The organism is Polaromonas jejuensis NBRC 106434, assembly GCF_001598235.1.
In the GTDB taxonomy this organism is placed as follows: Bacteria; Pseudomonadota; Gammaproteobacteria; order Burkholderiales; family Burkholderiaceae_C; genus Polaromonas; species Polaromonas jejuensis.
In genome coordinates this window covers 56,015-108,759 of record NZ_BCYO01000012.1, presented here as the reverse complement: position 1 = coordinate 108,759, position 52,745 = coordinate 56,015, and the positions used below count along the sequence as shown (strand labels likewise).

The 52,745-nt window shown below is 64.5% G+C and carries 58 protein-coding genes, 1 pseudogene and 1 riboswitch (1 of these 60 cut by a window edge); of the genes and pseudogenes, 32 read left to right on the top strand and 27 right to left on the bottom strand.

Annotation, left to right across the window (positions count from 1 at the left end; translation table 11 throughout):
* The first annotated feature begins 245 nt into the window (after positions 1-245).
* The 3 genes from PJE01S_RS14910 to PJE01S_RS14900 all read left to right on the top strand — a co-directional run bounded on the left by PJE01S_RS14910 (position 246) and on the right by PJE01S_RS14900 (position 2,384).
* Positions 246-587 (top strand): carboxymuconolactone decarboxylase family protein, encoded by a 342-nt coding sequence (locus PJE01S_RS14910; protein ID WP_068834419.1) that lies wholly within the window; start codon positions 246-248, stop codon positions 585-587.
* Positions 588-653: 66 nt separating this feature from the next.
* On the top strand, positions 654-1,499 hold the full coding sequence (locus PJE01S_RS14905; RefSeq protein WP_068834446.1) for an inositol oxygenase family protein: 846 nt from the start codon (positions 654-656) through the stop codon (positions 1,497-1,499).
* Between the two features lie 252 nt (positions 1,500-1,751).
* Positions 1,752-2,384 (top strand): hypothetical protein, encoded by a 633-nt coding sequence (locus PJE01S_RS14900; RefSeq protein ID WP_068834418.1) that lies wholly within the window; start codon positions 1,752-1,754, stop codon positions 2,382-2,384.
* A gap of 144 nt (positions 2,385-2,528) precedes the next feature.
* Here the strand turns inward: PJE01S_RS14900 and minE are convergent, their stop codons facing one another.
* The 3 genes from minE to minC all read right to left on the bottom strand — a co-directional run bounded on the left by minE (position 2,529) and on the right by minC (position 4,443).
* On the bottom strand, positions 2,529-2,792 hold the full coding sequence (gene minE, locus PJE01S_RS14895; protein ID WP_068834417.1) for a cell division topological specificity factor MinE: 264 nt from the start codon (positions 2,790-2,792) through the stop codon (positions 2,529-2,531).
* 6 nt (positions 2,793-2,798) lie between these two features.
* Positions 2,799-3,617, bottom strand: a complete 819-nt coding sequence (minD, locus tag PJE01S_RS14890; protein ID WP_068834416.1) for a septum site-determining protein MinD — start codon at positions 3,615-3,617, stop codon at positions 2,799-2,801.
* A gap of 73 nt (positions 3,618-3,690) precedes the next feature.
* Positions 3,691-4,443, bottom strand: coding sequence for a septum site-determining protein MinC (minC, locus tag PJE01S_RS14885; protein WP_068834415.1), 753 nt, complete (start codon positions 4,441-4,443; stop codon positions 3,691-3,693).
* A 210-nt stretch (positions 4,444-4,653) separates the two neighbouring features.
* Here minC and PJE01S_RS14880 point away from each other — a divergent pair, with 210 nt between their 5' ends.
* The 3 genes from PJE01S_RS14880 (at position 4,654) to PJE01S_RS14870 (ending at position 6,746) form a co-directional block, all read left to right on the top strand.
* Complete coding sequence (locus PJE01S_RS14880; RefSeq protein WP_068834414.1) at positions 4,654-5,811, top strand: metallophosphoesterase; 1,158 nt, start codon at positions 4,654-4,656, stop codon at positions 5,809-5,811.
* 85 nt (positions 5,812-5,896) lie between these two features.
* Positions 5,897-6,331, top strand: a complete 435-nt coding sequence (locus tag PJE01S_RS14875; RefSeq protein ID WP_068834413.1) for a PPC domain-containing DNA-binding protein — start codon at positions 5,897-5,899, stop codon at positions 6,329-6,331.
* A 70-nt stretch (positions 6,332-6,401) separates the two neighbouring features.
* On the top strand, positions 6,402-6,746 hold the full coding sequence (locus tag PJE01S_RS14870) for a hypothetical protein (protein WP_068834412.1): 345 nt from the start codon (positions 6,402-6,404) through the stop codon (positions 6,744-6,746).
* An 82-nt stretch (positions 6,747-6,828) separates the two neighbouring features.
* Here PJE01S_RS14870 and PJE01S_RS14865 read toward each other — a convergent pair whose 3' ends face one another.
* From PJE01S_RS14865 to PJE01S_RS14825, 9 genes are all read right to left on the bottom strand, one after another.
* On the bottom strand, positions 6,829-7,632 hold the full coding sequence (locus PJE01S_RS14865; protein ID WP_068834411.1) for an endonuclease/exonuclease/phosphatase family protein: 804 nt from the start codon (positions 7,630-7,632) through the stop codon (positions 6,829-6,831).
* A 419-nt stretch (positions 7,633-8,051) separates the two neighbouring features.
* Positions 8,052-9,158, bottom strand: a complete 1,107-nt coding sequence (locus tag PJE01S_RS14860) for an ABC transporter ATP-binding protein (protein WP_068834410.1) — start codon at positions 9,156-9,158, stop codon at positions 8,052-8,054.
* 30 nt (positions 9,159-9,188) lie between these two features.
* The gene (locus tag PJE01S_RS14855) at positions 9,189-10,214 is read right to left on the bottom strand and encodes a Gfo/Idh/MocA family protein (protein ID WP_068834409.1); all 1,026 of its coding nucleotides are present in this window, start codon (positions 10,212-10,214) and stop codon (positions 9,189-9,191) included.
* Positions 10,211-11,095, bottom strand: a complete 885-nt coding sequence (locus tag PJE01S_RS14850) for a sugar phosphate isomerase/epimerase family protein (protein WP_068834408.1) — start codon at positions 11,093-11,095, stop codon at positions 10,211-10,213. The genes PJE01S_RS14855 and PJE01S_RS14850 overlap by 4 nt, the downstream gene beginning before the upstream one ends.
* 87 nt (positions 11,096-11,182) lie before the next feature.
* Positions 11,183-12,022: a carbohydrate ABC transporter permease gene (locus PJE01S_RS14845; RefSeq protein WP_068834407.1), complete on the bottom strand. Its 840-nt coding sequence runs from the start codon at positions 12,020-12,022 to the stop codon at positions 11,183-11,185.
* Positions 12,022-12,903 (bottom strand): carbohydrate ABC transporter permease, encoded by an 882-nt coding sequence (locus tag PJE01S_RS14840; RefSeq protein ID WP_068834406.1) that lies wholly within the window; start codon positions 12,901-12,903, stop codon positions 12,022-12,024. The genes PJE01S_RS14845 and PJE01S_RS14840 overlap by 1 nt, the downstream gene beginning before the upstream one ends.
* A gap of 126 nt (positions 12,904-13,029) precedes the next feature.
* Complete coding sequence (locus tag PJE01S_RS14835; RefSeq protein WP_068834405.1) at positions 13,030-14,262, bottom strand: ABC transporter substrate-binding protein; 1,233 nt, start codon at positions 14,260-14,262, stop codon at positions 13,030-13,032.
* Between the two features lie 31 nt (positions 14,263-14,293).
* Positions 14,294-15,949 carry an alpha/beta hydrolase fold domain-containing protein gene (locus PJE01S_RS14830; RefSeq protein ID WP_068834404.1) on the bottom strand — a complete coding sequence of 552 codons (1,656 nt, stop codon included), beginning with the start codon at positions 15,947-15,949 and terminating at the stop codon, positions 14,294-14,296.
* Positions 15,950-16,428: 479 nt separating this feature from the next.
* Complete coding sequence (locus tag PJE01S_RS14825) at positions 16,429-17,001, bottom strand: Spy/CpxP family protein refolding chaperone (protein ID WP_068834403.1); 573 nt, start codon at positions 16,999-17,001, stop codon at positions 16,429-16,431.
* Positions 17,002-17,212: 211 nt separating this feature from the next.
* A riboswitch (TPP riboswitch) is annotated at positions 17,213-17,336 on the top strand.
* Between the two features lie 87 nt (positions 17,337-17,423).
* On the opposite strand from PJE01S_RS14825, the gene thiC reads away from it, so the two are divergent.
* From thiC to thiE, 5 genes are read left to right on the top strand one after another with little or no spacing between them, the layout of a single operon-like run.
* Positions 17,424-19,352, top strand: a complete 1,929-nt coding sequence (gene thiC, locus PJE01S_RS14820; protein WP_068834402.1) for a phosphomethylpyrimidine synthase ThiC — start codon at positions 17,424-17,426, stop codon at positions 19,350-19,352.
* Between the two features lies 1 nt (position 19,353).
* On the top strand, positions 19,354-20,433 hold the full coding sequence (thiO, locus tag PJE01S_RS14815; protein WP_068834401.1) for a glycine oxidase ThiO: 1,080 nt from the start codon (positions 19,354-19,356) through the stop codon (positions 20,431-20,433).
* Complete coding sequence (thiS, locus tag PJE01S_RS14810) at positions 20,430-20,639, top strand: sulfur carrier protein ThiS (protein ID WP_068834400.1); 210 nt, start codon at positions 20,430-20,432, stop codon at positions 20,637-20,639. The genes thiO and thiS overlap by 4 nt, the downstream gene beginning before the upstream one ends.
* A 1-nt stretch (position 20,640) precedes the next feature.
* A complete protein-coding gene (locus PJE01S_RS14805) occupies positions 20,641-21,462 on the top strand; it encodes a thiazole synthase (RefSeq protein ID WP_068834399.1) in 822 nt (273 codons plus the stop codon).
* Between the two features lie 9 nt (positions 21,463-21,471).
* Positions 21,472-22,119 carry a thiamine phosphate synthase gene (thiE, locus tag PJE01S_RS14800; protein WP_068834445.1) on the top strand — a complete coding sequence of 216 codons (648 nt, stop codon included), beginning with the start codon at positions 21,472-21,474 and terminating at the stop codon, positions 22,117-22,119.
* 68 nt (positions 22,120-22,187) lie between these two features.
* Here thiE and PJE01S_RS14795 read toward each other — a convergent pair whose 3' ends face one another.
* Positions 22,188-23,297, bottom strand: a complete 1,110-nt coding sequence (locus PJE01S_RS14795) for an alkene reductase (protein WP_068834398.1) — start codon at positions 23,295-23,297, stop codon at positions 22,188-22,190.
* 125 nt (positions 23,298-23,422) lie between these two features.
* Entirely contained in the window at positions 23,423-24,031 is a 609-nt protein-coding gene (gstA, locus tag PJE01S_RS14790; RefSeq protein WP_068834397.1) for a glutathione transferase GstA, read from the bottom strand.
* 136 nt (positions 24,032-24,167) lie between these two features.
* On the opposite strand from gstA, the gene PJE01S_RS14785 reads away from it, so the two are divergent.
* The 3 genes from PJE01S_RS14785 to PJE01S_RS14775 all read left to right on the top strand — a co-directional run bounded on the left by PJE01S_RS14785 (position 24,168) and on the right by PJE01S_RS14775 (position 26,322).
* Complete coding sequence (locus tag PJE01S_RS14785; RefSeq protein ID WP_068834396.1) at positions 24,168-25,550, top strand: AsmA family protein; 1,383 nt, start codon at positions 24,168-24,170, stop codon at positions 25,548-25,550.
* 265 nt (positions 25,551-25,815) lie between these two features.
* A complete protein-coding gene (locus PJE01S_RS14780) occupies positions 25,816-26,001 on the top strand; it encodes a DUF1328 family protein (RefSeq protein ID WP_068834395.1) in 186 nt (61 codons plus the stop codon).
* A gap of 3 nt (positions 26,002-26,004) precedes the next feature.
* A complete protein-coding gene (locus PJE01S_RS14775) occupies positions 26,005-26,322 on the top strand; it encodes a hypothetical protein (protein ID WP_068834394.1) in 318 nt (105 codons plus the stop codon).
* A gap of 38 nt (positions 26,323-26,360) precedes the next feature.
* On the opposite strand, the gene PJE01S_RS14770 is transcribed toward PJE01S_RS14775, so the two are convergent.
* Positions 26,361-27,143 (bottom strand): class II aldolase/adducin family protein, encoded by a 783-nt coding sequence (locus PJE01S_RS14770; RefSeq protein ID WP_068834393.1) that lies wholly within the window; start codon positions 27,141-27,143, stop codon positions 26,361-26,363.
* Between the two features lie 93 nt (positions 27,144-27,236).
* On the opposite strand from PJE01S_RS14770, the gene PJE01S_RS14765 reads away from it, so the two are divergent.
* Positions 27,237-27,944, top strand: coding sequence for a Crp/Fnr family transcriptional regulator (locus PJE01S_RS14765; protein ID WP_068834392.1), 708 nt, complete (start codon positions 27,237-27,239; stop codon positions 27,942-27,944).
* A gap of 104 nt (positions 27,945-28,048) precedes the next feature.
* On the opposite strand, the gene PJE01S_RS14760 is transcribed toward PJE01S_RS14765, so the two are convergent.
* Together PJE01S_RS14760 and PJE01S_RS14755 are read right to left on the bottom strand one after the other, a co-directional pair.
* Positions 28,049-28,627 (bottom strand): NADPH-dependent FMN reductase, encoded by a 579-nt coding sequence (locus tag PJE01S_RS14760; RefSeq protein ID WP_068834391.1) that lies wholly within the window; start codon positions 28,625-28,627, stop codon positions 28,049-28,051.
* 31 nt (positions 28,628-28,658) lie between these two features.
* Positions 28,659-29,285 carry a LysE family translocator gene (locus PJE01S_RS14755; protein WP_068834444.1) on the bottom strand — a complete coding sequence of 209 codons (627 nt, stop codon included), beginning with the start codon at positions 29,283-29,285 and terminating at the stop codon, positions 28,659-28,661.
* Between the two features lie 276 nt (positions 29,286-29,561).
* On the opposite strand from PJE01S_RS14755, the gene PJE01S_RS14750 reads away from it, so the two are divergent.
* The 9 genes from PJE01S_RS14750 (at position 29,562) to PJE01S_RS14710 (ending at position 37,508) form a co-directional block, all read left to right on the top strand.
* A complete protein-coding gene (locus PJE01S_RS14750; RefSeq protein WP_084389565.1) occupies positions 29,562-29,819 on the top strand; it encodes a type II toxin-antitoxin system Phd/YefM family antitoxin in 258 nt (85 codons plus the stop codon).
* Positions 29,819-30,241, top strand: coding sequence for a type II toxin-antitoxin system VapC family toxin (locus PJE01S_RS14745; protein ID WP_068834390.1), 423 nt, complete (start codon positions 29,819-29,821; stop codon positions 30,239-30,241). Before PJE01S_RS14750 ends, PJE01S_RS14745 begins: the two co-directional genes overlap by 1 nt.
* A gap of 92 nt (positions 30,242-30,333) precedes the next feature.
* Positions 30,334-32,352, top strand: coding sequence for a tRNA uridine-5-carboxymethylaminomethyl(34) synthesis enzyme MnmG (gene mnmG / locus PJE01S_RS14740; protein ID WP_068834389.1), 2,019 nt, complete (start codon positions 30,334-30,336; stop codon positions 32,350-32,352).
* Positions 32,352-33,005, top strand: coding sequence for a 16S rRNA (guanine(527)-N(7))-methyltransferase RsmG (rsmG, locus tag PJE01S_RS14735; protein WP_068834388.1), 654 nt, complete (start codon positions 32,352-32,354; stop codon positions 33,003-33,005). The genes mnmG and rsmG overlap by 1 nt, the downstream gene beginning before the upstream one ends.
* 136 nt (positions 33,006-33,141) lie before the next feature.
* Positions 33,142-33,768, top strand: coding sequence for a LysE family transporter (locus PJE01S_RS14730; RefSeq protein ID WP_068834387.1), 627 nt, complete (start codon positions 33,142-33,144; stop codon positions 33,766-33,768).
* A 69-nt stretch (positions 33,769-33,837) separates the two neighbouring features.
* Entirely contained in the window at positions 33,838-34,608 is a 771-nt protein-coding gene (locus PJE01S_RS14725; protein WP_068834386.1) for a ParA family protein, read from the top strand.
* 109 nt (positions 34,609-34,717) lie between these two features.
* Positions 34,718-35,284 carry an RBBP9/YdeN family alpha/beta hydrolase gene (locus PJE01S_RS14720; RefSeq protein WP_068834385.1) on the top strand — a complete coding sequence of 189 codons (567 nt, stop codon included), beginning with the start codon at positions 34,718-34,720 and terminating at the stop codon, positions 35,282-35,284.
* Positions 35,285-35,286: 2 nt separating this feature from the next.
* On the top strand, positions 35,287-36,546 hold the full coding sequence (locus tag PJE01S_RS14715; RefSeq protein WP_068834384.1) for a serine hydrolase domain-containing protein: 1,260 nt from the start codon (positions 35,287-35,289) through the stop codon (positions 36,544-36,546).
* A 32-nt stretch (positions 36,547-36,578) separates the two neighbouring features.
* Positions 36,579-37,508 carry a ParB/RepB/Spo0J family partition protein gene (locus PJE01S_RS14710; protein ID WP_068834383.1) on the top strand — a complete coding sequence of 310 codons (930 nt, stop codon included), beginning with the start codon at positions 36,579-36,581 and terminating at the stop codon, positions 37,506-37,508.
* 120 nt (positions 37,509-37,628) lie between these two features.
* Here the strand turns inward: PJE01S_RS14710 and PJE01S_RS14705 are convergent, their stop codons facing one another.
* Positions 37,629-39,050, bottom strand: coding sequence for an FAD-binding oxidoreductase (locus PJE01S_RS14705; RefSeq protein WP_068834382.1), 1,422 nt, complete (start codon positions 39,048-39,050; stop codon positions 37,629-37,631).
* Between the two features lie 99 nt (positions 39,051-39,149).
* Positions 39,150-39,521 (bottom strand): EF-hand domain-containing protein, encoded by a 372-nt coding sequence (locus PJE01S_RS14700; protein ID WP_068834442.1) that lies wholly within the window; start codon positions 39,519-39,521, stop codon positions 39,150-39,152.
* Between the two features lie 234 nt (positions 39,522-39,755).
* On the opposite strand from PJE01S_RS14700, the gene PJE01S_RS14695 reads away from it, so the two are divergent.
* The 3 genes from PJE01S_RS14695 (at position 39,756) to PJE01S_RS14685 (ending at position 42,041) form a co-directional block, all read left to right on the top strand.
* Entirely contained in the window at positions 39,756-40,322 is a 567-nt protein-coding gene (locus tag PJE01S_RS14695) for a cob(I)yrinic acid a,c-diamide adenosyltransferase (protein ID WP_068834381.1), read from the top strand.
* Between the two features lie 100 nt (positions 40,323-40,422).
* Positions 40,423-41,007 (top strand): TMEM175 family protein, encoded by a 585-nt coding sequence (locus tag PJE01S_RS14690; RefSeq protein ID WP_068834380.1) that lies wholly within the window; start codon positions 40,423-40,425, stop codon positions 41,005-41,007.
* A gap of 218 nt (positions 41,008-41,225) precedes the next feature.
* Positions 41,226-42,041 carry a mechanosensitive ion channel family protein gene (locus PJE01S_RS14685; protein WP_068834441.1) on the top strand — a complete coding sequence of 272 codons (816 nt, stop codon included), beginning with the start codon at positions 41,226-41,228 and terminating at the stop codon, positions 42,039-42,041.
* Positions 42,042-42,353: 312 nt separating this feature from the next.
* On the opposite strand, the pseudogene PJE01S_RS26395 reads toward PJE01S_RS14685, so the two are convergent.
* Positions 42,354-42,437: pseudogene (locus tag PJE01S_RS26395) on the bottom strand (VOC family protein); the annotation flags it as partial.
* Here PJE01S_RS26395 and PJE01S_RS25755 point away from each other — a divergent pair.
* Positions 42,436-42,597: a hypothetical protein gene (locus tag PJE01S_RS25755; RefSeq protein ID WP_218017524.1), complete on the top strand. Its 162-nt coding sequence runs from the start codon at positions 42,436-42,438 to the stop codon at positions 42,595-42,597. The pseudogene PJE01S_RS26395 and the gene PJE01S_RS25755 sit on opposite strands and share 2 nt — an antisense overlap.
* Positions 42,598-42,644: 47 nt before the next feature.
* Here PJE01S_RS25755 and PJE01S_RS25195 read toward each other — a convergent pair whose 3' ends face one another.
* Positions 42,645-43,199, bottom strand: a complete 555-nt coding sequence (locus PJE01S_RS25195) for a hypothetical protein (protein WP_157090341.1) — start codon at positions 43,197-43,199, stop codon at positions 42,645-42,647.
* Between the two features lie 247 nt (positions 43,200-43,446).
* Here PJE01S_RS25195 and PJE01S_RS24535 point away from each other — a divergent pair, with 247 nt between their 5' ends.
* Positions 43,447-44,178 (top strand): hypothetical protein, encoded by a 732-nt coding sequence (locus PJE01S_RS24535; protein WP_157090340.1) that lies wholly within the window; start codon positions 43,447-43,449, stop codon positions 44,176-44,178.
* Between the two features lie 159 nt (positions 44,179-44,337).
* Here the strand turns inward: PJE01S_RS24535 and PJE01S_RS14665 are convergent, their stop codons facing one another.
* From PJE01S_RS14665 to PJE01S_RS14655, 3 genes are all read right to left on the bottom strand, one after another.
* Positions 44,338-44,670: a hypothetical protein gene (locus tag PJE01S_RS14665; protein WP_068834377.1), complete on the bottom strand. Its 333-nt coding sequence runs from the start codon at positions 44,668-44,670 to the stop codon at positions 44,338-44,340.
* A complete protein-coding gene (locus PJE01S_RS14660; protein WP_068834376.1) occupies positions 44,643-45,521 on the bottom strand; it encodes a coiled-coil domain-containing protein in 879 nt (292 codons plus the stop codon). The genes PJE01S_RS14665 and PJE01S_RS14660 overlap by 28 nt, the downstream gene beginning before the upstream one ends.
* Positions 45,522-45,657: 136 nt before the next feature.
* Complete coding sequence (locus PJE01S_RS14655) at positions 45,658-46,080, bottom strand: hotdog fold thioesterase (RefSeq protein ID WP_068834375.1); 423 nt, start codon at positions 46,078-46,080, stop codon at positions 45,658-45,660.
* Between the two features lie 140 nt (positions 46,081-46,220).
* Between PJE01S_RS14655 and PJE01S_RS14650 the strand changes: the two genes are divergently transcribed.
* Positions 46,221-47,147, top strand: coding sequence for an alpha/beta hydrolase (locus PJE01S_RS14650; RefSeq protein WP_084389567.1), 927 nt, complete (start codon positions 46,221-46,223; stop codon positions 47,145-47,147).
* 29 nt (positions 47,148-47,176) lie between these two features.
* On the opposite strand, the gene PJE01S_RS14645 is transcribed toward PJE01S_RS14650, so the two are convergent.
* From PJE01S_RS14645 to PJE01S_RS14635, 3 genes are all read right to left on the bottom strand, one after another.
* Positions 47,177-48,463 carry a solute carrier family 23 protein gene (locus PJE01S_RS14645; protein WP_068834373.1) on the bottom strand — a complete coding sequence of 429 codons (1,287 nt, stop codon included), beginning with the start codon at positions 48,461-48,463 and terminating at the stop codon, positions 47,177-47,179.
* Between the two features lie 92 nt (positions 48,464-48,555).
* Complete coding sequence (locus PJE01S_RS14640) at positions 48,556-49,446, bottom strand: alpha/beta hydrolase (protein WP_068834372.1); 891 nt, start codon at positions 49,444-49,446, stop codon at positions 48,556-48,558.
* A gap of 215 nt (positions 49,447-49,661) precedes the next feature.
* On the bottom strand, positions 49,662-50,264 hold the full coding sequence (locus PJE01S_RS14635) for a TetR/AcrR family transcriptional regulator (RefSeq protein WP_068834439.1): 603 nt from the start codon (positions 50,262-50,264) through the stop codon (positions 49,662-49,664).
* Between the two features lie 100 nt (positions 50,265-50,364).
* On the opposite strand from PJE01S_RS14635, the gene PJE01S_RS14630 reads away from it, so the two are divergent.
* Both PJE01S_RS14630 and PJE01S_RS14625 read left to right on the top strand, forming a co-directional pair.
* On the top strand, positions 50,365-52,392 hold the full coding sequence (locus tag PJE01S_RS14630; RefSeq protein ID WP_068834371.1) for an acetoacetate--CoA ligase: 2,028 nt from the start codon (positions 50,365-50,367) through the stop codon (positions 52,390-52,392).
* On the top strand, positions 52,389-52,745 hold the 5' portion of the coding sequence (locus tag PJE01S_RS14625) for a YbaY family lipoprotein (protein WP_068834370.1). It continues 90 nt past the right edge of the window; the window shows 357 of its 447 coding nt (coding positions 1-357); it begins with the start codon at positions 52,389-52,391; its stop codon lies beyond the right edge, outside the window. The genes PJE01S_RS14630 and PJE01S_RS14625 overlap by 4 nt, the downstream gene beginning before the upstream one ends.

Below are 52,745 nucleotides of genomic sequence, written 5' to 3'. Positions count from 1 at the left end.
ACCGACGGCCTTGGGCGCTTTTGGGCCAGCTCAAGCATCAGAAGGGCCGCAGGCCCAACAAGAGCAGGTGCCAGCCGCTACAAAAATAGTAGCTGCCGTCCAGGAGGCCAGCTCGCTCAAGGCATCCGTGAGGCGATGGCGGCGAGGTATAAGACATTTCGGGATTCCCTATTTCACGGTGATGCGCAACACTGGCATTCCAGGCCGGACGCGGTGTCCGGCCTCAACGCCAAGGAGTTAGCACCATGCTGAACTGGGTTGAGTACCGCAGGGAACTGATGGGCCGCATCGGCGAGATCGGCACACTGAGCCCCGACACCCTCAAGGGCTACCAGACGCTGTCGGGCGCGGGCCTGAAGACCGGCCACCTGGATGCCAAAACGCACGAGCTGATCGCGCTGGCCGTGGCGGTGACCACGCGCTGCGATGGCTGCATCACCGTGCATACGGCACAGGCCCTCAAGAGCGGCGCCACGCGCGAGGAAATTGCCGAAGCGCTGGGCGTGGCCGTGGCCCTGAACGCCGGTGCCGCCATGGTGTATTCGGCGCGCGTGATGGACGCCGTTCACGCGCACCAGGGCAGTTGATCGTTGCTGCAGGGCGGGTTGCCCGCCGGGTTTGCGCGCGCGGACAGGCCTTTCTACAATGGCGCGATGAACACCACCACGCCGCCATCCGCCGCCAGCCCCCAGGAGCCAACAGTGCAGGCCCTGCTGGCCAGCGAACCCGAGCGCGCCGCCTACCGCGACTACGCGCAGCCCGGCCTGGACCGGGTGCGCGCCTTTTACCGCAACAACCACCAGCACCAGACTTACGACTTTGTGCGGGGCAAAAAGGCGCAGTGGCTGGGCTTTGCGCAGCGCGAGATGACGCCCTGGGCGGCGCTGGAGTTCCTCAACACGCTGGTCGATGAGTCGGACCCGGACATCGAGCTGCCGCAGATCAGCCATTTGCTGCAAACCGCCGAGGCCATCCGCGCCGATGGCCACCCCGACTGGTTTGTGCTGACCGGCTTTATCCACGACCTGGGCAAGGTGCTGTGCCTGTTTGGCGAGCCGCAGTGGGCGGTGGTGGGTGACACCTTTCCGGTGGGCTGCCGCTTTTCGGAGCGCATTGTCTATCCCGAATACTTTGCGCTGAACCCCGACAGCCGCGACGACCGCTACAACAGTGAATACGGCGTCTACACGCCGGGCTGCGGGCTGGATGCGGTGCACATGTCGTGGGGGCATGACGAGTACCTGTACCAGCTCATGAAGGCCCACCTGCCGCTGCCGGCGCTGTACATGATTCGCTACCACTCGTTTTACGCCTGGCACCGCGAGGGGCAGTACGGCCATCTCACGGATGCCCAGGACAGGGCGCATCTGGAATGGGTGCGCAAGTTCAACCCCTACGACCTGTATTCCAAGAACGACAGGCCGCCGGTGCTGGCCGAGCTCAAGCCTTATTACGACGGGCTGATGGCCAAATACCTGCCGGCCAGCCTCAAGCTGTAGCCCTGATTTGCCGCGAATGGCCTCCTGTGGCCCCCAGTGGCTGTGGGGGCGGTTGCGGCTGCTGACATGCGATACACAATCGCCGCCGGGCGCGTTTCGCGTCGCGAGAATACGGCCTCATGCAAGCGCACACTTGCTTAAAAAGGCCCGTGAAGCGGGGATTGTGCATCGACTTACAAAGTCAACGAAGCCGACACCTCAAGCACAAATGGGCGGGAGAAGATGAAGTCTTGTTCAACCACAGGAGCTTCAATGTCCCGAATTCAGAACACCCTCTCACAGCAACCCGGCATTCCTTCCCGCGTGGCCCGTCCACGGTTTTTGCGGGCCGTTCCTTCCGTGGTGATCCTCACCACCGCCATGGCCTGGGGTGCTGCATCGCAGGCCGGCGTACTGGGCCTTGACGGCACCTTGCGCAGCAATGCCGGTGTGACGGTGGCCGCCGGCCCCGGAATGGGCGGCAGCGTGGGGGCTGGTGTCGCTGTGGGCCTGGGTGCCGCGACCGGCGTGGGCGCCGGCAGTGGTTCGGCCGGTTCCAGCGCGGGCCTTGATGCCGGTGTGCGCGCCGGCGCCAACAGCCATGTCACCGCTGACGAGCGTGCGGCGGCCGGGGCGCAGGTCGGCGGCGGCGTTGATGCCTCGGGCGCCGTCAATGGCGCCGTCAATGGCGCCACCAGCGGCGTAATGGATGGCGCAGGCCGGGTGCTGGGCGGTGTGCGTGATACGGGTCAAGCCGTGGGCAGCGCTGCCGCGCGCACTGGCAAGCGTGTGATGAACGGCGTGAAAAGTGGTGTGCAGGGCGCTGGTAATGCCGGCGCCGGTGTGGAAGCGGGGGCCAACGCGAATGCGGGCGCCGGCATCCAGGGCGCCGTCCCCAGCCGCTAAGCGCTCTTGAGGGGCCGCTGGCCAAGGCAGCATCCGCCGAAAGGCGGGTGCTGCTTTTCTTTGTGCCGGCTTGCCAGCCAAATCAGCCTGCAGTCCATGCGAAACAAGGGTGGTTAGCTATTAAAAAAATAGCGCCCGGGCGGGCTACTTCTTGTCGGGCAGTTCGATCTTCACTTCCAGCACATCCAGGTTGTCCTGCCGCTCAAGGTGGAGCTTGATGTCGTCGGGATTGATGTGGATGTATTTGGCGATGACGGCGATCAGGTCGCGCTGCAGCGCCGGCAGGTAGTCGGGTTCATGGCTGCTGCGGCCGGAGCGTTCGTGCGCCAGGATGATCTGCAGCCGCTCTTTGGCGACGCTGGCGGTTTTTTTCTTTTCGCCGAGCAGGAAGGAGAGGAATGAAGCCATGGCGTGTTACTTCCCTCCAAACAGGCGTTTGAGAAAGCCGGCTTTCTGCGCGTCGATAAAGCGCATGGGCCGGTCCTTGTCGCCCAGGAAGCGTGCGATCACGTCCTTGTAGGCCTCCGACACATCGCTGCCTTCCATGTGCACGGCGGGCACGCCCTGGTTGGAGGCCTGCAGCACGGCCTCGGACTCGGGGATCACGCCGATGAGCTTGATGCGCAGGATGTCCTGGATGTCTTCGAGCGAGAGCATTTGCCCCTGGTCGACCCGGCTGGGGTTGTAGCGGGTGATGAGCAGGTGTTCCTTGATCGGGTCGCCGCCGTCGATGGCGCGCTGGGTCTTGCTGGAGAGCATGCCCAGGATGCGGTCGGAGTCGCGCACCGACGACACCTCGGGGTTGGTCACCACCAGCGCCTCGTCGGCGAAGTGCATGGCCATCAGGGCGCCGGTTTCAATGCCGGCGGGCGAATCGCAGACGATGTACTCAAAGTCCATCGCGGCGAGGTCTTTCAGGATTTTCTCCACGCCGTCCTTGGTCAGCGCGTCCTTGTCGCGGGTTTGCGAGGCGGCCAGCACAAACAGGTGGGGGCACTGCTTGTCCTTGATGAGCGCCTGGTTGAGCGTGGCCTCGCCATGGATGACGTTGACCAGGTCATAGACCACGCGGCGCTCGCAGCCCATGATGAGGTCGAGGTTGCGCAGGCCGACGTCGAAGTCGATGACGGCGGTTTTGTGGCCGCGCAGGGCCAGGCCGGTTGCAAAGCTGGCGCTGGTGGTGGTTTTGCCCACACCGCCCTTGCCAGAGGTGACCACAATGATTTTTGCCATGCGTAAGAGTCCTTTTGAAACGGTAGGGGTGTAGCTCAGGTCGGCGTTGCTGCGTGGTGACAAGTATCGGGGTTCATTGCAACACGCTCATGACCAGCTTGTCGCCGTCTGCGCCGGGCAGCAGCCGCACCTGCGTGGGCTTGCCCGCCACGTCGGGCGGCAGCGGGTTTTCACTGGTGCGGTAGACACCGGCGATCGATAGCAGCTCGGCCTCCAGCGCCAGCGAAAAAATGCGCGCCTCGGTGTTGCCGCGCGCGCCGGCCATGGCCTTGCCGCGCAGCGGTGCGTAGACATGGATGTGGCCGTCGGCAATGACTTCGGCGCCGGCGTTGACCATGGCCAGCACCACCAGATCGCGCCCGCGCGCGTACACCTGCTGGCCCGAGCGCAGGGGCCGGTCTATGACCAGGGCGCCCAGGGGCGAAGCCGGTGCAGCTGGGGCTGGCTGTCCGGCGGGTGCCGGAGCCGGCCGGCTGTTCACCAGGTGGGAGTCGGGTGCCGGCAGCAGGCCGGCTTGCAGCGCGGCGGCCATTTGCGCCGGGCTGCCGCCCTTGACGGTGATGGGCACCAGCTGGTAGCTGCCCAGCAGGCTGATGAGCGCGGGGAAGTCGATGTCCTCGTTGGCCGATGCCGTCGCCTGAAGCGGCGACAGGTCGATCATCATGGCGTCCTGGTCAAAGAAATCCGGAATGTCGCCGAAGCGCGATGCCAGTTCACGCGACAGGGCCGCGAGGTCTGTGGATTTGAGCAGCAACGCGACCAGCGGCAGGTTGGCGCTCTTGATTTCAAAGGTGGCGTGGGTGGTCGCCGGGATGGCAACGGTCATGGGCGAACAATGGGCTGGCAGTACATGGGGGCATGGCCGGTAACACGACATGCCGAGGGTATCGTGAGAAGCCGCAAATTGGCGTGCACGGGTTGTCTCATTTGTGAAGGGATGAAACGTGGCGCTTTCGCGGCGCGAGGCATTGAATGCATGCGGGTTGCGCCCATATGAAAAGGTAAAGGATAAAGGGCCTGTGCCCCTTGGAACTTCATGAACTTCTTGCCACTGGCCATTGTAGCTGCGCTGCTCCACGCTTATATCGGCACCCGCGTGCTGCCTGGGCTGGCGGGTTTTCCCACGGTCCAGCTGTGGATGGCCGGCGGCCTGGTGCTGTCGGCCTTGCTCATGCCGCTGGGGTTGATGGCGCACCGCGTGGCCAAATCGTCGCTGGCCGATGGGTTGAGCTGGATAGGCCTGCTGCTCATGGGTTTGTTTTCCTCGCTGCTGGTGCTCACCCTGCTGCGCGACGCGGCCTTGCTGGGGCTATGGCTGGTGGATGGGCTGGCGCCCGGCTGGCTGCCGCTGGCGTCTTTGCGCGCGGCATCGGCGCAGGCCGTGCCGGTGCTGGGCCTGCTCGCGACGCTGCTGGGCTTTCTGAATGCCAGGCGCACGGCGGCGGTGGTGCGGGTGGATGTGCCCATCCAGGGCCTGCCCGCCGCCTGGCAGGGCTTTACCGTGGCCCAGATCAGCGATATCCATGTGGGGCCCACCATCAAGCAGGGCTATCTGCGCCGCATTGTGGACAAGGTCAATGCACTGGAGGCCGACATGGTCGCCGTGACGGGCGATCTGGTGGATGGCCGGGTCAGCCAGCTGGCCGCGCATGTGGCGCCGCTGGCCGGGTTGCGGTCGCGCCACGGCACGTTTTTTGTGACCGGCAACCACGAGTACTACTCGGGCGCGCACGCGTGGATTGACGAGTTGCGGCGCCTGGGCCTGACCGTGCTGCTCAACCAGCATGTGGTGATTCGCCAGCCCGGTGCTGCGGGCGAGGGCGGCATGCCGCTGGTGCTGGCCGGCGTGACCGATTACGGCGCCGGCCATTTTGACGTCGCGCACCGCAGCGACCCGGAGGCCGCGCTGAAGGGCGCGCCGCCAGATGCCGTGCGCCTGCTGCTGGCGCACCAGCCGCGCAGCGCGGCGGCGGCGGCCAGGGCCGGCTTTGACCTGCAGCTGTCTGGCCACACCCATGGCGGGCAGTTTTTCCCCTGGAACCTGTTTGTGCGCCTTCAGCAGCCCTACACGGCGGGCTTGCACAAGCTGCAAAACCTGTGGGTGTATACCAGTCGCGGCACCGGTTACTGGGGCCCGCCCAAACGCTTTGGGGCGCCCTCGGAGATTACCCACCTGCGCCTGGTGGCGGCTTGAGGAAAAGACCGGAAAAGGCAGCCATCGCCTGAGTTGCCGCCATTATTCGTCTACCCTTGCGCCTACTTCCCAGCCGGAGAACCCCATGAACCCCACGCACAGCGATCCGGCGACCCAGGTGCTGCGCCTTCAACCCGGCGAGGACTTGCGCGGCGCACTGGCGGCGGCCTTCGATGAATGGCATGCCGAGGGCGGTGGCCGGGCCGGCTGCGTCATCTCTGCCGTGGGCAGCCTGTCGCAAGCCGTGCTGCGTTATGCGGCCGAGCCCCAGGGCACGCTGCTGGCGGAGCCGCTGGAGCTGATCAGCTTGTCGGGCACCCTGAGCCCGGATGGCCTGCACCTGCATGCGAGCGTGGCCGATGCCCGCGGGCAGCTGCGCGCCGGCCATGTGATGCCGGGCTGCACGGTGCGCACCACGGCCGAAATTGTGCTGGCCTGGCTGCCGGGCTGGGCCTTCAGCCGCGAGCATGATGCGCAAACCGGCTCCAAGGAACTGGTGGCGACCCCGCTCCGGCGCTGAGTGCTGCGGGGCCATTGGGTTTTTGCCGGGATGGGCGTAGAGTGAGTCCTAACTTGCGCAGGAGGTCTTCATGCAGAAACATTTCCTTGCGGGCCTACTCGGCTTGGCGCTGGGCCTGGCAGGCGGGTGGGCAGCCGCGCAGACGGCTGCGCCCGACAAGGCGCTGCCCACGAAGCCATCCGGCACGGACCCAAAGGCCGGCGGGCAGGGCAAGCCTTCCGGCGCGGACCAGACCGTGCCGCTGAAAAATCCGGTCAACCGCAACCCGGCCCGCCGCCAGCGGGCGCCCGACAGCGCCATGCCGCCAGCGCCCGATCCGCGGGATTCGACCACCCGCCCGGTGGCGCCACCGGGCGACGACGGGCGCGACGCGGTGCCGCCAGAGCCGGATATGGCGCAGGCGCCGTCCAGCTGACACCTGCCCTGTCAGCTGCGGATGCGCTCCGGCCCAACATCAGGCCTTGAGCTGCCGTTGCCGGCTTTGCGCCTCGCCGTTTTCACAACTCAATTTCCGCCGCCAGCGGCGCATGGTCCGACAGATGCGACCAGGGCCTGTTGGGCAGCACGACCGGGGCGTGGCCAATGGCATTGCGCACGTAGATGCGGTCCAGCCGCAGCAGCGGCAAGCGCGCGGGAAAGGTGCGCGCGGCATGGCCATGGGCCTGCACAAACACCTCGTGCAGGTCCGCGCCATGCGCCAGCAGCGCATGGGCGCGATGACGCCAGTCGTTGAAATCGCCGGCCACGACCACAGGCGCCTGGGCGGGAATCCCGCTGCGCACGAGGTCGCACAACATGGTCATCTGCTGAAGCCGGTGCGCCTCGATCAGGCCCAGGTGCACGCAGATGGCGTGCACATTCATGCGGCGGCCCGGCATCTGCAGTTCGCAATGCAACAGGCCGCGCCGCTCGGGGCCGCTGATGGAGACATCGTGGTTTTCGAAACGCACGATGGGAAACTTGGACAGCACCGCGTTGCCGTGGTGGCCGTTGGTGTAGACCGCGTTGCGGCCATAGGCAAACTGCGGCCAGATTTCGTCGGCCAGGAATTCGTAGTGCGGCGCCTCGGGGTAGTTGTCGTACTTGTCCTGGTGCTTGGCGTTGTCGCCAGTCACTTCCTGCAAGAACACCACGTCGGCGCCCACGCTGCGCACCGCCTCGCGCAGTTCGGGCAGGATGAACTTGCGGTTGAAAAAGGTGAAGCCCTTGTGGATGTTGACCGTGAGGACCTTGAAGGAAAACGAAGAGTCGCGGCTGGCCGCGGCCAGCGCCGCCTGCGTATCGGCTTCCACCGCGGCCATGTCGATGGCCGTATCGGCTTGAGGTGTGGACGCCGATGCCGAAGCAGGCGAGGTCCCGGATGTGCGGCGCGTGGAAGAAAGGGGCATGGAAGGCAGCATATAAATGAAAAACAGGCATAAGCGGCCTGTTGTCCTATTGTTGATCTGCGGGTGCGGGGCTGCTGTAGGACAGCAACTTATTTGCAGCGGGTCGCCACGCCCGGCATGAAAATCCAGCCCGCCCACCCGCGCCGCAGAGGCATCAAAACCAAGCTGAAAGACTGACTGTTGGGTGACGATACACCAGAGCCAATCCTGGTCAAGAGTTAGTTGTGTCTTGCAGGGGGCGGGCCGCTCCGCGCTCCGATAAGCCAGGCGGAGGGGCGCGTTAAATTGAATACAGCCTCAGCCCTTGTGAAATGGCGGGCGCCTGGCTTTTCTCAAGTTTGCGTTAGTGCCTGGCCGGTTGAAGAGTCAAAGAAATGCAGTGTGTCCGGGTTTAACGCCACCTCCAGCCGGCCGCCTTGCGCGGGGCGAACTGCGTTGGGAAACCGGCCAATCAGGTCAAAGGTGCCCAGGGCCATATGCACCACGTTCTCTGCGCCTAGCGGCTCCACCAGCGTGACTTCGAGCGACAGCGTTTTCCACAAAGGATGGCCGGCGTTGTCGCTGACCACGAGGTTTTCGGGGCGGACCCCGAGCACCACGGCCTGCGAGCTGGCATTTAAGCTCAGGGCTTCCTGAGCGGCCGTCAGTGTCAGCTCTGTGCCGTCAGGCAGCGCCAGGGCGCAGATCCCATTTTTCCGAAGCAGTGTGACCTCCATGAGGTTCATCGGCGGTGATCCGGTGAACTCAGCCACAAAGCGGTGTTTGGGCCGGTGGTAAATCTCGTCGGGCGTACCCGACTGCACGATGCGGCCTGCCTGCAACACGACGATGCGATCGGCCAGTGTCATGGCTTCGACCTGATCGTGCGTGACATAGACGACCGTACCGCCTTCGCGTTGGTGCAGTTTCTTGATTTCGGCGCGGACCTGGTTGCGCAGCAGTGCATCGAGGTTGGACAGCGGCTCGTCGAATAGAAATACCTTCGGCTTTCGCACCATGGCCCGACCCATGGCGACACGCTGGCGCTGCCCGCCCGAGAGGGCCTTGGGCAGGCGCTCCAGCAAATGCGTGATCTGCAGGGTCTCTGCAGCCTTTCCGACGCGCTGATTGATTTCATCCTGCGGCGTCTTGCGGATGCGCAGGCCGAAGGCCATGTTTTCGAACACGGTTTTGTTCGGATAGAGGGCGTAGTCCTGGAAAACCATGGCGATGTCGCGGTCGCGCGGCGGCAGGTCATTGACCACCCGGTCGCCGATGGAAATCTCGCCGCCACTGATATCTTCCAGCCCCGCAATCATGCGCATCAGCGTGCTCTTGCCGCAACCCGACGGGCCGACGAAGACCACAAATTCGCCGCTGTTGATTTCCAGGTCGACGCCGTGGATGATGGGGATCGTCCCGTAGTTTTTCTTGACCTGGCGCAGGCTTAGTTCAGACATGATGGCTTTCCTTGGTAAGACGGGTCACGCTCAGCGATGGGACAGTGCGATGGTTTTTCCGGGGTTCGCGATGCCTTCCAGCATGGCTTCCAGCACCTGCATCGCTAGCACGCCGTCGTCAATCGTGGGAAGGTCGGTGGCCTTGCCGTCGAGTGCATCAAAGTAGGCGGCAAACAGGGCGTTGTAGCCCTTGAAGTCTTCATTCGCCGCGGCGGTGAAATTGGGTTTCCACGACAGCGTGTCGACCCCGTCGGTGAGGCTGGCGGCCGGGTCGTCGGCCTTGAACGGCGGGTTGCGGAAGTAGTTGACTTCAATCACGCCATCGACTTCAACGCGGCGCTGGTCGCCCATGACCTGAATGCGTTCGACCGGCGTGCCGCGCGACTGTATCGTGCCCATGACCACGGTGCCTATGGCACCGTTTTCAAACCCGAAATGCACATGCAGCACCTGTTTGCCGGGCGAGATTTCGTTGCGGAACACGGTGACGCTGGTCACCGGCGCCACGTAGTAGCGCACCAGGTCCATGTAGTGCACGCAGTGGTGCAGGTAGAAGCCGGTGTAGTCGACGTTGCCGGTGAAGTAGGTGGGCGCGGTCATGTACTCGCCGAAGAAGGCGGACACCTTGCCGAATTCGGGCGACTTGACGACGTTGTAGGCCATGCGGTTGCCGGTGGAGTAGCGTTTCATGAAGCCGACGCCTACCGTTTTGCCTGCCGCGCGGGCCGCCGCCTGAATCGCCTTCGCGTCTGCCGCCGTGGCGCCGCACGGCTTTTCCATGAAGACGTTGATTCCGCGGTTCAGGGCGGCGATCGAGATATCACGGTGCTGCACCGGGCCCGCGGCCATTCCGACCACATCGATGCTGGGCAAGGCCAGCAGTTCCTTGTAGTCCGTGGCCACATGCTGGACGCCGTAGCGCCGTGCGACCATCTCGGCCGCGGCCAGGTTGATGTCGCAGACGCCCACCAGTTCGATGTCATGGCGGGACAGCTGCGGCAGCAGCATTTGTTCGGCGTGGCGGCCGCAGCCTACCCATACAACACGGCGCGTCATACCCGGCCTCCATTCAACGTGATCAGGTTTTTAATGAATGAGCAGGCGGCGCCCAGCTGGACTTGCTCGTCATGTGAAGGGGCTTTCCATTGCGCAAATGGAATGCCGATGCGTTCGTCGGTGCGGCGGAAAGGCTCCAGCGAAATCGTGCCGGTGTAGCCTATGTCAGCCAGGGCGCGGATGACGGGAGTCCACTCGATATGGCCGGTGCCGAGGTAACCGCGGTGGTTCTCGTTGGCCTGGAAATGAATCATGTGCTTGCCGGCCTCACGGATGGCACCAGGGATGTCATCGTCTTCCATATTCATATGGAAGGTGTCGAGTACCAGGCCGACGGCGGGATGGTCCACCATCTTTGCCAGCGCGATGCCCTGGCGGGTGGTGTTGAGAATGTCGGTTTCAAAACGGTTGAGCGGCTCGACGCCGAAACGTACCCCGGCCTGGGCGGCGACAACGGCGCCTTTCTTCAGGCCGTCAACGGCCCGGTCGACGCGCTGCAGGCGCAGGCTCTCGTCCACCGGGTGCGGGGCGCGACCGGCAAAAACCAGCGGGTTGCCATACAGCGGACCGCCGACGATGGACGCGCCAAGTTTGCTGGCTGCCTCCACGCAGTAGTGCAGGTAGTCCACGCCAGCCTGGCGCTTGCTTGCGTCGTCCGAGCAAAGATTGCGGTCCAGGTTGACGCGCGCGGCCAGAACGACACCGAGCCCTTCGTCGGCCAGTGCTTTGCCTGCCACGCCCAGATCAATTTCGCCGGCTTCCGGCACCAGCATTTCGACGAAGTCGTAGCCGGCTGATTTCCAGCGGGCCAACTGGGGAAGTTCCTTCGCTGTGAAGGGACGTTGATGCTGCATCGAAATGATGCCTATCGGATTGCTCATGTTGTCATTTCCTTGCTAGTGATGCCAGTACGGACTGGCGGGAGTAAATGCGGATGAATGTTTTCCTGGCGTTGGGTTCAATGCTGCCTAGCCCTTGACCGCGCCCTGCGTCATGCCGGAGATCAGTCGTTTCTGGATCAGCATGAAAAGCAGCGTGACGGGCAGGGCGCCGACCACGCCACCGGCGGTCAGCAAACCCCAGGCGATCTCGTACTCGCCAATCAGCGTCTGCACCGCGACCGTGAGCGTGCGTACTTCCTGACCGGCCAATACCTGGGCATAAAGAAATTCGTTCCATGAGGTGATGAAGATATAGATGCCGGTGGCAATGACCCCCGGCAGCGTCAGCGGCAGGACCACGCGGAACATGGCGCCGAGCGCGCTGCAGCCGTCGACCATGGCCGCTTCATCGAGGCTGCGTGGAATGGCATTGAAGTAGCTGATCATCATCCAGGTGGCAAAGGGCACCGAGAAGGTCGAGTGGGCCAGGATCAGCGCCAGATGGGTGTCCAGCAGGTTGAGCTGACGCATGATGATGAACAGCGGAATGATCAGCAGGATCAGCGGAAACATGTTGACCAGCAGAAATTTCATCATCAACAGCCTGCGCCCGGGGAAGCGAAAGCGTGAGAAGGCATAGGCGGCCGTCAGGCTCAAGGACAGTCCCAGCGCGACGGTGCCGAGCGCCACGATCAGGCTGTGGCCCACATTGGTCAGGAAGGATGTTTTGGTGAGCAGGCGGACATAGTTCTCCAGCGTGTAGACCTGCGGAAGCAGGGCGCGTTGCGGGCTGAAGAGTTCGGACTCCGGCTTGACTGAAGTCAGCAGCATCCAGAGGTAGGGGCCGAGTGCGAATAGCACGATCAGGGCCATCGGCAGGTGCAGCGTGAGCAGGCGAAGTAGCCACGCCTTGTTGGAATTTCGCATTATTCGAGGTCCTTGCCCGCACGGCGCAGGTAGAGCACGATCAGGCCCAGCAAAAGGATGGAGAAGCTCACGGCAAGAGCGGTGCCGTAACCCAGGTCCATGCTGGCGTAGGTTCGCTTGAAAGCGTAAAGCGGCAGCGTCTGCGACGCATAGCCCGGGCCGCCACCCGTCATCACATAGATCACGTCAATGGAATTGGCCACCCAGATCAGGCGCAGCATCACGGCGGTGACCAGCACGCCCTTGAGGCCGGGCAATGTGATGGCGCAGAACTTTTGCCACGTGGTGGCGCCGTCAATCGATGCGGCTTCATACAGGTTGGAAGGAATCGTCTGCAGGCCCGCCAGGATCATGATGGCGAAGAAGGGAAAGCCCTGCCAGATCAGCGCCACCATGATGGAGTACAGCGCGGTGTCGGGGCCAGCCAGCCAGGGAATGGCGGCCTGCAGCAGGCCGAGGCGCAGTGCCAGGTCATTGAGCACGCCGACCTGGGGGTGGTAAATCCACGACCACATCAGGCCGATGATCACGCTGGGCAAGGCCCACGGAATCAGGATCAGGCTGCGGGCCAGGCCGCGCCAGCGAAATTGCTGGTTGAGCAGCAGGGCGGTGACCAGACCGAGCAGCAGTTGCAGGGGAACAGTCACGCCGATCCAGATGACGGTGCGTCCCAGCGATGACCAGGCGACAGGGTCGTGCAGGATGGCCCAATAGTTGTCGAACCAGATGAAGGCCACATCACGCGGCTTCCAGAGCACATTGCGGTAAAGGCTGGTGATCGCCGCCTGAAGCATGGGGTAGAACACCAGGATCAGCGTGGCGAGAACGGCCGGGGACAGCAGCGCATAGGGCAATACATTGCCCTTGAAACCTCTTGGCATCTCGGATTCCCGTGTTGGAGTGTCGATAAGGTGGACCCCAGCGTCAGCGTGTGTTTAGCCGCGCCGAGGTCCTGTCAATCGGAACGCAATTGGGGGCGGGCTGTATGCCTTTCCCCGGGGCGTCGATCAGCGCGGAGAGAAGTGCTTGGCGACGTTGTCCATCATTTGGGCCGAGGTGATTTCACCCGCCATGGCGCGCTGCATGTTGGTTGGCCACACGGTGGAGACGAAATCAGCAGTTTCCGGCACGGCTGGCAGCGGCTTGGCAAAGGGCAGGGAATTGGCCGTGGCCGTGATGAAGCGCGCTGGCGCCTGAACCTTGCCGGCCGCGCTCTTCGTGATGGTCATCTGGCCGGTGGCCTGCACGAACTTGGCGTTGTTGCCGCCTTCGCTCAAAAATGCCATCCACTTCCAGGCGGCATCCTTGACCTTGGACGTCTTGAACAAGGCCGTCGACTCATCCCCGAAATAGGTCCAGCGCTGGCCACCGCAGGCAGGGACCGGCACGGCCGAGACCTTGTCGCCCAGCGTGGCGACCAGGCTGTTGGCCGAGCCCAGGTGGTGGAACATCATCGCGGTCTGGCCGGATTTGAACGCGCTGATGATTTCGTTGAACCCGTCGTTGGGGGCTGAGGGCGGGGACACCTTGTGGGTGCGGAACAGGTCGATGTACCAGTTGTTGGCCGCAACCACCTTGGGCTTGACCATGTCCGTGCCGTTCAGGTTGCCCTGTGACAGGACAAAGGGCCCCCAGTTGTCCTGTCCGCCTTTGCCGCCGCGCATGCCGAATCCGTATTGCGGAACGCCGCCGTTGGCCGAGGCCGGCAGGGTGAGCTTTTTAGCGGCGTCAAGAAATTGCTCGCAGGTCTCGGGTGCGGAAAGCTTGGCTTTGGCAAAGAGGTCGGCGCGGTAGTAGAGGTAGACCACCACGTACTGAAGCGGCAGGTAGTACTGCTTGCCGTTGGCCGCCTTGTTGATTTCAAACAGGTTGGGCGCGACGTCGGCCTTGCCCGACCAGCTGTTGATCTGGCGATCGATAGGCTCCAGGGCGTCCATTTCAACCAGCTGCGGCTGTTGTGCCAGTTTGACCATGGCGACATCGGGCGACTTGCCGCCAACGACCGAGGTAAAGAGCTTGTCGTAGTAGCTGTTCCACGGCACGTTTTGGGCATTGATGGTGATGCCCTTGTTCTTTGTCTGAAAGTCGTTGACGAGCCCGTCCATGATTTTGGTCTGCTCGGGATTGTCGAAGTGGTACCAGAAGACCACATTCTGGGGCGTCTGGGCATGGGCGAGGCCGCCGCCGAGTGCCAGGGTGATGCTGGTCAGAAGCAGGCGTCTTGTTTTGTTGAATCGCATGATTTGTCTCCTAGTGGTTATGAATTCCCGCTTACCGGGCTTGTTGGCGCGCACGCAGGAAGGCCGCCGCGTCGTTAAAGGCTTGCAGGGCCTGGGGGAGTTCCGAGCTCATTTGCATGAAGCCGTGAATGACGCCTTCGTAGTTGTGGAACTCGAATGGTGTGCTGGTCAGCGCCAGCCTTTGAACCAGTGCGGTGGTGTCGTCGTGCAGCGGGTCCAGCCCTGCGGCGTTGAGAAAGAGCGGAGGCAGGCCCGACAAGTCGCCGCGCAGGGGCGAGACGCGCGGGTCTTCCGGATCGCGGCGACTGCCTGACAGGTACTGTTTGCGGTACCAGTCCATGCGTTCGCTTGACAGGCCAAAACTGCCTGTGCCGCAGGATCGATGCGACGGCGTGCTGTGGTCGGCCGCGTAAACGCCATAAAACAGCAAGGCTGCGTCGGGCAACACTTCACCCAGATTGCGCAGGTCAAACATCATGGCCAGCGCCAGGTTGGCGCCTGCCGAGTCGCCCGCCACGTACCAGGGCGCCGCGCCGCCGGACTGCATGCGCAGCCAGCGCCAGGCCCAAGTGCAATCGTTCAGCCCGGCGGGGAAGGGGGCATCAGGGGCCAGGCCGTAGTCCACGCCGATCACCGTGCATTGCGTCAGTTCGGCCAGCCGTGCCATGGCGCCCAGATGGGTTTCGTTGTTGCCAAATGTCCAGCCGCCGCCATGGATATGAAAAATGGTGCCGCAGGCCGCGTTGTGGTTCTTGATGTGTTCGATGCGCAGGGCGCCTATGCCCTGGTGTCCCTGTGCATTGCGGCCTTGCTGCGCGGGCGCTGGAATGGTGAAACGCTCAATTCGGAAGTCGTCTTCAGCGATGCGGTTCCATCGCGCGTTGACGTGGGCAAACTGCGCGTGGGCCTGCTCGCGGCCCAGCGTGGTGATCACCGGGAGGTGCCCGTCTTCCTTCTGCAGGCGGTCAAAAATGGCCTGTTGCTCCGGTGCCATGCACAGTGGCGCGCTGGTCGAGGCCGGCGCACGGGCGTTGTCCATGCCCACCACACTTTGGATGTGATGGCGCAGCACACGCTCGACTTCTGCCGCGTCGCGTGTTTGCAGGGCCTCCACGATGGCCCAGTGGCGCGACGCGGTTTCCTGCAAGGTGCGCGGGGCATTCACCAGCGAGATCTTGTTGCGGTGGTTGTAAAGCGAGCAGCGAATCAGGACCGGGACCAGCGCCGGCATATTGGCCACCTGGAACAAGGTGATATGAAATTGCTGGTCCAGCTCGAACAGGCTGTACTCGTCGCCTTGTCCGGCGACCCGTTCCATCTCCCGCACGATGCCCGACAGTTTCTCGATATGTTCCGCACGGATATTGGGCACGGAATACACCACCGCCTGGGATTCGAGTTGGGCTCGCAGATTGAGAAACGCCTGGGCTTCATTGGGGGAAATGGGAGATACCACGCTGCCGCGGTAGCCCTGGCGCACGATCAGGCCTTCTTCCTGCAGACGCAGCAGGGCTTCACGCACGGTGCCCTGGCTGCAACCCATGGTGCTGGCGACTTCCAGTTCGACGATCGGCTGTCCGTCCTTGATGGAGGACAGGATGATCTGCTTGCGCAACCAGCTGTAAACCTCCTCACCCTTGCGAGGTGCTGTGGTTGGCTGCGGCTTTGGCGTGACGGCTTGATCCATGGGCTTAATGTATCGATATCGATAATTAATCACAAGAACTTTGGATTAGGGTTTTCACCAACATGCAACTGAAATTTCATCTCATGACAACTATTGTGCTGACCGTCAACGGGTAATTATTTCTTATAACTAATTGTTTATAAACGGAATTATTGGAATTTCATGGCTTGCATCGTTGCTGGGCGATGGAAAAAACAGGATGACTGGCCATGATGATGGATCTGGTGTCTGGCTTCTCGACCGAACAAATAAAGCATGGCATCAATCATTATCGATATTTAATGATGGACAAACCAGGCCGACAGAACAGCTCAGGCGGCGCCGGAGTATCCAGATGCACGGATCACCCATGACAGACGGCAGACAATATGGCCTGAAAAAAGAAGGCCTGCACCGGCGCCCCTTGATGGAGCGAAGTGCAGGCCTTGTGGCCGTGTTCAGCCACAAGCAGCGGCTGGGGGGCAGTTCAACGCATCAGCTCAGCCCTTTTTCGGTTCATGGTCGTCGTGATGGCGGGGGCCGCCACGGCCTCCGTACGGACCGTGTTTCTTGAGTTCGGCGTCAAAGGTTTTTTGCTGCTCGGGGCTCAGGGTCGCATAAAAGGCCTTGGTGGCCTCGCCGCGCTTGTCCATGGCCGCGCTCATTTCGGCCATGCGCTGGGTGCGCAGGGCGCGCATCTTGTCGATGCGCTCGGGGGTGGTGAGCTTGTCGAACTCGGCGCGTTGTTCGGCCGTGAGGCGCTCGCCCATGCGGGCAGGCGGCTTCATGGCCTCGGTGTAGGTGGTCCAGGCGCCCTCTTGCGACGCCGTGATCTTGAGCTTGGCTTTCAGCTCGGCCTGGCGCTTGGCCATCCAGGCCTGCATTTTGGCCGGGTCATGGCGACCCATCCTGTGATCGCCATCGTGTGGTGCTGCCGGTTTCGTGGCGGCGGCGGGGGCCGCTGCGGGCGCGGCGGGCGTACCCTGTGCCATGGCGCCGGCGCCCGCGGTCGCCAGCAGGCCGGCGAGGACGAGGCCGTTGAGGGCGGCCAGGGGTTTGAGAGCGAATTGCATGAAAACTTCCTTTCGGGAAAAGAGAGAGAAGGCGCCTGTGACCGCCACCTGAGATCAGGTGCTGGCTGCAGGTTGAAGGCCAGTGTGGCGGGCGCGTGTATATGCGCCATTGCGCCGCCGTGATGGTTTGTAAAGTTTGGTGAAAGTTGCGTGGTGCGGGCAACCGGGCTGGACTGGCCGTTGCCACGGACCGGTGCCGTGCTTACAATGGCCCAGCTTGTCGGGGTGCCAAGGATGTTTCCAAAAGGATTCTTCTGAGGCTGAGATCGCAGAATGCGAGACCCGCTGAACCTGATCGGGATCATCCCCGCGTAGGAAACAACGCACTTTGGCTCCGGTACCCCGCAACGACACCCTTCACAGGTGTTTTCGGCGACATCTCCGGCTCCCCAGGCAGGCACCCCCACCTTCTGGAGATAGCCATGGCCAAAACCCGCCTTACCGTTGACACCAACGACCTCGCCAGCCGCATCACGCGCGCGCCTTTTCCCGGTTCCCGCAAGATTTATATCGAAGGCTCGCGCCCCGATGTCCGCGTGCCTTTTCGCGAGGTCACGCTGACCGACACACTGGTGCACGAGGGTGCCGGCGAGCCGCGCCGCGAAGCCAACCCGCCGCTGCGCCTGTATGACGCCTCGGGTGTCTACACCGACCCGGCCGCGACTATCGACATCACGCGCGGCCTCGCCCCGCTGCGCGGCGCGTGGATTGCCGACCGCGGCGACACCGAGGCGCTGCCCGGCATCAGTAGCGCCTATGGCCGCGAACGCCTGAACGACCCGGCGCTCGCCGCGCTGCGCATGGCGCATGCGCCCGTGCCGCGCCGCGCCAAGGCGGGCGCCAATGTCTCGCAGATGCACTACGCGCGCAAAGGCATCATCACGCCGGAGATGGAATACATCGCCGTGCGCGAGAACCTGGTGCGCGCACAGCTGGCCGAGCGCCTGGCGACCGAGCGCATGCCCAAGGCGGGCCATTCCTTCAACGCATCGATTCCCAAGGAAATCACGGCGGAATTCGTGCGCGACGAAGTGGCGCGCGGCCGTGCCGTGATCCCGAACAACATCAACCACCCCGAGAGCGAGCCGATGATCATTGGCCGCAACTTTTTGATCAAGGTCAACGCCAACATCGGCAACTCGGCCGTGACCTCGTCGATTGAAGAGGAAGTGGACAAGCTGGTCTGGTCCATCCGCTGGGGCGCCGACACGGTGATGGACCTCTCGACCGGCGAGAACATCCATGAAACCCGCGAATGGATTTTGCGCAACTCGCCGGTGCCGATTGGCACGGTGCCGATTTACCAGGCGCTGGAAAAGGTCAACGGCAAGGCCGAAGACCTGACCTGGGAAATCTTCCGCGACACGCTGATCGAGCAGGCCGAGCAGGGCGTGGACTACTTCACCATCCATGCCGGCGTGCGCCTGGCCTATGTGCCGCTGACGGCGAACCGCCTGACCGGCATCGTCTCGCGCGGCGGCTCCATCATGGCCAAGTGGTGTCTGTCGCATCACAAGGAAAGCTTTTTGTACGAGCGCTTCGACGAGATCTGCGAGATCATGAAGGCCTACGACGTCTGCTTCTCGCTGGGCGACGGCCTGCGCCCCGGCTCGATCGCCGACGCCAACGACGAAGCGCAGTTTGCCGAGCTGCACACGCTGGGCGAGCTGACGCAGATTGCCTGGAAGCACGACGTGCAGGTGATGATTGAAGGCCCGGGCCATGTGCCGCTGCAGCTGGTGAAGGAAAACGTCGACAAGCAGCTCGAGGCCTGCTTCGAGGCGCCGTTCTACACCCTGGGCCCGCTGATCACCGACATCTCGCCGGGCTACGACCATATTTCCTCGGCCATGGGCGCGGCCAACATCGGCTGGTATGGCACGGCCATGCTGTGCTACGTGACGCCCAAGGAGCACCTGGGCCTGCCTAACCGCGACGACGTGAAGCAGGGCCTGATCGCCTACAAGATTGCGGCACACGCGGGCGACCTGGCCAAGGGCTACCCCGGTGCGCAGATGTGGGACAACGCAGTGTCGAAAGCGCGCTTTGAATTCCGCTGGGAAGACCAGTTCCGCCTGGCGATCGATCCCGACACGGCCATGGCCTATCACGACGAAACCCTGCCGAAAGAGAACGCCAAGGTGGCGCATTTCTGCTCGATGTGCGGGCCCAAGTTCTGCTCGATGAAGATCTCGCAGGAGGTGCGCGAGTTTGCGCGGCTCAACCCAGAGACGACCACGCTGGCCGCGCCCGGCGTGATTGCGATCAAGCAGATCCCCGCCGACATTGAAACGGGGTTTGAGGAGAAAGCCGAGGAGTTCCGCAAGGGCGGCAACGAAATTTACTCCTGACATGAGCACCCTGCACATCGGCATCGCGGGCGCCGGCCTGGCCGGGCGCACGCTGGCCTGGCGCCTGCTGCGCGCCGGCTGCCGCGTCAGCCTGTTCGATGCGCGCAGCCGGGACGACCTGGCCACGGCCTCCATGACGGCGGCGGCCATGCTCTCGCCGCTGGCCGAGCTGGCGGTGTCTGACGACGTGGTGTTTGCGCTGGGCCAACGGTCCATGCAGCTGTGGCCGCAGTGGATTGCCGAGATTGAAGAACGCGCAGGCAAAGTGTATTTCCGGCGGGAAGGCACGCTGGTGGTTGCGCATACGCCCGACCAGTCGTCGCTGGAGCATTTCACGCGCCTGCTGCATCACAAGCTACCCGAGGCCTGCCGTGCCCAGGTGCAGACGCTCGATGGCGCGGCCCTGGCCCGGTACGAGCCCGCGCTGGCGGGCCGCTTCGGCGGTGGCCTGTTTTTGGAGGGCGAAGGCCAGCTCGCCAATGACCAGTGGATGGCGGCGCTGGCGACCGAGATAGACAGGCTGGGTGCGCGCTGGCATGAAGGCAAGGCCGTTGACCGCGTGGAAGAACAGCGCATCCTGTGCGCGGGTGAAGTGCATGCGTTCGACGTCACGGTGGACACGCGCGGTGTCGGCAGCAAGCCGCAGTGGCCTCTTGAGAGTCCTTTGCGCGGCGTGCGCGGCGAGGTGCTGACGGTGGAATGCCAGGGCGTGACCCTGCGGCGGCCCGTGCGCCTGATGCACCCGCGCTACCAGCTCTATGTGGCGCCGCGGCCCGATCACCGCTTTGTGGTCGGCGCGACCGAGCTGGAGTCGGAAGACACCGGCCCCGTGACCCTGCGCTCCACCCTGGAGTTGGGCAGCGCCTTGTACAGCCTGCACCCGGCCTTTGGCGAGGCGCGCGTGCTGCGCCTGGCCGCCGCCCTGCGTCCGGCGCTGGACGACCACCGGCCTGTCGTGGTGCGGCGCGCGGGCGTGTGGCACCTCAACGGCTTATACCGGCACGGTTATCTGTGCGCGCCGGCACTGGTCGATGAACTGGCCCGTCAACTGTTGGGAACCAGCGCTGAGAAAGTGACATGACGATGCTTGAAATTTCATTGAATGGCGAGCGCCTTGAAACGCAGGCGGCCACCCTGCAGGCTTTGTTGCTGGCGCGCGGCTATGCGCTACAGGGCGCGTTCGCCTGTGCCATCAACAAGGCCTTTGTGCCGCGTTCGCAGTGGCCCGAACGCAGGCTGCAAAACGGCGACTGCATTGATGTGATCACACCGATTCAAGGAGGCTGAAATGGACATTGATTTGACGGCCCGGACGGTCGCCCACGGCGAGCCGTGGCGCGTGGCCGGCACGACCCTGGCGAGCCGCTTTTTTCTGGGCACCTCGCATTACCCCTCGCCGCAAATCCTGAGCGATGCGGTGCGCGCCAGCGCTACCCAGGTGCTGACGGTCGGCCTGCGCCGCCTGCAGCCCGAAAGCGGCGGCGGCAACAGTTTCTGGCAGCGCATCCAGGCGCTGGGCTGCCACATCCTGCCGAACACGGCAGGCTGCCACAGCGCGCAGGAAGCCATCACGCTGGCGCAGATGGCGCGCGAGATTTTTGGCACGGCGTGGATCAAGCTGGAGGTGATAGGCGACGACTACACCTTGCAGCCCGACACCCTGGCCACGCTGGAGGCGGCGACCACGCTGGCGAAGGACGGTTTTGCGGTGTTTGCCTACACCACCGATGACCTGGTGATGGCGCAGCGCCTGCACGGCGCCGGCTGCGCGGCCGTGATGCCCTGGGCGGCACCGATTGGCACCGGCCGCGGGCCGCTGAACCCTTACGCGCTGGAGACCATGCGCCGCCGCCTGCCGGATGCGGTGCTCATCGTGGATGCGGGCCTGGGCCGGCCCTCGCATGCCGCGCAGGTGATGGAGCTGGGCTTTGATGCGGTGCTGCTGAACACGGCGGTGGCGCAGGCCGGCGACCCGGTGCGCATGGCGCGCGCCTTTGCCGACGGCGTGGCCGCGGGCCGCGCGGCCTATGAGTCCACCCCCATGCCCGAGCGCGCCGCCGCGCAGGCCTCCACCCCCACCGTGGGCATGCCGTTCTGGCATGCGCCTTGAATGACTGCCATGAATCCCATCAACGCTTTCCCGTCCCTCACCGGCCCCATCGGCTTTTACCCCGTGGTGCCCGATGCCGCCTGGGTGCAGCGCCTGCTGGGCTGGGGTGTGCGCACCATCCAGCTGCGCTTCAAGGCCGCCGGCCACACGCCTGCCGAGATTGAGCAGGAGGTGCGCGCCGCCGTGGCGGCCGGGCGTGCCGTGCCGGGCGCCCAGGTGTTCATCAACGACCACTGGCAGCTGGCGCTGAGCGCCGGTGCCTACGGCGTGCACCTGGGCCAGGAAGACCTGGACAGCGCCGACCTGAACGCGTTGCGCAGCGCCGGCTTGCGGCTGGGCCTGAGCACCCACACGCCGGCCGAGCTGGCGCGCGCGCATGCGGTGCGGCCTTCCTACCTGGCGATTGGCCCTGTCTACCCGACCACGCTGAAGGTCATGCCTTACGAGCCGGTCGGGCTGGAGCGGCTGAAGGCCTGGGCCGCGCAGGCGGCGCTGCAACCGGCGCTTCCGGTGGTGGCGATTGGCGGCATCTCGCTGGACCGCATCCCCGGCGTGATGGCCTGTGGCGTGGCCGGCGTGGCGGTGGTCAGTGCCGTGACGCAGGCGGCGGACCCGCAGCAGGCCGCACGCAGTGGCCTGTTGCTGGCGGCTCCCTGAAACGGGGCTGATAACGGGCTGTGAAGCCTGAAAGCGCCTTCCAGCCCTTGCCGCACGGGCGCTATAAGCTATTTATTTGATAGCGTCGGATAGTCGGTGTAGCCCTCGGCGCCGCCGCCGTAAAAGGTGGCCTTGTCCGGCTCGTTGAGCGGGGCGTTGCGGAACAGGCGCTCCACCAGGTCGGGGTTGGCGATGTAGGGCTTGCCAAAGGCGACCAGGTCGGCGCCGCCCTTCACGGCCTGTTCGGCCAGGGCCTTGTCGTAGCCGTTGTTGACCATCCAGGCGCCCCTGCCGCCGGCGGCGCGGTAGGCGGCCTTGAGCGCGGCATAGTCAAACGGGCGCTCGGCCAGCTCGCGCGGGCCGCCGGTGGCGCCCTCGATGATGTGGATGTAGGCCAGGTTCAGCGGAGCGAGCTGGCGCACCACGTAGTCAAACAGCGGCTGCGGGTCGCTGTCGTGCACATCGTTGGCGGGCGTGACGGGGGACAGGCGTATGCCGGTGCGGCCGCCGCCAATCGAGTCGGCGATGGCGCGTGTCACTTCCAGCAGCAGGCGCGCACGGTTCTTGATGCTGCCGCCGTAGTCGTCGCTGCGCTGGTTGGCGCCGTTCTTCAGGAACTGGTCGAGCAGGTAGCCGTTGGCGCCGTGAATTTCCACGCCGTCAAAGCCGGCGGTTTCCACCGCATTGCGTGCGGCCGCCTGGTAGGTGTGCACGATGTCGGGCAGTTCTTCGAGCCGCAGCGCGCGTGGCGCGGAGGTGTCCACAAACGTGGGCACGCCGTCCCTGATCAGCACGGTCTTGGTCTTGGCGGTGATGGCCGAGGGCGCCACCGGCTGGCCGCCGCCCGGCTGCAATTCGCGGTGCGAGACGCGGCCCACATGCCAGAGCTGCACCACGATTTTTCCACCCTCCTCATGCACGGCCTCGGTGACCTGTTTCCAGCCATCGAGCTGTTCGCTGCCGTAGAGGCCGGGCACGTCGGCATAGCCCTGGCCCTGCTGGCTGATGGCGGTGGCTTCGGTGATCATGAGGCCGGCGCTGGCGCGCTGGGCGTAGTACTCGGCCATGAGGGGCGTCGGAATCGCGTCGGGCGCGCGGTTGCGCGTCAGCGGCGCCAGCACGATGCGATTGGCGAGTTGCAGGTCGCCGGCCTGGACGGAGTCGAATAAGGAAGGCATGAAATGTCCGCGGTGAATAAAGGGCGTTGAAAAACAGCCTCCAGTGTGTGCCCGGATGAATGGGCGTGTGCAACACGGGCTGCTGCAATCATGCTAATGGGCTGCGCTGCATGCGCCCGGCGCGTTTAACCGAGCAGGCCTTCCTCCTGCATCGCCTTCTGCACGGCGGGGCGGGCGGCCACGCGGGCGCGGAAGGCGGCGAGGTTGGCAAGGCCGGAAATATCCACCCCCACCACGGGCGCCCAGTTGGTCACGGTGAAGAGGTAGGGGTCGGCCACGCTGAAGCTGTCGCCCATCAGGTAGGACTTGCCGGCGAGCTGGCCATCGACCCATTTCAGGCGCGACTGCAGCTTCTCTACCATCATGGTCTTGTACTCGGCCGGGGTGGCCGGGTTGAACAGCGGGCTGAAGTTCTTGTGGACTTCGGTGGCTATGAAGTGGAGCCAGGACTGCAGCTGGGCGCGCGCCACCGTGCCGTTGGCCGGGGCCAGCTTTTTGTCGGGCACCTGGTCGGCGATGTACTGCACGATGGCCGGGCCTTCCGTCAGGCGCGTGCCGTCGTCCAGCTCCAGCAGGGGCACATAGCCCAGCGGGTTGATGCTGTAGTAGTCGGTGCCGTCGGGCAGCTGGTGGGTTTTGGTGGGGGCCAGCACATGCTCAAACTGCAGGCCAGACTCATGCAGCGTGATGTGGGGAGACAGGGAGCAGGCGCCGGGAGAGTAGTAAAGCTTCATGGGTTTGTCCTTGGTAAGGCGTTGAGGGAGATGGAAACGGCGAAACCGTGAATTAGTCAGGAAAGCCAGTCCTCCATGCTAGCCGGACGGCAGGTTTTCTGCTGTGCACAGGGTCTGAAGTTGCCACAATTAGCAGATGGAAAAGGTTTTCAAATGGCTGGTCTGGCTGGCGCTCGGCCTGATGGTGCTGCTGGCGGCGGTGGCGTTCACGCTGCACCGCTGGATCGCCACGGGCGGCTTCAGGCTGCGCGTTGAGCGCGAGGCCTCGGCGGCGCTGAGCGTGCCGGTCACCTTGGGCGGCGTGGCCGTCGATGTGTGGCCGCTGCCGGCCGTGGCCCTGAGCGGCATCGTGGTGCAGAGCAACCCGCCGCTCACCCTGGGGCGGGTGGCGTTGCGGCCGCTGTGGCAGCCGCTGCTGCACGGGCAGCTGGCCGTGGCCACGCTGCTGGTACACCGGGCGGTCTTGCCGCAGCAAGGCATTGACGCGCTGCTGCTGTCGCTACAAAAAAAGGAGCTGGCAGCGCCCGTTCAGCCCGGGCCGCAGCCAAAAAATGTTTCAAGTTTTACGCTGAAGAAGGGGACCCTGCCGGGCTTGCCGCGCCGCACCGTGCTGGACGATGTGACCTGGATCAGCGCCAGCGGTGCGCGCACCACGCTGGAGGGCGAGGCCAGGCTGGGCGCGGATGGCCTGCCCGACAGCGCGCAGCTATTACTGCTCAAGGGCCATTTGCAGGGCCTGCGCGCCAGTCTCAAGCGCGCGCCAGCGGAGACGAATGAAGTGCCCGCCGCCGGGGACCAGTGGACGCTGCGCATCGAGGTGGGCGGCGGCGAAGTCCAGGGCCGGCTGGGCCTGAAACAGGCGGCCGCCGCAGCCTCACCGGCCCGGGCCGGTGAGGCGCCGCCACCCGCCTGGGTCATGACCGGCCAGCTGCAGACCAAGGGCGTGGAAGTCTCGGCGCTGACCGCGCCCAGCGCGGCGCTGGCCGGCCGGCTGGAGGCCACGACCACGCTGAATGCGCGGGCCACCACCACCGGCGCGCTGGTCGATGCATTGCAAAGCCACACCACCTTCATGGTGCGCCATGCGGTGCTCAACGGCCTGGACCTGGCCAGGGCCGTGCAAACCGCGGGCCCGAGCCGCGGCGGCCAGACGCCGCTGGACACCTTGGCCGGGCAGGTCAGCACGCGGGGCCGCGCCGCGCAGCTGAGCAACCTGGTGGCCAGCTCGGGCGTGCTGAGCGCCGCCGGCAATGTCGCCATTTCGCCGGCCCGGGCCCTGAGCGGCAAGCTCACCGTGATGCTGGCCGGCGACAGCCGGATCGGCAGTGCCATTGGCGGGGCGGTGGGCGTGCCGCTGACGGTGGGCGGCACGCTGGACAAGCCCGAGCTCACGCTGTCGCGGTCGGCCCTGCTGGGGGCGGCGATTGGCACGGCGCTGCTGCCCGGCGTGGGCACGGGAGCCGGCGCCAAGCTGGGCGACCGGCTCGGGGACGGGCTGCGCAACCTGTTTGGCAAGTAGCGGCGGCGATGGCGTGCCGTTTGGCTGGGCCGCGCGCACCCTGATCTCACCCCTGCCGGGCGCGTCCTACAGCGCGCATCCCGACGTTCACCTGGCGCTGCAGAAGGACACCGGAGCGTGGGTCTTGTCCTACAGGCAGGTGCGGGCGCGGCCGAGGCGTGAACTTCGTGCGGACTTTTAGCATCTGACGATCACCACAAGCCTTTTCATGGCGGTGTGTCCATCGCTTCATCCTGCGAGGTGAAGCTTTGCATGGGAGAACTTGATGTTCAAGTACGCGATTATTTTTGCGCTGATCGCGGTGCTGGCGGCTGCCCTCGGTTATAGCGGCGTGGCAGCCGGCGCTGCCGGCATCGCCAAGGTGCTGTTCGGCCTGTTCCTGATTCTGGCGCTCATCTTTGTGGTGCTGGCGGCCCTGGGCGTGGGCGCTGTCAACAAGGTGATGAAGTAAACAATGAAATCTCCCCTTCCCGAGCCATCGGGCAAGCTGGCGTCGCGGCTCAAGGCCCGCTTTTTTCAACCGCAATCGCCCCCCGGGCCAGATGAGGCCGCACCGTCACGGGAAGTGACGACTGCGCCCCGGCGTGCGGTGGGCTTTCCGGCGAGCATTGCCGAATTTCTGCTGGTCTTCCGTCTGCGTCTGCGTGTGCGCCGGCGTTCGGCGCTCTCCGCCGAGATGCTGGAGCGCGCAGTGCGCATGGTGATGGTGACCTGCCAGAACTGGTTTGCCCCCAGGGACAAGCCGAAAAGCGGGCCGCGCCAGGACGCCTGAATCGGGTCCGCCGGCCTGCTTGCCAGTGGCCGCCTGTGTCAGGACTTGTAGCTGTCGTCCAGCCGGTCCAGCTTGCGGATGAGGGCGGGCCAGACAAAGGCGCCGCCCAGGCCGCCGGTCTGCACGCGCATGGCTTCGGCCACGCCTTTGACGATCAGCGGGTTGACTTCGGTCAGTTCGCCGCCGGTGTATCCGCCTGATTGGGCATCGAGCTGGATGCGGCAGGTGTTCTCAAAGGTGTACATGCTGAGAAACGCGTCGGCAATCGTCTGGCCCACCACCAGCAGGCCGTGGTTGCGCAGCATCAGGAAATTGGCCTGTCCCAGGTCGGCCTGCAGGCGCGGTTTTTCCTCGTCGCGAAAGGCCACGCCTTCGTAGCCGTGGTAGGCCAGCGAGGCCAGCACAAAGGTGGACTGCTGGCTGATGGGCAGCACGCCGCATGTCTGCGCGCTCACGGCCACGCCGGCACGCGTGTGGGTGTGCAGCACACAGCCGGCGTCGGCGCGGGCCTCGTGCACGGCGCTGTGGATCACAAAGCCGGCCGGGTTGACGGGAAAAGGCGACTCAATGACCTTGTTGCATTGCCCGTCGATCTTGACCAGGCTGGATGCCGTGATCTCGTCGAACATCAGGCCGTAGGGGTTGATCAGGAAGTGGTGGGCGCCGGGGCCGGAAACCGACTCGGGCAGCTTGGCGCTGATGTGGGTGAAGACCAGGTCGCTCCAGCCGTAAAGCGCCACCAGCCGGTAGCAGGCGGCCAGGTCGCAGCGCAGCTGCCATTCGTCGGCGCTGACGGCTGCCTTGAGGGAAGGGATGTGCATGGTGTGTCTCCAGGGTGGTTTTAAAAAGTGGACTCAACCGCACGATACGTCGCTGCTTGACGGGCAACTGTCAAAAATTTGACAATTGACACCATGCCTGCCGCCTCCGAGACACCACCCTCCCTGCTGTCCCGCATGTCGGCCAACCCGTGGTTTGGCGCGCTGCCGCTGGCCGACCGGCAGGCCTTGCTGGGGTCCGCCGAACTGCTGCGCCTGCGGCCCGGCGAGATGCTGTTTCGCCAGGGCGATGCCCCCGGTGGTTTTTACGGCCTGCTCAGCGGCCAGCTGAAGATTTCCTCGCTGCGCGAAGACGGGCGCGAAGCCATTCTCGTGGTGCTGGAGGCGGGCAACTGGATAGGCGAGATCTCGCTGATCGACCGCCAGCCGCGCACCCACGACGCCACGGCGCTGGTGGCGGCCGAGGTGCTGGTGGTGCCGCAGCCTGCCTTTGCGGCGCTGATGGAGGGCGCCGCCTTTGCGCAGGCGATTGCCGGCCTGCTGGCTGCCCGCGTGCGCTCGCTGTACGGCATGGTGGAAGACGCGGCCTTGCGCTCAACCCGCGCGCGCGTGGTGCGGCGCCTGCTGCTGCTGGCGCGCGGCGACGCCACGATGGCACTGAATGCGCGGCCCGTGGTGCCGGTGTCGCAGGAGGCGCTGGCCATGATGCTGGGCATCACCCGGCAGACGCTGTCCAAGGAACTCAAGGCGCTGGTGGCGCTGGGCGCGGTGGTGCTGCACTACCGGCGCATCGAGATCCGCTCGGCGGCACGGCTGCTGGCGCTTAGCAATACCTCGCGCTAGGCGCTTGCTATAAAAATAATAGCTATTGGCATAAGCGCAGCCTGGGCTTGAACCCGATTCATCTGGTTGCCGGGCCGCAGCCGGCGCAGGCGTGAAGCCGCTGGTCAGGCCGCGAGGCGCTGGGCCGCAAACAACACCTGGTCAATCACCGCCTGCACATTCTTGCGGTGCGCGTCATTGACCAGCTGGCCTTGCGCGTCGAACGCGTCGCCCGCGTGGCCCAGTGCGAAGTTGCGCGGCGCGACCCAGCATTGCACGTTGAGCAGCAGCGGCGCGAGGTGGCTTTGCGAGCGCAGGCCGCCCAGTGCACCGGGTGAGGCACTCAGAATGCCGACCACCTTGCCGCGCGAGAACTTGAATTCGTCGGTCCAGTCCGGGTCCGACTTGACCGGGCTGGAGGCCCAGTCGATGGTGTTCTTGAGCAGGGCGGAGTAGCTGGCGTTGTACTCGGGCGAGCAGATGATCCAGGCCGGGTGCTCGTACATCAGCTGCTTGAGCCGCATCACGTCGGCCGGCGTGCCGCGGGCTTCGAGGTCGGCGTTGTACATCGGGATGTCGAAGTCGGCCAGTTCGATGTGCGTGACCTCGGCGCCGCTGTCCTGGGCCAGTTGCGCGGCCACACGGGCCAGCTTGCGGTTGAAGGAGTGCTGGCGAGTGCTGCCGGCGAAGATCAGGAGTTTCATGGGTGGATGAGCGTGGGGAGTGGGAAGGGGTTCAGCGCTCGGACAGCGCCAGGCGCGCGGCCAGGCCGAGGAAGACGCTGCCGGCCGCCCAGTTCAGGGCGCGCTGGGCGCGTGCCGAGCGCTGGAAGGCCTGGCCCAGCGAGGCGGCAAACCAGGCGATGGCGCCAAAGGTGAGCAGGGTGGCCAGGATGAAGACGAGGCCCAGGCCGAGAATCTGCAGGCCCACGCTGCCGCGCGCGGGGTTCACGAACTGCGGCAGAAAGGCCAGAAAGAAGATCACCACCTTGGGGTTGCTCAGGTTCATGACGACGCCGCGGCGGTACATCTGCGCGTTGCTCAGGGCCGGGACCCCAGTGCTCGCCGCGCCGCCCACCGGGGCGCGAAAGGCCTGCCAGGCCATGTAGGCGAGGTAGGCCGCACCGGCCAGCTTCAGCACGGTGAAGGCCGTGGCCGAGGCGGCAAACACTGTCGCCAGGCCCAGCGCCACGGCCGCGGTGTGAAACAGCAGGCCGGTGCACAGACCCAGCACCACGAAGAAGCCGGCGCGCCGCCCCTGCAGCGCGGATTGCAGCAAGACAAACAGATTGTCCGGGCCGGGCGAGAGGCCTAGCAGCACGGACACGCCAAAGAAGGCCAGCAGGGTTTCAGGGGTGGGCATGGGCTTGGTAATTGATAAGGGTTGGCGGGCGGCAAGGGACTGGCTGCCCGCCATTCTGACCGGATTCCGGCGCGATGCCACGCCGCCGTGTGGCCGGCTTGCCTGGTTTCAGGTGTTTTATGCCGCCAGCCCCCGCTGCTATTGCGCAACATGCTATTGAAAGTATAGCTAATGATTGACGCGCGGCGGGCGTTGGCGGCCCCACCGCGTAGCACCTCCAAGCCCGAGGGGATAGCCGGCACCGGTAAAATGTACAGATTGGAGAGATTTGTACATATGCATACCCTGTCTTTGAGTGAATTCCGCGCCAATGCGTCTGCCATGCTGGATCTGGTGGAGCAGGGGCAAAGCGTGCGGATTCTGCGCCACGGCAAGGCCGTGGCCGAGCTGGTGCCGCCAAGCGCCGAGGCCAGCGCCCGCGTGCCGAGCTGGAAGCGCGAAATTGAACCGCTGCGCATCGTGCGGCCCGATGGCAAGACCGGCGCCCAGCTGATGGTGCAAGAGCGTCTGCAAGAAGACAGGGGGAGCGCTTGATGCGCGTGCTGTTTGACAGCTCGGCGCTCTACAAGCGCTACAACGCCGAGGCCGGCCGCGAGCAGGTGCTGGCCGCCGGCGCGCGCGCCAGTGAAGTGGTGGTGGCGGCGCACTGCAAGTCCGAGATTGCTTCGGCCTTGAGCCGCCAGCGCCATGAAGGCCTGGTCGGCGCGCAAGACTACGCCCGCATCATGCAGATCGTGCAGCGCGACTTTGCCGACTTCACCGCCGTGCCGCTGGATGGCCGGGTGGAGGCCCATTCGCTCGCGGCCATGGAAGCCAGCCGCCTGCCGGCCATGGACGCGCTGCACATCGGCGCGGCCCAGGCGGCGCGCGTGGACCTGTTTGTCACCGCCGACCGGCGCCAGGCCTTGGCGGCCCAGGCCGCCGGCCTGAAAACTGAATTAATCGTAGAGGCTTGAAATGATGTACCTCCACGTTCGCGGCGTAGCCGCTTCTCTGCCCCCCGAAGGGGCGCAAGCCGTCCTTGGGGCGGCCCTACAGAAGGCTTGACATGTTTTACCCCCAGGAATTTGACGTCATCGTGGTCGGCGGAGGCCATGCCGGCACCGAGGCCGCGCTGGCCGCCGCCCGCATGGGCTGCAAGACCCTGCTGCTGACGCACAACATCGAGACGCTGGGCCAGATGAGCTGCAACCCGTCCATAGGCGGCATTGGCAAGGGCCATCTGGTCAAGGAAGTGGACGCCATGGGCGGCGCCATGGCGCTGGCCACCGACGAGGGCGGCATACAGTTCCGCATCCTGAACAGCTCCAAGGGCCCGGCCGTGCGCGCCACGCGGGCCCAGGCGGACCGCATTCTGTACAAGGCCGCCATACGCCGCCGGCTGGAGAACCAGCCCAACCTGTGGCTGTTCCAGCAGGCCGTCGATGACCTGATGGTCGAAGGTGAGCGCGTGGTCGGTGCCGTGACGCAGGTCGGCATCAGGTTTCGCGCGCGCACCGTGGTGCTGACGGCCGGCACCTTCCTGGACGGCAAGATCCATGTCGGCCTGAACAACTACGCGGCCGGGCGGGCGGGCGATCCGCCGGCGCTGTCGCTGAGCGCGCGCCTGAAGGAACTCAAGCTGCCGCAAGGCCGGCTGAAGACCGGCACGCCGCCGCGCATTGATGGCCGCTCGATTGACTTCAGTAAGTGCACGGTGCAGCCGGGCGACGGCATGCCCGGCGGCACCGAAGGCCCGGTGCCGGTGTTCAGCTTCATGGGCGGCCAGATCGCGCATCCGCAGCAAATGCCGTGCTGGATCACCCACACGAATGAGCGCACGCACGACATCATCCGCTCCGGCTTTGACCGCAGTCCGATGTTCACCGGCAAGATAGACGGCGTGGGCCCGCGCTACTGCCCGAGCGTGGAAGACAAGATCAACCGCTTTGCCGACAAGGACAGCCACCAGATTTTCCTGGAGCCCGAAGGCCTGACCACGCACGAGATTTACCCCAACGGCATCTCGACCAGCCTGCCGTTTGACATCCAGTACGACCTGGTGCGCTCCATGGCCGGCATGGAAAACGCCCATATCCTGCGGCCCGGCTATGCCATCGAGTACGACTACTTTGACCCGCGCTCGCTGAAAAGCAACTTTGAAACCCGCGCCATAGGCGGCCTGTTCTTCGCCGGCCAGATCAATGGCACCACAGGTTACGAAGAGGCGGCGGCCCAGGGTATGTTCGCCGGCATCAATGCGGCGCTGCAATGTCAGGGCAAGGAAGCGTGGTGCCCCAAGCGCGACGAGGCCTACCTGGGCGTGCTGGTGGACGACCTGATCACCAAGGGCGTGACCGAGCCTTACCGCATGTTCACCAGCCGGGCCGAGTTCCGCCTGATGCTGCGTGAAGACAATGCCGACGCGCGCCTGACCGAAAAGGGCAGGGAGCTGGGCCTGGTGGACGATGCACGCTGGGATGCCTTCAACCGAAAGCGCGACGCTGTTTCACGTGAAACACAGCGTCTGCAGTCCATCTGGGTCAATCCCAACAGCCTGCCGGTGGCCGAGGCCGAGCGCGTGCTGGGCAAGGCGATTGAACGCGAATACAACCTGGCGGACTTGTTGCGCCGGCCCGATGTGAATTACGCCGGCCTGATGTCTATGAATGAAGGCCAGTATGCCAACGCCGAAATTCCAACCGGGCAGAACCATGCTGCGGAAGAGGGTGTTTCACGTGAAACATCCGGGGGTGCCTTGCCGGCGGACCTGATCAAAAGCGTGATCGAGCAGATCGAAATCACGGCCAAGTACGCGGGCTACATCAACCTGCAGAAGGAAGAGGTGGAGCGTGCCTCGCACTATGAAAACCTCAAGCTGCCGGCCGATCTGGATTATCTGCAGGTCTCGGCCCTGAGTTTTGAGGCGCGCCAGACCCTGGCCAAGCACCGGCCTGAAACGCTGGGCATGGCCTCGCGCATCTCGGGTATCACGCCCGCCACGGTGTCCCTGCTGCTGGTGCACTTGAAAAAGAACCTGTGGAAAAACACGCTTCCCGTCAAAACCACCGAGCAGGTGAATACCTGATGCGCGGCGCCGAACAGGAATTGCGCGCCGGTCTGAAGGCTTTGCGGCTGGATTTGAGCGACCAGCAGGTGGCCCAGCTGCTGGACTACCAGGCCTTGATTGGCAAGTGGACCAAGGTCTACAACCTCACGGCGGTGCGCGACCCGGCCGAGATGATGACGCATCACCTGCTGGACAGTCTGGCCGCCGTGGCGCCCTTGCAGCGCCATTTGCAAAAGGCCGGCCTAGAGCAGGGCAGCCGCCTGCTGGATGTCGGCTCGGGCGCCGGCTTGCCGGGCGTGGTGATCGCCATTTGCTGCCCCGCGGTGGCGGTGACCTGCGTGGACACGGTGGCCAAGAAGGCGGCTTTCATCAAGCAGGCGGCGTTGGCGCTGAAGCTGCCCAATCTCACGGGCCTGCATGCGCGTGTGGAAAGCATTGCCCAGCCATTCGATGTGATCTGCTCGCGCGCCTTTGCCTCGCTGCATGACTTCACCCAATGGTCTGTTGGCGCGCTGGCGCCGCAGGGTGCCTGGATGGCCATGAAGGGCAAGTACCCCGCCGACGAGTTGGCGGTGCTGCCGCCCAATGTCCAAGTGTTTCACGTGGAACAGTTGCAGGTGCCGGGGTTGGATGCCGAGCGCTGCATACTCTGGATGCGGCGCAAAACCTGAGGCGAGGCCTCCATCCGGCCCGAAAATGGCTGGATAGGGAGGCGCTGCTGCTGCGTGCGGACCACAAAAGCCGCGTTTGCCACCGCGCCTTGCACACCCTGTCGTAAACTCAGGCCACTCACTTCTGGGGACCTCCATGCTCGGCTCGTTTGTCGGCGTTGCCGACTATGGCGCTTTTGTCGCCGCCATCATTATTTTTCTGCTCATTCCCGGTCCCGGCAACCTCGCGCTGATCACCTCCACCGGCAAGGGCGGTATTCCCGGTGGCCTGGGCGCGACCCTTGGCGTGATTGCGGGCGATCAGGTTTTGCTTTGGGCCGCGGTGGCCGGCGTGTCGGCGGTGATGGCGGCTTACCCCACGGCCTTTCATGCCGTGCAGTGGCTGGGCGCGGCCTACCTGGCTTGGCTGGGCGCCAGGATGCTGCTGGCCAAGCCCGGTGATGCGCCGCTTTTGCAGATCAGGCCGCGCCATTACTTTCGCCAGGCCTTGCTGATCACGCTGCTCAACCCCAAGGCGATTGTGTTTTACATGGCCTTTTTCCCGCTCTTCATCGATCCGGCCCAGCACCAGGGCATGAAGACTTTTGGCGTGATGGCCGTGACCATTGCCGCGCTGACCTTTTTGTATGGCTTGGTGGCCGTGCTGCTGACTTACTTCCTGGCCGAGCGGATTCGGGCCAGCCCGAAAATCTCCGCCGTGCTGGCAAAAGCCGCCGGCATATTCCTGATCGCCTTTGGCGTCAAGCTGGCGGTTTCCAGGTAAGCCGGCAAGGTCGCTGCACTATTTCCTGCCCCGTTTTCCACCCCAACAGAACAAGAACGACACCCACTCATGGCCAAAATTTTCTGCGTTGCCAACCAAAAAGGCGGGGTCGGCAAGACCACCACCACGGTCAATCTGTCGGCCGGCCTGGCCAAGGTCGGCCAGCGCGTGCTGATGATAGACCTGGACCCGCAAGGCAATGCGACCATGGGTTCCGGCGTGGACAAGCGCCAGCTTGAACTCACCATTTACGACGTGCTGCTCGAATCGGCATCGATCGCCGAAGCCCGCGTGCGCAGCGAGAAATGCGGCTACGACGTGCTGGGCGCCAACCGCGAGCTGGCCGGTGCCGAGGTCGAGATGGTGTCCTTGGAGCGCCGCGAAAAGCGCCTCAAGCTGGCCCTGGCCGAGGTCGAGAGAAACTATGACTTCGTGCTGATAGATTGCCCGCCCTCGCTGTCCATGCTCACGCTCAACGGCCTGTGCTGCGCCCACGGCGTGATCGTGCCCATGCAGTGCGAGTACTTTGCGCTGGAAGGCCTGACCGACCTGGTCAACACCATCAAGCAGGTGCATGCCAACCTCAACAAGGACCTGCAGATCATCGGCCTCCTGCGCGTGATGTTCGACCCGCGCATCACCCTGCAGCAGCAGGTGAGCGAGCAGCTCAAGGAGCATTTTGGCGACAAGGTGTTCAACACCGTGATCCCACGCAATGTGCGGCTGGCCGAAGCGCCCAGCTATGGCCTGCCCGGTGTGGTGTTTGACCCGTCCTCCAAGGGGGCGCAGTCCTTCGTGGCCTTTGCCGAAGAAATGGTCGAACGCATCAAGAACATGTGAGCCGGCAGTTTTATTGATGAAATCACCATCCAGCCCTTATTTCATGAGCGTATCTAGCTATCAAAAACATAGCGAAACCGGCTCGCCAGTGACCTGATTGACCGAACGCATGAAAGCCCGCAACGTCCTGATTCTTCCCGGCTGGCAAAACAGCGGCCCCGGGCACTGGCAAAGCCGCTGGGAGCACGCCCATGGCTACACGCGTGTGGAGCAGCACGACTGGCTGCGGCCGCTGCGTGGCGACTGGATTGCGCGGCTGGAAGACGTGCTGCTGTCCTGCGACGAACCCGCCGTGCTGGTCGCCCACAGCCTGGGCTGCGTGCATGTGGCGGCCTGGGCGGCACATTCCAGAAATACCCACCGTGTCAAGGGCGCGCTGCTGGTGGCGCCGCCCGATGTGGAGCGTGAAGATGTGCGCCCCCTACTGCCCAGCTGGTCGCCGGTCCCCTTGCAGGCGCTGCCCTTCAAAAGCGTGCTCTTCACCAGCGGTGACGACCCCTTTTGCGCGCCGGAGCGGGCGCTGCAGTTTGCCAGCGCCTGGGGCGCGGAACCGGTCGATGCCGGCCTGCGCGGCCACCTCAATGCCGAGAGCGGCCTGGGCGACTGGCCCGAGGCGCACGCCCATCTGCAGCGCCTGCAAGGCCTGCCGGTGGCGGCCACCACACAGACGGTTTGAGGATGCGCCTGCGACAGCTTCTTTTTCGCGCTGCGCTGCTGTTGCTGGCGCTTGCCGGCACGTCGGCACGCGCCGAGCCAGACGAAGAGCTGCTTGGCAAGGCACGCAACTATCCATTGGGCACGGCCGGCACCTGGTACGGCAATCCCTTTCGTGTCGGCTCCTGGTCGGCACTCGACAAGGTGCCCGGCATACAGACCCGGCTGGTGTCACGCCCGGTAGCGGCCAGCCCCTTGCCGCGTGCGGCCCAGCCGGCGGCCATTGCCTATCGCTACCGCAACCTCAGCTACACGCTGGCCGACTACCTGCAGCGCCAGCGCGCCACCGGCCTGCTGGTGCTTAAAAACGGCGAGATCGTGGCCGAGCATTACCGCTACGGGCGCCGGGACGATGCACGCTTTCTGTCGTTTTCCATGGCCAAGAGCGTGACCGCGCTGCTCATGGGCCAGGCGCATGCGCTGGGCCTGGTCGCGTCGCTCGACGACCCGGCGGAAAAATACGTCAAGGCGCTGGCCGGCAGCCCCTATGGCGCCAGCAGTATTCGCCAGCTGCTGCGCATGAGCTCGGGCCTGACCTTTACCGAACGCTACGACGGCCAGGACGACATTGCCCGGCTCGCGCGCGCCAGCGCCGGTGCGGCGGGCGCCGGCTCACCCGTTGATGTGCTGCGCAGCATCACGCAGCGCCATACGGCCCCCGGTGAAAAATTTGTCTACGCCAGCGCCGAGACCGATGTGCTGGGCCGCGTGCTGACGGCGGCCACCGGCAAAAACATGGCCGAGCTCACCACCGAGTGGCTGTGGAAACCCATGGGGGCCGAGCACGACGCGTTCTGGCGCCTCGCCAGCGACGGGCAGGAGCAATCCTTCGGCGGCTTCAATGCCAGCCTGCGTGACTGGGCCCGTCTGGGCCTGCTGCTGGCGAACGACGGGAAGGCCGGCTCGCAGCAAGTGCTGCCGCGCGACTACCTGCTCGACGCCACCGATCCCGCGCGCCAGCCGCCGGCTTTCCGGCCGCGCAAGGCCACGCCTTATTTCGGCTACGGCTACCAGTTCTGGCTGCTGCCGCTGCGCGAACGCAGTTTCGCCATGCAGGGCATCCACGGCCAGACCGTCTACGTGCAGCCCTCATCCGGCCTGGTGCTGGTGCTGACCTCGGTCTGGGAAAGCGCCAGCGGCAAGCAAAACCCCCAGCCCTACGAAGAACGCGACGCGCTGTGGCGCGGTGTATTGCAGTCGCTGGGCGGCAGCACGGCCGAATAAACAGCTACCGATTAGATATCAAGAAGGAAACCATGGTCACGAAAAAACCAAAGGGCCTGGGCCGCGGGCTGGAAGCCCTGCTCGGTCCCAAAGTCAGCGAATCAGCGGACGCGGACAACGCCAACAGCAGCGCCACCAGCCCGGGGCTGCCGGCCTCGCTGCGATTGGCCGATATGGTGGCCGGCCAGTACCAGCCGCGTACCCGCATGGACGAGGGCGCGCTCTACGAGCTGGCCGAATCCATCAAGATGCAGGGCATCATGCAGCCCATACTGGTGCGGCGCCTGAACCACGGGGCCCATGACGGCAAGTACGAGATCATTGCCGGAGAGCGCCGCTTCCGTGCCGCCAAAATTGCCGGCCTGGACAGCGTGCCGGTGCTGGTGCGCGACGTGCCCGACGAGTCGGCCGCGGCCATGGCCCTGATTGAAAACATCCAGCGCGAGGACCTCAACCCGCTGGAAGAGGCCCATGGTTTGCAACGGCTGGTGAGAGAGTTCGGGCTCACTCACGAACTTGCTGCGCAGGCCGTGGGGCGCTCGCGCAGCGCCGCCTCCAACCTGCTGCGCCTGCTGAATCTGGCCGACCCGGTGCAGACCATGCTGATGGCCGGCGACCTGGACATGGGCCATGCGCGCGCCCTGCTGACCCTGGACCGCGCCACGCAAATCACCGCGGCCAACCAGATCAGCGCCAAGAAAATGTCGGTGCGCGAGGCCGAAAGCCTGGTCAAAAAGCTCAGCGCCGAGTTCTCGCTGAAGCCGCAAAAGGTCGCCAAGGAAAAGTCGCGCGACACCCGCCGCGTCGAAGAAGAGCTGGCCGACCTGCTGATGGCCGAGGTGGAAGTGCGCGTCAAAAAGCAGGTCAAACGCAATGGCCGGCGCGAAGACATGGGCGAGGTGGCGATCCAGTTCTCGTCCATGGACGAACTCAATGGGCTGATAGAGCGGCTGCGCGGCTGAAGACCGCTGGCGCCTGAACACAGAAAAGCCTCCCGATGGGAGGCTCTTTCATGCCCTCCGCCATGCCCGGCGCAAGCCTGGACAGGTGCGCTCAGAACGCTCAGAAGGGGCAGGGCAGGCTTATAGCGTAAAAATCTTGCCCGGGTTCATGATGTTCTTAGGGTCGAGGGCGCGCTTGATGGTGCGCATCACTTCCACCGCGCCGTCGCCGGTCTCGCTCAGCAAAAAATCCATTTTGCCCAGGCCTATGCCGTGCTCGCCGGTGCAAGTGCCTTCCAGGCTCAGGGCGCGGGCCACCAGCTTGTGGTTCAGGTCTTCGGCGGTTTCGCGTTCCTCGGGCTTGTCGGGATCGATCAGGTAGCCAAAGTGGAAGTTGCCGTCGCCCACATGGCCGACGAGGAAATAGGGGATGCCGCTAGCGTCGACCTCGGCCACCGACGCCAGCAGGCAGTCGGCCAGGCGCGAAATCGGCACGCAGGTGTCGGTCGAAATGGCGCGGCAGCCGGGGCGTGACTGGATGGCGGCGAAGTAGGCGTTGTGGCGCGCCGTCCAGAGCCGCGTGCGCTCTTCCGGCGTGCTGGCCCATTCAAAGGCCTGGCCGCCATGGCCGCTGGCCAGTTCCTGGACCAGTTCGGCCTGTTCCTTCACGCTGCTGGGCGTGCCGTGAAATTCCATCAGCAGCATGGGTTCCTCGCGCAGGCCGAGCTTGCTGTGCGCATTGACCATGCGCACGGTGTTCACGTCGATCAGTTCCACGCGGGCAATCGGCACGCCGACCTGAATGACCTCGATGGTGGTGCGCACCGCCGCTTCAATGCTGGGGAAGGAGCAGATCGCGGCCGAGATGGCTTCGGGCAAGGGGTAGAGCTTCACCGTGACTTCGGTGATCACGCCCAGCGTGCCTTCGCTGCCCACCATGAGGCGCGTCAGGTCGTAGCCGGCCGATGATTTTTTGGCCCGGGTGCCGGTACGTATCACCTCACCGCTGGCGAGGACCACTTCCAGCGCCAGCACGTTTTCGCGCATGGTGCCGTAGCGCACGGCGTTGGTGCCGCTGGCGCGTGTGGCGCTCATGCCGCCCAGCGTCGCGTCGGCACCCGGGTCAATCGGGAAGAACAGGCCGGTGCTCTTGATCTCCTCATTGAGCTGCTTGCGCGTCACGCCGGGCTGCACCGTCACGGTCAGGTCTTCGGCGTTGACGGACAGCACCCGGTTCATGCGGCTGACGTCTATGCTGATGCCGCCCTGCACGGCCAGCAAATGGCCTTCCAGCGAGGAGCCGACGCCAAACGGAATGACAGGCACCTTGTACTGGCTGGCCAGCTTCACGGCATCGGCCACGTCGGCCGTGCTTTCCGCAAAGATCACCGCGGCCGGCGGCGGCGCGGCAAACGAGGATTCGTCGCGGCCGTGCTGCTCACGCACCACCAGGGCGGTGGAGCAGCGCTCGGCAAAGCGGGTCTTCAGAGCGTCGATTAGCGCCGCAGGCGTCTCGCGCTGGTGGATTTCGGGAATCAGGTGCTGGGGAATCGGTGCGTTCATGGGTGTCTCCGGGGTCGGAGACACAGTTTACGACGTATGGGTGCCTGAACGTCTGATGCCGGCGCCTGGCGTGGGGCTGACGTGCGCCCAGGGGATGCTTCAGAAGCCGGAGCCTGCGGCCCGATGGAAGTCCTCGCGCGAGAGAAAGCCCTTGTGGTTTGTGTCGAACTCGTCGAAGTGCGGCGCCAGGGCCGGGAAATGCTCGGCCTCCTGGCGGCTCAGTTTGCCGTCGTGGTTGGTATCGGCCCGGTCGAAGGCGGCGTCCAGATCCTTGGCGGTGGTCCGGTTGTGAGGGATGGCATCTGTTGTGCCTGCGGACGTCAGCTGGGCGGCTGGACGCGGGGGGCTGGCGGTCGCGGTGGCGGGGGTCTGGGCCCTGGCGCTCATGATGCCGCCCGCCACCACCAGAGCGGCAAAAAGCACCGCACTGCGTACTTCAAGGTTCGGAATAGAATGTTTTTTCACGGTCATCAGTACGCGCATGCGGAGGTCTCTCAAGTTTGAACAAGGCGCCCATTGCAACTCATCAGGCGGCCATCTGCCAGCAGTTTTGCAGGGTGTTTCCTCACTCACATGAGGGCCTACGACGAAACATTTCTTTGCCTGGCGTAACGCCCGCGCAGGTTTACACAGGTTTGATGCACCCGGCGCGTCGGCAAGGCCATTGATTAACCCAACCCATTGCGCCCAGCGCACTTCAACACCATGGCCAACAGACTTTCACAGATTGCCACGCGCACCGGCGACAACGGCACCACCGGACTGGGTGACAACACCCGCGTTTCCAAGGACAGCCTGCGGGTGCATGCCATGGGCGATGTCGATGAACTGAACTCGCATATCGGCGTGCTGCTCTGCGAAGAGCTGCCCGCGGGCGTGCGCGAGCTGCTGGTGGAGGTGCAGCACCAGCTCTTCAACCTGGGCGGAGAGCTGTCGATTCCGGGCTATGAGCTGATCAAGCCGGAAGCCGTGGCGCAGCTCGATGCAGCGCTGGCGGAACACAACGCCCAGCTGCCGCGCCTGGCGGAATTCATTTTGCCGGCCGGCTCGCGCGCCGCCTCGCTGGCGCATGTGTGCCGCACCGTGGCGCGCCGCGCCGAACGCGCCGTGGTGGCGCTGGGTGCGGCCGAGCAGATCAAGGATGCACCGCGCCAGTACCTGAATCGCCTGAGCGATTTGCTGTTCGTGCTGTCGCGCGTGCTCAACCGCATGAACGGCGGCGACGATGTGTACTGGAAAAGCGAGCGTATGGTGCGCATGGCACAGGAATAGTGGCCGGCCTGCAACGCAGCGCCGCGCGGCCTTGCTTTTTGCCGGTCACCGTAGCAATCTCTGGGCCGCGGAGGTTGGCATGACGACAGGTGCGGCTGGAATGAGCAAAGGCAGGATTGAGGCGTTCAGCGATGGCGTGATCGCCATCATCATTACCATCATGGTGCTGGAGTTGAAGGTGCCGCATGGCGAGAGCCTGGACGCGCTGGCGCCCCTGGGCCCGGTGTTTCTAAGCTATGTGCTGAGCTTTGTCTACGTCGGCATCTACTGGAACAACCACCACCACATGCTGAATGCCGTTCATACGGTGACCGGGCCCATGCTGTGGGCCAACCTGTACCTGTTGTTCTGGCTGTCGCTGTTTCCCTTTGCGACAGGCTGGGTGGGGGAGAACCATTTTGCCGCCGTACCCTCCGCCATCTATGGTGTCGTGTTGTTGATGGCGGCGATCGCCTACTGGATACTGCAGCAAATCATCATTACGTCGCAAGGGCGTGACTCCCTCTTGAGGAAGGCAGTCGGCAGCGACTGGAAGGGCAAGGTATCTCCCGTCCTTTACCTGGCGGGTATTGCCACGGCGTTCTGGTCGCACTGGGTGTCCCAGGGGTGCTACGTCTTTGTGGCGCTGATGTGGCTGGTGCCGGATAGGCGCATAGAGAAGGCGCTTGCCAGCAGGGAGTCGTAAGCTCGAACGGGCGGCGCCTGTTGTAGCCCGGTGTCGTCGCCGGGCGTCGATCCGCTCGTGGTCATGGGCGCGCCCCAGAGGGCTATTGGCGCTGACCGGGGCCTGGCCAGCGCTCTGGTTCGCGGGTGATCCAGGGCTTTGCGTTGCACGCGGTTTACAGACCGCTGGCGGGTTCCTAATGTGCATAGATTTGTCTGCAGTAAAAAGGGAGGATGTTCATGAATACCGCAAAAATAGGCAGCTGGGTGGATCAGGCCCAGCCCATTCTGGTGGCCTTTGGCCTCAAGGCGCTTGGCGCGATTGTCGTTTTCATCGTGGGCCGCTGGCTCATAGGGCTGGTGACCCGCCTGGTAGGGGCGGGAATGACCCGGCAGGAAATCGACCCGACGGTGCAACGCTATCTGGTCAGCTTCATCACTGTTGCATTGAACATCATTCTTGTCGTTGCCATCCTGGGCTATTTTGGTGTGGAAACCACCAGCTTTGCGGCCCTGGTCGCCGGTGCGGGCGTGGCCATTGGCGCCGCCTGGAGCGGTTTGCTCGGCAATTTTGCCTCCGGCATTTTCCTGCTGGTGCTGCGTCCCTATCTGGTCGGCGACTATGTCACTGCCGGGGGAGTTGAAGGCACGGTGCTGGAGATTGGCCTGTTTGGAAGCACCATCAACACGCCGGACAACGTCAGGACCATCGTCGGCAACGCCAAGATCATGGGTGGCGACATCAAGAACTACACCGCCCATCCCTATCGCCGCGTCGAACTGGTTGCGCAATTGGCTGGCAGCGCCGACGTGCACAAGGCCATCGCGCTGCTCAAGGAGTCGGTCTCCGGGGTCGCCAACATCAGCAAGGATCCGGCGGTGGATGTCGAGATTCTGGAGTTCAACGAATTCGGCCCCAAGCTCGCCGTGCGTCCCTATTGCCACACCAACCATTACTGGCAGGTCTATTTCGACACCAACAAGGCCATTGCCGACACCCTGGGCGCGGCCGGCTTCCCGGTGGCGACGCGGCCGGTGAAGGTGTACCCGGTTTGATGTGGCTATAAAAACAATAGCTGCATTCGCCCGTCCTGTATGGGTGGGAGCCCTGAAGCCAACGAGTCCGCCCTGCAAAATTCATCCTGCTGCGCCAGTCACGCGCGACGAGTGCGCGAAGCGCGTAACGCCGGCCGATTGGATGATGCGGGAGAGCGTCACGCGCAGCGCCAACAGGCGCAATAACAGGCCCTTGAGCCCCAGGCGGGTGATGGCACGCAGCAGCCATCGGATGTTGTAACCGGCTGAGCACAGCACCAATCCGGCCGGTCGCGGCGCGCCTTCAAGGCAATACTTGGCGTCGACGATGCCGGAGTTCGGGAACAGGCTGACGTAAAACGCCGCCGCGTCCTCGGCCTGATGGTCGAACCAGAGGCATGTGCCGAGTTTCCGCATGGGCGACTCCTTGGTGGGCAATGAGGTCAAGCGCCGGCGCCTGATCGGCGCCACCGGTACTGCGTCGCGGCAATCCTTCAGGCGGGTACGCATCGCCTTGGTCGCTGTTCCAATGTGCGGGGCCACCTCTGCCGGCGCAGGCAAGCACGAGTGGAGGTGAGTTGGGTGGCGCTTGCACTGGGTCCGGTGGAATGATGGGTTGAGCGTCTATTGTCCATACACACGGCTATCGATTTCATTCTCGAGCCAGTCACCGAACTTCTCGACCTGCTCAATTGCCGTAGCAAGTTTCTCTGCGCTAACGTGAATAGTCGGTGGCATGAACCAAGCACTTTCGGCTTCGTCGACATCTGCAAGCAGGTCTCGCTCGCGTTCATTAACGAAAAAGGGGTATGCAAGTTTCCCAAGATCACTGCTCGAATAGGGGGTGCGGTGGCCTGCTATGGACTCAGGATGTTGAACTCGATTTCTTGCAAGCACCACTTCTTCAAGAACTTCAAGATTGGCCGGGCAATCCTCGAAGCGAATACCGAGGTGGTGCGCAAAATAAGCTCTATAGCCACTCAGCCAGCTCTTCTTGAATTTCGGCTTGAGCGAGTCATCAAGGTGAAAGTGGAGCAGTTTTTCAAATGTCTTCAGGTAGAGATGGTGAGATGCTGCAAGCATTGATATGCATGAGTACGCCAGAACATGGAGAGATTCATCGGCTTCGATCCACTCCCGAAGGAAGGGTGGTTCGCCATCTTCGCTGTACGGAGGCATGAACGGTTCTTGACCAGATCATGCGCGCCGGCGGCGTCGGCCTGGCACGCCATCTGTATGCGCGCCTCGGATCGGCCGAGGACCGTCCCGCTTAGGAGTTGGCCTGTGCGCATGCCTGGATTCCAGCGGGCAGTTCTCTGTTTTGAGATGGGTCTTAGGCATACGGCACCGTTCTGGCTTCAGATGCGGAGTAGGATTACATCCAAAATAAGGTATAAATCATTTACACCAATTTAGGACTTTTCCCATGATTAACCCCAGCGCGACCAACAGAAAAATCGTTGCCACGCCTGCCGGCGCCCCCGACTTAGCAGTGGTCAAGTCTTCCACCCAGCCACGGGCAACGGCGCCGACGACCGTTGCAGCGCCGGAACTGCCATCGAGCCCGCCTGAAGTGGCACCGGAGGCACGCAAAGAGCCGGTGATGAAGAAAGCATCGGTGCGTAAGCCCGAGCCCAAAGTGGCCGCAACGAAACAAGCGACCGTCAAGAAGGCCGCGCAGCGGAAGGGCAAGGCGGCGAAGCCGCCAGCGAAAAATGCATCAGCGGGCAAGAAGCTGGCGGCAGACAAAGCCCTCCCCAAAGGCGCCACGCCCAAAAAGACGGCGGCGAAGAAAACCGGACCTCTAAAGGCCCATGCGAAGAAGGCCGTCGCCGCGCCGCCTCAGCGCAAGCGCTCTACTGCGCGCGGGGTGGTATTGAAAAAGCCCGTCGAGCCAGCTGCGGTAGCCGCCGTGTGGGATGTGTCCAAGCCAAAGGCCAAACTCGTGCGTGACAGCTTCACGATGCCACAGCACGACTTCGGGCTGATTGCCGCGCTCAAATACCAAGCGCTAGGTTTCAAGCGCCCAACCAAGAAGAGTGAGCTTTTACGGGCGGGGTTGCATGCGCTTGCCAAACTCAGCAACACCGAACTGCGCAGCGCCCTTGATTCGTTGACACCATTGAAGGCTGGCCGTCCGAAGAAAAAAGCCAGCTAGGCGTTGGCGCGGCCGAAGCCTCAGGCCATCCACACTCGTTCACTCGCGGCGCGGCACCGATGTTGAAAACATTGCCCATCTATCGGCGGATTTGTAGATGAATACCCATAGTTAGGCCCTAACTTCGGTACTTATTTGCCCTAACTGTGAATATGCCCATCAGCGCCGAAAATCGCCCGCGTTCAACAGCATGTCCAGCTCGTCGAACGGGTCGAATTGCCGGGCCGCGCTGGTTTGCTCCGTGAGCCAGCGCTTGAATTCGGCGTCGTCCTGCACCCGCTGCAGATCCCGGTTCATGTGCGCGATGTCCTGTTCCAGCTGCTGGCGCTGCTGGGCCAGCGTGCGCGCCAGGCTGGTGGCGGTGACGGCGCCATACGGGGGCAGGCCGAATTCGCCGCGTGCCTGCATCTGCACCGCGTACAGGTCTTGCTCCAGCGCCGCCACCTGGTCCTTCAGCAGCAGGTTCAGGGCGGCGACCTTGTCCTCGGCCATGCGCGCGCGCCCGGCTCGGCCTGTTCGACGCGCAGCTGCAGCGTCAGCAGGGCCGTCAGGTCGCGGCGCCGGTAGGCCGCATTGGCCTCGGCCATCAGGGCGGATTTGCGTTCGCGCTCCTGCGGGTCGGTTTCGCGGTCCGGGTGCAGCGCGCTGGCCAGTCGCCGAAACAGGGTGCGCAACGCGCTCTGGGCATCGGTTTGCTGCTGTTCGGCCTGCTGTTGGCGGGCGGTCTTGGCCTTCCTGGAGCGGCGCGCCGCCTGCTGCGCCTCGCGCTGCGCGTGCGCCGCTTGGGCCTGCTCGTCCATCTCTTTCATGGCGGCGTGCAGCAGGGCCTCCAGATCGTCGGCCTCGCCTGCCGCATCGAGCGGCTTGCCCAGCACCTCCTCCAGCATGTCCTTCATGCCTTGCACGCTGGCGCCCTGCTTGGCGTCCAGGTCATCGGGGCTGTGGCGGTCGTGCAGCGCCTGCATCTGCGCATCGCCCTGTACCGCCAGGGCCTCGCTCAATGAAATCAGAATTTCGGTCGCCATGCGCTTTTGCGCCGCTGTCAGGCCCTTGGCGCGCAGCCGCTCGTCCAGCCACAGCGCCATGCGCTGCATCAGCGCGCCGTGCCGCTGCTCCAGCTCGGCCAGCTCCCGGGCCTGCCGCGGCCGGTGCGCATCGACCGCTTGGCGTGTGGCCTCGATCTGGCCGGTCAGCGCCTCCACCCGCGCCAGCAGCCGGTTGAAGCGCTGCTGCGCGGGCGACAGGCGGCCGGTCTTGGGACCCGCGTCGATCTTGAGCGCACGCACGGTGATCGGCGCGGCCGGCTGGTTGTCGGGGGCGAACAGGTCAGGCTGGCGTTTCATGGCGGCAGGGCGGGGCGGGGAATGGGTCAGGGTATTTTCCGCGAATTGCGCGCCAGCGGCCGCCGCGGCTGCGGATTGCTATGCTATTAATAGCGAAAAATGACAACTGGCTATGGGCTGCAGCCCGATTCGACTGCTATTTCGGCGTCAGCATGGCCATCGTGATGCGCGACACACAGGTCAGCTCGCCGGCCTCGTTGGTGAGCTCGATTTGCCAGACCTGGGTGCTGCGGCCAATGTGCACCGGGCGCGTGATGCCCGTGACCCAGCCGCTGGTCGCGCCCCGCAGGTGGTTGGCATTGATGTCCAGCCCGACCGCGCGGTGGCCCTCGGGGGCCGCGTAGGCGGCGCCGCAGGAACCCAGCGTTTCGGCCAGCACCACCGACACGCCGCCGTGCAGCAGGCCGTAAGGCTGGCGTGTCCGGGTGTTGACCGGCACGCGGGCGCGTATGAAGTCATCACCGACTTCGAGAAACTCGATGCCCAGATGCGCCACGGCCGTGTCCTTGTGGATGGCGGTGAGCTCTTCGAGCGAGATGGGTTTTTTCCAGACGCGCATGGTGGCTCCAGTGTGGGGGAGTGATGTGAGCGTGACTATATCGATTGATTTGTTATATCGCGCGTCCACGCCTATAGTGGGCCGGTTCTGCATCGTGTGCATAGACCTGGGAGGCGGCGATGAAACCATTGGGATTGATCATGGGACTTTGGGGCGCCGGCATGCTGCTGGCCGCGGGCGCTGCGGCGCAGGTTCCACAGGCGCTGGGTGAGAAGCTCAAGGCCATGGGCCGAGTGATTGCTCCACCGGCCACTTCGGCGCTCTATGCGCCACTTGTCCTTGAGTCGGAACCTTATGCCGGCGTCAGGGTGGAGCGGGATATTCGCTATGGCGAGGCCGAGCGTCACTTGCTGGACGTTTTTTCGCCGCAGATGCCTTCCGCAAAAGCGTTCCCCGTGCTGATCTTCGTGCACGGCGGGGGATTTGTCGCCGGCAATCGGCGCGCCAGTGCCAGCAGCCCGTTCTACGACAACATCATGCTCTGGGCCGTCCGCAATGGCATGGTGGGCGTCAACATGACTTACCGTTTGTCGCCCCAAAACCCGTGGCCGGCCGGTCCGGCGGATGTGGGGCAGGGCGTGAGCTGGGTGCATGAGCAGATTGTGGCGCGCGGCGGCGACCCCTCCCGCATCTATCTGCTGGGACATTCGGCGGGCGCGACGCATGTGGCGGCCTATGTGGCGCAGGAGCGCTTCCACAAGGTCCGCGGCTCGGGTCTGGCTGGCGCGCTGCTGTTGTCGGGCGTGTACCGGGTCACGGCGGAACTGGTGGCGGTGTCGCCTACCTATCCGGGCTATTACGGCACCGACGCATCCGAGTACCCGGCACGCTCCGCGCTGGACGGTTTGATCGCCACCCGGGTGCCGCTGTGGGTCGGTGGCGCCGAACTGGACCCGCCGGATTTCGAGTCACAGATGACGCTGCTCAACGACAGCCTGTGCAAGGCCGGACGCTGCCCCGCTTTCGTCAGGTTCCCGGGACACAGCCACATGTCGGAAATCTATTCCGTCCACACCGACGACCGCTCGGTGAGCGACGCCATGCTGGCCTTCATCAAGCCGCGGTAAGCGGCCCGGGTGCGCGGCGCGAGCCGGCCTCAGCGCTGGCGATTCAGCAGGGCATACAGCAGGATGGCGCCGAAGGTGGCGGTGCCTATGCCGCCCAGCGCGAACTGGCCGAACTTCAGGGTGAAGTCGCCGGTGCCCAGCACCAGGGTGATGGCGGCGACCAGCAGGTTCTTGTTGTCCGAGAAGTCCACCTGGTTGGCGACCCAGATCTTGGCGCCGGCAATCGCAATCAGGCCGAACACCACAATGCTCACGCCGCCCATCACCGGCAGCGGAATGGCCTGGATCAACGCGCCGAACTTGGGGCTGAAACCCAGCACCACGGCAATCAGCGCCGCCACCACGAACACGGCGGTGGAGTAGATCTTGGTCGCCGCCATCACGCCGATGTTTTCGGCGTAGGTGGTGACGCCGGTGCCGCCGGCGCTGCCCGAGACCATGGTGGCCAGGCCGTCGCCGATGAAGGCGCGGCCCATGTAGACATCCAGGTTTTTGCCGGTCATGGCCGTCACGGCCTTGATGTGGCCCAGGTTTTCCGCCACCAGAATGATCACCACCGGCACGATCAGCAGCATGGCGTTGGCCGTGAACACCGGCGCCGCGAGGCTGGGCAGGCCGAGCCAGGTGGCCTGGGCGATGCCCGACACGTCTATAGGCTTGCCCCAGCCCAGGCCGTTGGTGAGCAGCGCATAAATCGCGCTGGCCACGATCAGGCCGGCCAGGATCAAGAGGCGCTGCAGCATGCCGCGCGTCATCACGGCGACCAGGGCCACGCTGACAAAGGTCACCACCTGCATCCATGAGTCAAAGTTGCTGCCCGCCATGTTCTTGACCGGAATGCCGGCCAGGTTCAGGCCTATCACCGCAACCACGGCGCCGGTCACCACGGGCGGCATGAAGCGCTCAATCCAGTGGGTGCCGGCCGACTGCACGATGGCGCCTATGACGGTGTACACCGCGCCGCAGGCGATGATGCCGCCCAGCGCCACGCCGATGTTCGCGTTCGGCCCCTTGCCGGCGTAGGCGGTGGCGGCAATCACCACGCCGATGAAGGAAAAACTGGAGCCGAGGTAGCTGGGCACCTTGCCGCCGGTGATGACGAAGAAAATCAGCGTGCCTATGCCGCTCATCAAGATCGCGACGTTGGGATCGAAGCCCATCAGCAGCGGGGCCAGCACCGTGGAGCCGAACATCGCGATCACATGCTGCACCCCCATCGCCGAGGTCAGCGGCCAGGGCAGGCGCTCATCAGGCCCTATCACCCCGCCTTGTTGCAGCACCGCGCTGCTTTTTTCCGTCCAGTCCAGCATTCCCATCACTCACTCCTCGTTATAAAAGTGCCGCAATGCTAGGGGCAATGGGCACCTCGCACAAGAAAAAGAAGGCTCGGGCTGGCGATGCGGCCGTGTCAGGCCAGGAAGGACGTGATGTGCTGCAGCACCGCGGCGTCCTTGAGTATGCGGCTGTGCCCCAGCCCCTCGGTGGCCAGCAGGTGTGCGCCGTCTATCGCCTGGCGGTAGGCCAGGCCATCGGCAAAGCGGTTGATGCCGTCCCCGCGGTCATGCACCAGCAGCGTGGGCAGGTGGATGCGCGGGCCGACCATGGCCGGCTCGAACTGCGTCATCACAATCCCTTCGCGCGCCTCTATGCGCCGCTGCATGGCCGCTCGCGTGGCTTCGCTGAGGCCAAACACCCGCGCAAAGAGGCGGGTGTACGCCAGGGGCGACGCTGGCGGCGCCAGCAACACCAGCCGCTGCGCGCCAAGTCCGCGGCTGACGGCATGGGCGCCGGCATTGGCCGCCAGTGAATGCGCCACCAGCGCATGCAGCGTGTGGCCTTGCTGCTGCAGCCGGGCGCTCACATATTCCAGCGCGCGGGCAAACTGCGGCAAGTTGCTGGTCGTGCCCTGGCTGCGGCCGTGCGCGGGCATCTCCACGATGACGGCTTGCAAGCCTTGCGCCGCCAGCGTGTCGGCTAGCGCCAGCATCTGCCCGGCGTGCCCGCCCCAGCCATGCGCCAGCAAAACCAGCGGGCCGTCTGCAGAGGCCGGGTGGCGGTACAGCGTCAGGCTGGCGTCTTCAAACGGCCAGGCCTCGATGCGCCAGTCGGGGCGCCAGCGTCGGCGCCGGCTCAGCCACTTGGGCGGCAGCGGTGTGCCGAACAGCCGGCAGGCCAAGCGCACGCCGAGTGCCGGCCAGAGGCGTTGCGCGGCGCCCAGTCCGAAGCGCGCCAGCCGCATGAGGGCGCTGGCCGGGTCCTTGTAGTAGGCCGGGGTGGCCTGCAGGGTGGTGTGTGTCATGGCGGCTCCGTTTTCAGTGTGTCAGTACCAGATCCAGTCTTCATTGCTGCGCGGCAGGCCGCGCAGCGAAGCCAGGGCGGCCATCACGCCGCGCACCAGCAGAAAACCAGCGACAGAAAAAATAACGATCAACATGGCATCTTCCTTTCTTCGCACAATCGTGCGAAATTTGGGCAAACACAAACAGGCAAAAGCACAGGGGCCTCCCTCGACAATCAGGTTTTGTAGCTGTTGATCAGGCGCGTCCACGAGGCCTGGGCACGTTCTGCGGCGTGGCTGTCGCGCAGAAAGCGGGCATCGTGCAACAGCCCCATCGTCAGGCCGGAGATTTCGGCCACCAGCTGTTCGGCATCGGTATCGGCCCGTAGATGGCCGGCCTCCACCGCCTGCAGCACGGTGCGCCGCAGGGCGGCACGCCAGCGCGTCACCTCCTGCAGCAGGGTGTCGCGCAGCTCGCCCTCGCGGTCATCGAGTTCAAAGGCGCCGGCGGTGTAGATGCAGCCCGACTTCGCCTCGACATCGCGCATGCGCACAATCCAGCGCTGCACAATCATGTCCAGCCGCGGCAGGCCCTTGGGCTGCTGCATGGCGGGCACGAACACATCGGCCAGAAAGCGCCGGCCAAACTCTTCGATCACCGCCTTCTGCAGGGCCTCGCGCGAGCCAATGCGCGAAAACACCCCGCTCTTGGACAGGCCGATGCGGTCCGCCACCGCCTGCAGCGTGATGGCCTCCAGGCCTTCGGCCGAGGCAAGGTCAATCCCCGCGCCAATGATGGCGGTGCGGGTCATCTCGCTCTTCTGGGTTTTGGCATCCATGCGGCGCATATTAGCACAATCGTGCTAAAGTGCAAATGCCCCTCTTTTCAGCGGGCAATCCCGCAGGCCAGGCAGGGGCCTGCGCGGTTAAGCTGATGCCATGAGTGCCCCCCACATTCCCCAAATCCGCCTTTACCAAAACTGGCTGCGCGAGACCCGCGGCCTGAACTTTGACTCGTATGACGCGCTGTGGCGCTGGTCCACCACGGATCTGGAGGCCTTCTGGCAAAGCATCTGGGACTATTTCGAGCTGCAGTCGCCAACGCCGCACAGCGCCGTGCTGGCAGAGCGCCGCATGCCCGGTGCCCAGTGGTTTCCCGGTGCGCAGGTCAATTACGCGCAGCAGGTGTTCCGCCATGTGGACCCGGCCCACGCCGCCGGCTTTCCGGCCGTGGTCAGCCACAACGAAACAAGCCTGGCCGGCGGCCAGCCGCGCGAGCTGAGCTGGCCCGCATTGCGCCAGCAGGTCGCGTCACTGGCGCTGCATTTGCAGGACCAGGGCGTGCAGCCGGGCGACCGCGTGGCCGCCTACCTGCCGAATATTCCCGAGGCCATGATCGCCTTCCTGGCCGTGGTCAGCCTGGGCGCGGTCTGGAGCATCTGCGCGCCCGACATGGGCACCCACGCCGTGCTCGATCGCTTCAAGCAGATCGAGCCCAAGGTGCTGATTGCCTGCGACGGCGTGCGCTATGGCGGGCGCGACCTTGACCGTAGCGCCGAGGTGAACGAGATGCGCGCGGCCCTGCCCAGCGTGCAGCACGTCATCGTCCACAATAATCTGAATGCTACTGATTCGATAGCTGACTGCGCCCGGTTCGAAAGGGCTACGGCCCGAAATGATGCACAAACAGCGGCGTTTGAACCACGCTGGCTGCCGTTTGACCATCCGCTGTGGATTGTCTATTCCAGCGGCACCACCGGCCTGCCCAAGCCCATAGTCCATGGCCACGGCGGCACCTTGCTGGTGGCGCTGGCGCTCAAGAGCCTGCACAACGACGTGGGCTGCAGCTATGAGGCCAACAGCTGGGGCGAGCGTTTCCACTGGTACAGCTCGACCGGCTGGGTGATGTGGAACGTGCAGTTGAGCGGCCTGCTCAATGGCACCACATGCGTGATCTTCGACGGCAACCCCGGCGGCGGCAAGGACAAGCCCGACTGGACCACGCTGTGGCGCTTTGCGGCGCAAACCGGCGTGAGCTTTTTCGGCGCCGGCGCGGCCTTCTTTGCCAACTGCATGAAGGCGGGGGTTGACTTGACGCAACTGCCCGGCCTCAAGAGCGTGCGCGCCCTGGGCAGCACCGGCTCCCCGCTGTCGCCCGAAGCGCAGAACTGGGGTACGCAGCAGTTTGAAAAAATTGGAACACCTGACATCTGGTGGTGCAACATCTCGGGCGGTACCGACTTTGCGGGCGCCTTCATAGGCGGCAACCGCGAGCTGCCGCTGGTGCCCGGCGAAATGCAGTGCCGCCTGCTGGGTTGCGCCGTCGAGGCCTGGAACGAATCGGGCCAGCCGGTCATCAACGAAGTGGGTGAGCTGGTCTGCACGCAGCCCATTCCGTCCATGCCGCTGTACTTCTGGGGCGACGCCGGCGGGCAGCGTTACCTCTCCAGCTACTTCGACATGTACCCGAATGTCTGGCGCCACGGCGACTGGCTCAAGGTGACGACCTCGGGCGGCTGCATCATTTACGGCCGCAGCGATGCCACCATCAACCGCCATGGCCTGCGCATGGGCACCAGCGAGCTTTACAGCGCGATTGAGGCGCTGCCCGAGGTGCTCGATTCGATGGTGGTGGACCTGGAATACCTGGGCCGCGACAGCTATATGCCGCTGTTCGTTGTGCTGCGTGAGGGTGTGGCGCTCGACGATGCCATGAAGGCCAAACTCAACAACGCCATCAAGACGGCCTTGTCGCCGCGCTTTGTGCCCAACGACATCTTCCAGGTGCCCGAGATTCCGCGGACGCTGTCGGGCAAGAAGCAGGAACTGCCGATCAAGAAGCTGCTGCTGGGCCAGCCGCTGGAGAAGGTGCTCAACCGGGACGCGATGGCGAATCCGGACTGCCTCGCATGGTATGTTCAGTTTTCAGAAAACTACCTGAGCCAACAGGGCAAGAGGACTGCATGAAACGACGAATGATGACGATGGCCGCGCTTGCTGCGCTGGGCTTGCTGACGGCCTGCGCAACCGGCCCGGCCTCCCCGCCAGCTGCTGAACCGGCACCGGCCGCCGCTTCCGGGCTGCGCGTCAGTGGCAGCATTGCCTATCTGCAGCGCGTCGCCCTGCCGCCCGATAGCGAGATCATCGTGCAGTTGCGCGATGTCTCGCGCATGGACGCCAAGGCCGGCATCCTGGCCGAACAGCGCTTCACCACGCGCAGCCAGGTGCCGCTGCCGTTTGAGCTGTGGGTGGACCCCGCCAAAGTCGACCCGCGCATGCGCTGTACCGTGGCCGCCCGCATCGAGCTGGGTGGCAAGCTG

What these genes read in the sequence shown, in the direction of transcription:
- PJE01S_RS14635 (WP_068834439.1), bottom strand. Translation starts at nt 50,264, where the DNA reads ATGGATGCCAAAACCCAGAAGAGCGAGATGACCCGCACCGCCATCATT.
- PJE01S_RS14840 (WP_068834406.1), bottom strand. Translation starts at nt 12,903, where the DNA reads ATGCCAAGAGGTTTCAAGGGCAATGTATTGCCCTATGCGCTGCTGTCC.
- PJE01S_RS14640 (WP_068834372.1), bottom strand. Translation starts at nt 49,446, where the DNA reads ATGACACACACCACCCTGCAGGCCACCCCGGCCTACTACAAGGACCCG.
- PJE01S_RS14760 (WP_068834391.1), bottom strand. Translation starts at nt 28,627, where the DNA reads ATGAAACTCCTGATCTTCGCCGGCAGCACTCGCCAGCACTCCTTCAAC.
- PJE01S_RS14645 (WP_068834373.1), bottom strand. Translation starts at nt 48,463, where the DNA reads ATGGGAATGCTGGACTGGACGGAAAAAAGCAGCGCGGTGCTGCAACAA.
- PJE01S_RS14665 (WP_068834377.1), bottom strand. Translation starts at nt 44,670, where the DNA reads ATGGCCGAGGACAAGGTCGCCGCCCTGAACCTGCTGCTGAAGGACCAG.
- minD (WP_068834416.1), bottom strand. Translation starts at nt 3,617, where the DNA reads ATGGCAAAAATCATTGTGGTCACCTCTGGCAAGGGCGGTGTGGGCAAA.
- PJE01S_RS14785 (WP_068834396.1), top strand. Translation starts at nt 24,168, where the DNA reads ATGGAAAAGGTTTTCAAATGGCTGGTCTGGCTGGCGCTCGGCCTGATG.
- PJE01S_RS14855 (WP_068834409.1), bottom strand. Translation starts at nt 10,214, where the DNA reads ATGACGCGCCGTGTTGTATGGGTAGGCTGCGGCCGCCACGCCGAACAA.
- PJE01S_RS14770 (WP_068834393.1), bottom strand. Translation starts at nt 27,143, where the DNA reads ATGCACATCCCTTCCCTCAAGGCAGCCGTCAGCGCCGACGAATGGCAG.
- PJE01S_RS14905 (WP_068834446.1), top strand. Translation starts at nt 654, where the DNA reads ATGAACACCACCACGCCGCCATCCGCCGCCAGCCCCCAGGAGCCAACA.
- thiO (WP_068834401.1), top strand. Translation starts at nt 19,354, where the DNA reads ATGAGCACCCTGCACATCGGCATCGCGGGCGCCGGCCTGGCCGGGCGC.
- PJE01S_RS14845 (WP_068834407.1), bottom strand. Translation starts at nt 12,022, where the DNA reads ATGCGAAATTCCAACAAGGCGTGGCTACTTCGCCTGCTCACGCTGCAC.
- PJE01S_RS25195 (WP_157090341.1), bottom strand. Translation starts at nt 43,199, where the DNA reads ATGCCTCCGTACAGCGAAGATGGCGAACCACCCTTCCTTCGGGAGTGG.
- PJE01S_RS14900 (WP_068834418.1), top strand. Translation starts at nt 1,752, where the DNA reads ATGTCCCGAATTCAGAACACCCTCTCACAGCAACCCGGCATTCCTTCC.
- PJE01S_RS14695 (WP_068834381.1), top strand. Translation starts at nt 39,756, where the DNA reads ATGGCCAACAGACTTTCACAGATTGCCACGCGCACCGGCGACAACGGC.
- PJE01S_RS14835 (WP_068834405.1), bottom strand. Translation starts at nt 14,262, where the DNA reads ATGCGATTCAACAAAACAAGACGCCTGCTTCTGACCAGCATCACCCTG.
- rsmG (WP_068834388.1), top strand. Translation starts at nt 32,352, where the DNA reads ATGCGCGGCGCCGAACAGGAATTGCGCGCCGGTCTGAAGGCTTTGCGG.
- PJE01S_RS14850 (WP_068834408.1), bottom strand. Translation starts at nt 11,095, where the DNA reads ATGAGCAATCCGATAGGCATCATTTCGATGCAGCATCAACGTCCCTTC.
- PJE01S_RS14710 (WP_068834383.1), top strand. Translation starts at nt 36,579, where the DNA reads ATGGTCACGAAAAAACCAAAGGGCCTGGGCCGCGGGCTGGAAGCCCTG.
- PJE01S_RS14875 (WP_068834413.1), top strand. Translation starts at nt 5,897, where the DNA reads ATGAACCCCACGCACAGCGATCCGGCGACCCAGGTGCTGCGCCTTCAA.
- PJE01S_RS14750 (WP_084389565.1), top strand. Translation starts at nt 29,562, where the DNA reads ATGCATACCCTGTCTTTGAGTGAATTCCGCGCCAATGCGTCTGCCATG.
- PJE01S_RS14880 (WP_068834414.1), top strand. Translation starts at nt 4,654, where the DNA reads ATGAACTTCTTGCCACTGGCCATTGTAGCTGCGCTGCTCCACGCTTAT.
- PJE01S_RS14780 (WP_068834395.1), top strand. Translation starts at nt 25,816, where the DNA reads ATGTTCAAGTACGCGATTATTTTTGCGCTGATCGCGGTGCTGGCGGCT.
- PJE01S_RS14630 (WP_068834371.1), top strand. Translation starts at nt 50,365, where the DNA reads ATGAGTGCCCCCCACATTCCCCAAATCCGCCTTTACCAAAACTGGCTG.
- PJE01S_RS14865 (WP_068834411.1), bottom strand. Translation starts at nt 7,632, where the DNA reads ATGGCCGCGGTGGAAGCCGATACGCAGGCGGCGCTGGCCGCGGCCAGC.
- PJE01S_RS14690 (WP_068834380.1), top strand. Translation starts at nt 40,423, where the DNA reads ATGAGCAAAGGCAGGATTGAGGCGTTCAGCGATGGCGTGATCGCCATC.
- thiS (WP_068834400.1), top strand. Translation starts at nt 20,430, where the DNA reads ATGACGATGCTTGAAATTTCATTGAATGGCGAGCGCCTTGAAACGCAG.
- gstA (WP_068834397.1), bottom strand. Translation starts at nt 24,031, where the DNA reads ATGAAGCTTTACTACTCTCCCGGCGCCTGCTCCCTGTCTCCCCACATC.
- PJE01S_RS14705 (WP_068834382.1), bottom strand. Translation starts at nt 39,050, where the DNA reads ATGAACGCACCGATTCCCCAGCACCTGATTCCCGAAATCCACCAGCGC.
- PJE01S_RS14715 (WP_068834384.1), top strand. Translation starts at nt 35,287, where the DNA reads ATGCGCCTGCGACAGCTTCTTTTTCGCGCTGCGCTGCTGTTGCTGGCG.
- PJE01S_RS25755 (WP_218017524.1), top strand. Translation starts at nt 42,436, where the DNA reads ATGGGCGACTCCTTGGTGGGCAATGAGGTCAAGCGCCGGCGCCTGATC.
- thiE (WP_068834445.1), top strand. Translation starts at nt 21,472, where the DNA reads ATGAATCCCATCAACGCTTTCCCGTCCCTCACCGGCCCCATCGGCTTT.
- PJE01S_RS14830 (WP_068834404.1), bottom strand. Translation starts at nt 15,949, where the DNA reads ATGGATCAAGCCGTCACGCCAAAGCCGCAGCCAACCACAGCACCTCGC.
- PJE01S_RS14795 (WP_068834398.1), bottom strand. Translation starts at nt 23,297, where the DNA reads ATGCCTTCCTTATTCGACTCCGTCCAGGCCGGCGACCTGCAACTCGCC.
- PJE01S_RS14775 (WP_068834394.1), top strand. Translation starts at nt 26,005, where the DNA reads ATGAAATCTCCCCTTCCCGAGCCATCGGGCAAGCTGGCGTCGCGGCTC.
- PJE01S_RS14650 (WP_084389567.1), top strand. Translation starts at nt 46,221, where the DNA reads ATGGGACTTTGGGGCGCCGGCATGCTGCTGGCCGCGGGCGCTGCGGCG.
- PJE01S_RS14730 (WP_068834387.1), top strand. Translation starts at nt 33,142, where the DNA reads ATGCTCGGCTCGTTTGTCGGCGTTGCCGACTATGGCGCTTTTGTCGCC.
- mnmG (WP_068834389.1), top strand. Translation starts at nt 30,334, where the DNA reads ATGTTTTACCCCCAGGAATTTGACGTCATCGTGGTCGGCGGAGGCCAT.
- PJE01S_RS14725 (WP_068834386.1), top strand. Translation starts at nt 33,838, where the DNA reads ATGGCCAAAATTTTCTGCGTTGCCAACCAAAAAGGCGGGGTCGGCAAG.
- minE (WP_068834417.1), bottom strand. Translation starts at nt 2,792, where the DNA reads ATGGCTTCATTCCTCTCCTTCCTGCTCGGCGAAAAGAAAAAAACCGCC.
- PJE01S_RS14870 (WP_068834412.1), top strand. Translation starts at nt 6,402, where the DNA reads ATGCAGAAACATTTCCTTGCGGGCCTACTCGGCTTGGCGCTGGGCCTG.
- PJE01S_RS14825 (WP_068834403.1), bottom strand. Translation starts at nt 17,001, where the DNA reads ATGCAATTCGCTCTCAAACCCCTGGCCGCCCTCAACGGCCTCGTCCTC.
- thiC (WP_068834402.1), top strand. Translation starts at nt 17,424, where the DNA reads ATGGCCAAAACCCGCCTTACCGTTGACACCAACGACCTCGCCAGCCGC.
- PJE01S_RS14745 (WP_068834390.1), top strand. Translation starts at nt 29,819, where the DNA reads ATGCGCGTGCTGTTTGACAGCTCGGCGCTCTACAAGCGCTACAACGCC.
- PJE01S_RS14755 (WP_068834444.1), bottom strand. Translation starts at nt 29,285, where the DNA reads ATGCCCACCCCTGAAACCCTGCTGGCCTTCTTTGGCGTGTCCGTGCTG.
- PJE01S_RS24535 (WP_157090340.1), top strand. Translation starts at nt 43,447, where the DNA reads ATGATTAACCCCAGCGCGACCAACAGAAAAATCGTTGCCACGCCTGCC.
- PJE01S_RS14660 (WP_068834376.1), bottom strand. Translation starts at nt 45,521, where the DNA reads ATGAAACGCCAGCCTGACCTGTTCGCCCCCGACAACCAGCCGGCCGCG.
- PJE01S_RS14805 (WP_068834399.1), top strand. Translation starts at nt 20,641, where the DNA reads ATGGACATTGATTTGACGGCCCGGACGGTCGCCCACGGCGAGCCGTGG.
- PJE01S_RS14700 (WP_068834442.1), bottom strand. Translation starts at nt 39,521, where the DNA reads ATGACCGTGAAAAAACATTCTATTCCGAACCTTGAAGTACGCAGTGCG.
- PJE01S_RS14655 (WP_068834375.1), bottom strand. Translation starts at nt 46,080, where the DNA reads ATGCGCGTCTGGAAAAAACCCATCTCGCTCGAAGAGCTCACCGCCATC.
- minC (WP_068834415.1), bottom strand. Translation starts at nt 4,443, where the DNA reads ATGACCGTTGCCATCCCGGCGACCACCCACGCCACCTTTGAAATCAAG.
- PJE01S_RS14685 (WP_068834441.1), top strand. Translation starts at nt 41,226, where the DNA reads ATGAATACCGCAAAAATAGGCAGCTGGGTGGATCAGGCCCAGCCCATT.
- PJE01S_RS14765 (WP_068834392.1), top strand. Translation starts at nt 27,237, where the DNA reads ATGCCTGCCGCCTCCGAGACACCACCCTCCCTGCTGTCCCGCATGTCG.
- PJE01S_RS14720 (WP_068834385.1), top strand. Translation starts at nt 34,718, where the DNA reads ATGAAAGCCCGCAACGTCCTGATTCTTCCCGGCTGGCAAAACAGCGGC.
- PJE01S_RS14860 (WP_068834410.1), bottom strand. Translation starts at nt 9,158, where the DNA reads ATGTCTGAACTAAGCCTGCGCCAGGTCAAGAAAAACTACGGGACGATC.
- PJE01S_RS14910 (WP_068834419.1), top strand. Translation starts at nt 246, where the DNA reads ATGCTGAACTGGGTTGAGTACCGCAGGGAACTGATGGGCCGCATCGGC.